We start from the raw sequence: 49,992 nt of genomic DNA on the forward strand, positions 1-49,992 counted from the left end.
CGCCGAAGCCATGGCAACCATGATCACCCAGGAAATGGGCAAGCCCATCGCCCAGGCCCGTGGCGAAATCGAAAAGTGCGCCAAGCTCTGCGAGTGGTACGCCGAAAACGGTCCGGCCATGCTCAGCGCCGAACCGACTCAGGTCGAGGGTGGCAAAGCGCGAATCGAGTACCGTCCGCTGGGCCCGATCCTCGCGGTGATGCCGTGGAACTTCCCGATCTGGCAAGTGCTGCGCGGCGCGGTACCGGCGCTGATCGCCGGCAATACTTACGTGCTCAAACATGCGCCGAACGTGATGGGCAGCGCCTACCTGCTGCGCGATGCCTTCAAGAACGCCGGCTTCGCGGACGGCGTGATTGAAGTGATCAACGTCACTCCCGAAGGCGTTTCGACCGCCATCGCCGACCCGCGCATCGCCGCCGTGACCCTGACCGGTAGCGTGCGCGCCGGCATGACCATCGGCGCTCAGGCCGGTGCCGCACTGAAAAAATGCGTGCTGGAACTGGGCGGTTCCGACCCGTTCATCGTGCTCAATGATGCTGATCTGGATGAGGCCGTACAGGCTGCCGTCATCGGTCGCTACCAGAACTCCGGTCAGGTTTGCGCAGCGGCCAAGCGTCTGATCATTGAAGAAGGCGTGGTCGAGGCATTCACCCGCAAATTCGTCGAGGCCACGCGTCAACTGAAAGTAGGCGATCCGCTGTCCGCTGACACCTATATCGGCCCGATGGCACGTTTCGATCTGCGTGACGAACTCGACCAGCAAGTGCGCGACACCCTCGAAGAAGGCGCGACCCTGCTGCTCGGCGGTGGCAAGGCCCAAGGCCCGGGCAACTACTACGAGCCGACCGTGCTGGCCGATGTCACCGACCGCATGACCTCGTTCAAACAAGAGCTGTTCGGCCCGGTCGCGTCGATCATCACCGCCCGCGATTGCGCCCACGCCGTGGCTTTGGCCAACGACAGCGACTTCGGCCTGACCGCCACGATCTACACCGCCAACGTGCAACTGGCCCAGCAACTGACCAGCGAACTGGACACCGGCGGCGTGTTCATCAACGGTTACTCCGCCAGCGACCCGCGCGTGACCTTCGGCGGCGTGAAGAAAAGCGGTTTCGGTCGCGAGCTCTCGCACTTCGGCGTGCGTGAGTTCTGCAACGCGCAGACGGTGTGGCTGGATCGTAAATAACACCGCCCCCTGTAGGAGCTTCGGCACGCTGCGATCTCTTGATTTTGATTTTCCAGATCAAAATCAAAAGATCGCAGCCTCGTTTCACTCGACAGCTCCTACAGGGTTTTACGTCGTGCGTTGATTGCGCGAGCGCAATGACCCCAGGGCTTACAGATACTTCAGCCAGGCGATATCACGGCGCCGCGATTTCAACGCGGAAAACCAATGCACCGCGGGGTACAGTGCCACCGCCAACAGCACCGACACCAGCCAGATAGCCGGTACCGAGTCGAATCCGAAATGGCTGCCCTGATTCAGTCCGAACAGCGCCAGCGCCATCAGGTAAAGCACCTTCAGCACGTACAGGTGCAGCAGATAGAAGAACATCGGCGCCGAACCGAAGACCGTCAGCCAGCGAATCCAGCGGCGCGTCTGCTGCCGTTCGAACACCCGCAATAACAGCAATCCGATGCTCACCGTCAGGGTGATGAACAGCAGCGATGGCGGGTACTTGGTGATGTTGAAAAACGCCATCAGCGTTTGCACGGTCGTGTCTTCAACCGCCCAAGGCTTTTCGCCATAAGCGTTAATCAGCCGCAGCCCGACGAAGCCCAGCAGACCGGCGACACCGCCCAGCAACAGGCCCTGCTGACGGCTCCAGGCATCAGCCCCGCGGGCGAACCACGGGCCCAGCGCATAACCCAGACCGATCACGCCGATCCACGGCAACAGCGGATACGAAGTGCGCAAGCGCAGACTGTCCCCGACCTCGATCCAGCCCCGATCATGCAGGATCGCCCATGGCACATGCAGTGCCGACTCCCGCGCGAAATGCAGCCCATCAAGCAGGTTATGCCCGGCAATGATCGCCAGGCTCAGCGTCAGCAACAGCCAGCGCGGCAACCAGACCAGCAGCGACAGTGCGATCATGCTCAGGCCAATCGCCCAGATCACCTGCAGATAGATCACGCTCGGCGGCAACTGAAACGTCCACGCGACGTTCACCAAGGTGAATTCCAGCAGCACCAGAAACAGCCCCCGCTTGAACAGGAAGGCACTGACATCGGCCTTGCCCGCGTACTTTTCACCGAACAGCCACGCAGACAACCCGGTCAGCAACACGAACACCGGTGCGCACAGATGCGCCAGGCTGCGACTGAAAAACAACGCCGGCTCAGTGCTGGCGATATCCATCGGATCGGACACCTGGCGATGCAACAGGAACGTCTCACGCACGTGATCCAGCAACATGAACAGGATCACCAGACCTCTCAAGGCATCAATGGACAGCAAGCGACCGGTCGGCGGCGGGTTGGAGCGAGCACAGGTAATCGTCATGGACATTTCGCCATCGAGTCAGTGAATCAGGGGTCGCAACGGCGAGCCTCAACATAAAAGCGCGTTACTCTATAACATAAAAAGTCGATTCCCAAGCCAATCGACATTTGCCCAATCACGTCAGGCTTCTATAGTGATCAGGCGCCCCCTGCCCTTTGCGCCAGCTGTCGAGCGTTGCCCATGACTTCAACCGAACACCTGATCATCTGCGAGCATTGCGATTGCGTGTATGAAAAAGTCGTGCTCGGCAAACACCAGAAAACCCTCTGCGTGCGTTGTGGCGGCGTGCTGCAGCGTTATAACGGCTTGACCGTCGAACAGCGGTTGGCCTTGACGTTCACCGCCGCCATGCTGTGGCTGTTCGCCAACTTCTACCCGGTGATGAGCATCAGCATGAAGGGCCTGAAGAACAGCGCGACGCTGTGGGATTCGGTGCTGGCGTTGAGTCAGGGGCCGATCACGTTCATGGCGATGGTCGCGGCGATTTCGATCATCATCGCCCCGGCCTTTCAACTGGTGCTGTTGATCTGGGTGTTGAGTTACGCACTGTCTTCACGGCGGGCACCAGGATTCAAGCTGTGCATGCGCTGGCTGGAAACCCTGCGCCCGTGGAGCATGCTCGAAGTGTGTCTGCTGGGGGCGATGGTGGCGGTGTTCAAACTCGCCGGACTGCTGGATGTATTGCCGGGCATCGGCCTGTTCGCCCTGGCGGTGCTGAGTCTGATGATGATCCGCATTGCCGGCCGCGACATTCGTGATCTGTGGGACATTTTATGAAGCGACCGGCGACCGCCAGCGAATTGAATCTGTGCCTGTGCCACAGCTGCGGGCTGGCTTGCGACATGATCGATGAACCGCACGAATGCCCGCGCTGCGATGCACCGCTGCATCGGCGCAAGACCAATTCCCTGACGCGCACCTGGGCCTATCTGTTCGCCGCACTGGCGTTCTATGTGCCGGCCAACCTGCTGCCGGTGATGAACACGGTGATGCTCGGCAACGGTGCCGACAGCACGATCATGAGCGGCGTGCTGGAGTTCTGGGAAGGTGGCGCGTGGGACATTGCGCTGATCATTTTCATCGCCAGCATCGCGGTGCCGGGGATCAAGTTTGTCGCCCTGTCGCTGCTGCTGATCACCGTGCAGCGCAACAGCGACTGGGCGCGCCGTGAGCGCTCCAAGCTGTACCGATTCGTCGAGCTGATCGGCTACTGGTCGATGCTCGACGTGCTGGTGGTCGCACTGGTCGCGGCGCTGGTGAAGTTCCAGGCGCTGGGCGATATCGAACCACGCCCGGGCATCCTGTTTTTCGGCATGGTGGTGGTGTTCACCATGTTTTCGGCGATGAGCTTCGACCCGCGGCTGATCTGGGACAACGCCCCGGACGACGAACCGCTCAGCGACGTACCACCTCAAGCAACACCTGCAACGGATGGCGCAGCGCCCGATCCGACTGGCGCTTGACCTGACTGCGGCAGGAATAACCGGTGGCCAGTGCTTCGCCCTGCTCCGCCGGTGCCTCGACCTGCCGCGCCCACGATTGCTCGTAGATCACCGCCGAGGTTTCACGGTTGCGCGCTTCATGGCCATAGGTGCCGGACATCCCGCAGCAACCGGTCGCCTGCGTCGCCAGTTTCAACCCGGCCCGTTCGAAGACCTGTTCCCACTGGCGAGTGGCGGCCGGCGCGTTGGTTTTCTCGGTGCAGTGCGCCAGCAGCCGGAATGACTGCGGCGCGTCGCCACCAGCCTGCTCCGGCATCACCTTGAGCAACCACTCCTGCACCAGTGCAACTTCCGGGCACTCCAGCATGCCGGGCACTTTCTGGTATTCCTGGCGATAGACCAGCGTCATGGCCGGATCCAGCCCCAACAACGGCACGCCAATATCGGCCAGCTCACGCAGTTGTCGGGCATTGCGCAATGCTGCACGGTTGAACGCCGACAGGAAGCCCTGCACATGCAGCGGCTTGCCGTTGGCACTGAACGGCGCCAGATACACCTGATAGCCCAGCCGCGAAATCAGTTCCAGCAGATCCGCCAGCAGCGGCGCCTCGAAGTAACGAGTGAAGGCATCCTGCACCAACACCACACTGCGCTCGCGCTGGGCCGGGGTCAGCGCCGACAGTGTCGAGACCGTCGCTGGCTGCACCTTCCAGCGACGCAGCGCAGCGTGAAAATCAAAGCGGCTGAGCAACGGCACATCAACCATGCCACCAAGGCGCTCCAACTGTTGGCGCACGAACGCAGCGCCCATCAAACCGTTGTACAGCGCCGGAATCCGCGCCATGTATGGAATGCTGTACTCCAGCGAAGCAATCAGATAATCCCGCGCCGGGCGCAGATAACGGCTGTGATACAGCTCCAGAAACCGCGAACGAAACTCCGGCACATTGACCTTGACCGGGCACTGCCCCGCGCAGGATTTGCACGCCAGGCAGCCGGCCATGGCGTCATACACTTCATGGGAAAAGTCTGCACTCTGCCCACGGCTGTTGCGCCAACGGGTCCACAGGTTGCGGAAAAACGCCGGACGACGAATCGCATCGGACAGCACATCCACCCCCGCCTCGCCCTGCAAGCGCAGCCATTCGCGGATCAACGATGCGCGGCCCTTGGGCGATTGCGCACGCTCGCGGGTAGCCTTCCACGACGGGCACATGGCGTCGTCGGGATCGAAGTTGTAGCAAGCGCCATTGCCGTTGCAATGCAGGGCCGCGCCGTAGCTTTGCCAGACCTTTTCATCGATCTGCCGGTCGAGTTCGCCGCGCAGGGTCACTTCGTCGATCTTCAACAGCTGCGCGTGGGTGTTGGCCGGCGTGGCGATCTTGCCCGGGTTGAACTGGTTGAACGGGTCGAACGCGGCTTTGAGTGCCTGCAACGCCGGGTACAGCTCACCGAAAAATGCCGGCGCGTATTCCGAGCGCAGGCCTTTGCCGTGCTCACCCCACAACAGGCCGCCGTAGCGCTGGGTCAGCGCAGCGACACCGTCGGACACCGGACGCACCAACGCCGCTTGCTGTGGATCCTTCATGTCGAGAATCGGCCGCACATGCAGCACACCGGCATCGACATGGCCGAACATGCCGTACTGCAAACCGTGGCTGTCGAGCAGTTCGCGCAGTTCAGCGATGTATTCGGCCAAGTGTTGCGGTGGCACTGCGGTGTCCTCGACAAACGGCTGCGGCCGCGCTTCGCCGGCAACGTTGCCGAGCAGGCCGACGGCGCGCTTGCGCATGCCATAGACCTTGTTCACCGCCGCTTGGCCGACCGCCAGGGTATGGCCGAGGCGTTCGACGGTGGTGTCGCTGCTCAAGTGTTCGAGGAAGGCTTCGACCCGGCGTTGCAGGTCTTCAGGATCGTCGCCGCAGAACTCCACCAGGTTGATCCCCAGTGTCGGCCGCTCGGCGCTTTCCGGGAAATATTCGGCGACGCCGTGCCAGACGATGTCCTGCATCGCCAGCAGCAGCACTTTGGAATCCACGGTTTCAATCGACAGCGGCTTGAGCGCCATCAGCGCCCGGGCATCGCGCAACGCATCCATGAAGCCGGCGTAGCGAATGTTCACCAGCATCGTGTGTTTGGGGATCGGCAGAACGTTGAGCTTCGCCTCGACCACAAACCCCAGCGAGCCTTCGGCGCCGCACAGCACGCTGTTGAGGTTGAAACGATTGTCGGCCTCGCGCAGGTGCGCCAGGTCGTAGCCGGTCAGGCAGCGGTTGAGATCAGGGAAGCGTTGCTTGATCAACTCGCCTTGCTCATCAATGATCTGCCGCGCACAGCGATAGACTTCACCGACCCGGTCTTGACGGGCACACAACGCTGTCAGGTCGCCTTCCGCCAGCGCTGCACCGTGCAGGCGTTCACCGCCGCGCAGAATCATGTCGAGTTCCAGCACGTGGTCGCGGGTCTTGCCGTAGGTGCAACTGCCCTGGCCGCTGGCGTCGGTGTTGATCATGCCACCGACAGTGGCGCGGTTGGAGGTCGACAGCTCCGGGGCGAAAAACAGCCCGGCGGATTTCAGTGCGGCGTTGAGCTGATCCTTGACCACCCCGGCCTGCACCCGCACCCAGCGCTGCTCGACGTTGATTTCCAAGATGCGGTTCATGTGCCGCGACAGGTCGACGACGATGCCATCGGTCAGCGACTGACCGTTGGTGCCAGTGCCACCGCCGCGCGGGGTGATCACCACTTGCTGATAAGCCGGTTCGGCGATCAGTCGCGCGACCCGCGCCACATCCTCGGCATCCATCGGAAACACCGCCGCTTGCGGCAGGCGCTGATAGATCGAATTGTCGGTGGCAAGCACTACGCGGCTGGCGTAATCGGCACTGATCTCACCACGAAAGCCACTGGCTTTCAGGGCTTTGAGGAACTGTTGGTAATCCGTGGTCAATGCGGCGGCGGGCGACAGCTGGGCAATCATCGGTCGGGAAATCTCGGTCAAAATCGGGCCGTGTGGCGGTGAACAGTTGTGCGCAATGAATGATTACGTCACGCTCCCGCCATCTCATGGTGCTTATGTTCATTGCTTGGTGCCTTCGGGACAAACGTAAAATCGACCCGTAATCCATGACTAAAACGAATGAATCCGCGAACCCTCACCCCTTCCATGTCGTTATTGCTGGCCTTCGAGGCCGCTGCACGCCATGAAAGCTACACCCGCGCCGCCCACGAACTGTCGCTGACGCAAAGCGCGGTCAGCCGTCAGGTGCAGATTCTGGAAAAGATGCTCGGCATGCGCCTGTTCAGCCGCGAAGGCCGACAAGTGGTGCTCACCGATGTCGGGCGCATGTATCAGCGCGAACTCGCTGAAGCCCTCGGGCAGATCCGCAGCGCGACATTGCAGGCCATGGCGTTCGGTTCGGGCATTCACAGTTTGCGTCTGGCGACGCTGCCGACCTTCGGCTCGAAATGGCTGCTGCCGCGACTCAAGGACTTCTACACCGCGCACCCGGGCATGACCGTGCACTTGCATTCGCGCATTGAAGCAATCGACTTCGACACCAGCGAAATCGACGCCGCGATCTGTGTCGGCGGCGGTGAATGGCCGGGGCTCAGCGCCCTGGCACTGCACACTGAGGAACTGGTGGTGATCGCCAGCGCGCAGTTGTCGCCGGCCGAACGCGACGACGCCGAACAACACATCGCCGGGCAGTTGCTGCTCAATGTCAGCAGCAATGCCCAGGCGTGGGCGGAATGGTTCACCCATCATGGTTTGCCACACCGCAGCATGCGCATCGGCCCGAGCTTTGAAATGACCTCGCACTTGATTCAGGCGGTACGGGCGAATATCGGCGTGGGGCTGGTGCCACGGATTCTGGTGGAGGATGAATTGCTCAACGGCGAGCTGCTGCAATTGGGGGAGCCGATCACCAGCCGGCGCAGCTATTACCTGGTGTATCCGCCGCGCAATGAGGCGTTACCGTCACTGAAAGCGTTCAGGGACTGGTTGGTGGATACGCTCTGACCGGAAATTAATACCAAACATAACGAAACGCCGCTCAATGAGCGGCGCTTGGTCAATCCCGGTACTGGCGTTTTAGCGGTGGCGGCGCACTCGGCCCTTTGACGAGGGGCTTGGCCAGCAGCTTGCCGTCCGGGCCATAAAAGAGGCGCCTGACGCCAGGCGGCATGGGAGTAGGCTCTTTTGCGCTCATGATGAAACCTCTTCGACAGCACTGAATTCGACCCACTGAACTTTCGAGGAATCTATCACTAATAATTCGGCGCCAAAAGGCAACGCCACGCCATCCTCACCCAGCCAGCCTGGATTCAGCATGATGAACTGCCCCTCCAATGGGCCGGAAGGCCACTCGACGGGCCAGCCGAACAATCGCCTTTCATCGGTCAAATGCAGCGTTACCAGCCTATTGTGACGCGCAAAGGTGCTGTACCACTCGCTCGGATAAGAGTTTTTATTCGTTACATTTTTACTTCGTAACCATTTGTGCAATTTGTCATTCGAAGCCAAAGCACACGACAACAAGCCGAGCCCCATTGAAACCATAAACGCCCACAAAGCTTGGGCTTTGCCATCCCATTTCCCTACAGAAAAGCCTTTCGAGCCTATCCATAGCCCAATAGCGCCGATCCCCAACACCACCCCATGAATCACAAACGTAAAAATCAACGCCTGCACAATCTGCCCAAACGTATCAGGCCGTTTGAATGAAGTGAGCGTGTAGAAAATCCAGGTCGAGACAAATCCGGGAATCAGATACTGCAACAACGGAATAACTTCTTTGACCAGATCATCCATGATCCGTGGCTCCTTGAAAGGCATGCCCACTGGTTACCGGGCGGCACTCAAAAGCCTAGCGCACACTGGCAAATGCCTCGTGCCGATCTGTCACAACGCGTTTCGCAAATTCACAAAGCAAAAAAGCAGAAACCGTTGCTCCGGTTTCTGCTTTTCTGGCGGCGTTTTTTGCAGCTGAGGCCGTGTTTTACAGGCAGTCACGCACCGATTTGCGCAATGACCCGGACTTGGCCCAGGGCGGTCCCTGATACAGGGAAACCCGGCTGCCGTCCTTGTACTTGATGATGTCAAGAATCTCGTCGGCGGTGACGATGCTCGGTGCCGTGATCCGGTAACCATTGGAAATCGCGGTCTGTGTGGTTTTCGGAATGTCCTGCTGCCACAACGGCAACAAGCACGCGGCATAGTCTTTAGGCGCCTTGGTGGTGGTCTTGCTGAGATTCGGCTCGCCCGGAACCAGCGATGCTGGCAATGAGCAACCCGCCAGCAATGCCAACGCCAGACTCCCGATCCATATCCGCATGGTGTTTCCCTGTTTTGAAAAAAAAGCGAATGTAACGTGTAACCGGATGTACATCCAGCGCGACGCCTCGCCCACAAGGGGGATTGGACAAATATTTACATGCATCCAGCCCGATGGCAGACGAGCTGCGCATCATCGCTGAAAAATGCGGCTACTCTGTTTTACCGAGAATGTTCCGGAGGTGATCATGCGGCTCAATGAATACGAACACGAACTTCAACGCGACCTGCAAGCCGTTGCATCGGATCTGAGATGGTCGGCAGTCGACCTCAAGCGTATCGCCGAACAGCTGCGCAAGAGCGGCAACGAAGCGGATGCCCAAGCGGTGCTGAGGTCTTGCGAGGTGCTGCAAAGTGATGAAGAACGCTTGCAGTCCTATGCCAAGGAAGTGAAAACGCGCTCCATCAGCCGGATCAAGGTCCACTGATCCCCCTGCCCTCGACAAAAGCCCCGGTCATCACCGGGGCTCTTTCGTTACATCTGCTTCAATTTGCAGTGTGACTTCGCGCTCGCGCCGAGCGTTGTCTGTAACCCGGCAACGCAGCGGCATAGGCCAGCGCTTCCTCTCTGCTACCAAACGATGCCAGCCGGTCGCCTTGGGTACAAACCCGCCATGGACCGTTGTTCACGCTGAGTACGTCGTAGCCGTTCATGTGCATTTTGTTCAGAACAGGAATGCTCATGGGTACCTCCTTTTTGCTGACGGTGGTTTCAGCTCTGCGTTTTTACCTTACACCCTGTTGCCACGGATGTGCCGACCGGGTATCGCGACAGTCATGTGCCAAGGCTCTGGCACTTTCCGCCTCGCCACACGCTCAAAACCTTGACGGAACCTTTGAATCCCGGCCCGGCTCGAATATTGCAGTTTTATTTCATTTATGTGACACGCAACAAACAGGTAACAGATGAAAGTACGCGCAACCGTCATTTGCGAGCAGGATCGCCACGTTCTCCTGGTCCGCAAACCCCGCTGTCGCTGGACATTGCCCGGCGGCAAAGTCGAGCCTGGGGAAACCAGAGCCGGGGCGGCGACGCGCGAGCTGCTGGAAGAAACGGCACTGGATGCCGAACACATGTTGTATCTGATGGAACTGCACAGCGGCAGCACCCAGCATCATGTCTACGAGGCTTCGGTGCTCGACCTTGAACAGTTGCGCCCGCAAAACGAAATCGTCGAATGCATCTGGCATCCGCTGGACGCCGTGCAGAACCTGCCCACCAGCGAAGCGACCTTGCGCATCGTGCAGGCATTTCAACGGCGCTTGTGAGGTTTCAACCGGCAAACGCCCGGCGCCCGGCGCTGATTTCCGTGCGCAATTCGCCGATGAAGTTGGAAAGATCGCGGATTGTCACCAGATGTTCCGGCGAAACCCCATTGAGCAACAACTCGACTCGCCCGGAGTCAGGCTCATAAACCTTGATCCGCAGCAGTCCCTGCTCTACTTGTGTGCATTCGCATTCAAGCGACGGAAAGCCGGACTCGACAATCCGGCAGATGTCGGCAATGGCTAACATGGGTACACGCCTCACAGGCGTTGAGTCGGTCGACCCGATGAGCATAGATGAGCCGCCAGCAACCTGCCGCCCCGGCAATTGCCAACCCGCTCACATATTTGACCCCGCCTCAGTGCGCGTCGTGGTCCCAGATCCAGTTCCAGATGCCCGGCAACTGCACCGGCTGCGAACTTTGCTGAACCGTTCGCGCCAGCGCCGCTTTCTGCAGCGCCGCGTGATCATCGTAGAACGCTTTGTCCGCCAGCCTTACGCCCGTGGCAGCGGCGCTGTCGAGGAGGATCTGCAGGTATTCGCGAGTATGTCGCGCGGTGTAACGGTTGAGATCATGAAAGGTCACCACCACCGGAATGACGCCGTCCACGGTTGGTAATTCGCCGCGGGCAATGCGCTCGCGGACCTCCGATAGCTGGCGCAGCATATTCGCCCGACGTCGGGGGCTGGCGTTGAAGCCCCAGATCTTGCCGTCGTTGGCGCTCAAATCGGTCAGCAACACATGCAGTCCGTGTTGCTGATAGGCAGCGAAGGTGCGCTTGTCGTAATTCCAGAAGGGCGGACGCAGCAAGATCGGCGCAGCGCCGGTGATCGCGGCGATATCCGCGGTGCCGTTGCTCAGCGACTGCTCCAGCTCTTGCGGATCAAGCGAGCGATGGTTGGTGTGCCAATGGGTGGCGGTGTGGAATCCGAGGATGTGCCCTTCGGCGTATTCGCGTCGCATAATGCCGCGACCAATCTCACTGTTGCCGGCGCGGGGCGCGCGGGTCTGGACGAAGAACACCGCTTTGATTTCCGGTTGCACCGGGTTGTCCTTGAGGCTGTCGAGCACCGTCGCCGACGGGTTCCACAAGCTTGAAGCGCTGGGGCCGTCATCGAACGTCAGCAGAAACCGTACCGGCGCCTGGGCCTTGAGCCGGGTTTCGGTCTGCGCGGTCATCTCGATCGGCGCGGCAATGCAGCCGGCCAGCCCGAACGCGATGGCCGCTGCACAGAGAAGATTGAACGCGTATTTCATGTTTTGCCTTGCGCCTGACCGTTGCGGTCCTGTTGTCGTCCGGCAAAACTCCCTCGCCCTGATCCATCCCTGTGCCCGGCTATTCGAGCCAGCGTTGGATAGGGTACACAGGCTTTGGTTCCAGCGCTCGCTCAGTCCGCCAATGCCTGTTCAAACGAGGTGTCGATGATCCCGGCAGTGGCCAGCGGTGCCGGCAAGGCCTTGACCTTGAACAGGAAGTCGGCGGTGCTTTGCAGGTCGGCGGCGGCCTGTCGATCCACCGGCCCGACGCTCATGTGCGCCTGGCGCAACCAGTGCCGCGACACCTGCTGATCGAGATTGGCCTTCTTCGCCCACAGATCCGCATATTCATCGGTGTGGCTGTCGACCCAGGCCCGCGCCCGTTTCAAACGCCCGAGAAAATCGGCAATCGCGGCACGTTTGCTATCGATCGACGGCGCCGACACGGCAATCGCGCTGAGGCCCGGCATCAGGTTTTTCGCGGTGAGAATCGGCCGCGCACCGGAGAACACGATTTGCTGGGAGATGTACGGTTCCCACACCGGGAACGCGTCGATGCTGCCCTGTGGCAATGCCGCCGCCGCATCAATCGGCATCAGCTTGACGAAGTCGACGTAATTTTCCGGCAGACCGCCCTGCTCCAGAGCGCGCAAGGTCAGCTGCTGGCTCCAGGCGCCGGGCCAGTAGGCGACTTTTTTACCCTTCAGATCAGCAATGGTTTTTACCGGCGAATCTTTCGGCACCAGCAAGGCGATGGTGTCCGGGTTCTGCCGCGATACCCCGATCAGCTTCACCGGCGCCTGTTTGGCAGCGAGAAACAGAAAACCCGAATCACCGAGAAAGCCCAGATCCAGCGAGCCGGTCTGCAACGCCTCGGCCAGTGGTGCAGCGGCCTGGAAATGTTTCCAGTCGACGCTGTACGGCGCGTCTTTCAACACGCCGGAGGCCTCGATGGAGGCGCGGATGTTGTAGTAGTTCTGATCACCGACGTGCAGGACCAACGACTCGGCGGCGTAGGAAAGCGGTGCGCTGAACAGTCCAGCAATCAGTGTGATACGCAAGAATTTGGAGAGCTTCATGGCGGGTCCTGCAATGGGATTTTGCATAGACGATAACGCTCTTGATCGGCGCTTCTTAAATTCGATTAATGCATAAGCTCAGCACACCGAATGCTCACTGTTCGCTGCGCAACAGTGCGATACCAGCGTGTTGTCCCAGCAACAGTTGAAAGCCGTCAAACCCGGCGAAAACCCCGTAAACATGGGCTGATACGCACATGGCACAGAGCCTGCAATATTCCATTCATGCAGGAAGCAGCCACTAAAAATATATTTTTGGACATAAAAACAGTGCCTTTGCCGGAGCGCCGCCATGACATCCTTCTTCCCGTTTTTCCGCCTCAAAACGCTGCTGGTTGCCAGCGCCATGGCGCTAAGCCTGCAGCCGCTGGCTCACGCCACCGAAACGGCGCCCGCCGAAGTTCATCTGGACTACGCCTACTACTCACCGGTCAGCCTGGTGCTCAAACATTTCGGCTTCCTCGAAAAAGCCCTGCCGCAGACCAAAGTCAGTTGGGTGCTCAGCCAGGGCAGTAACCGTTCGCTGGAGTATCTGAATAGCGGCGGCGTCGATTTCGCCTCCAGCGCCAGCCTTGCTGCAGTGCTGAGCCGCGCCAACGGCAGCCCGATCAAATCGGTGTACGTCTACAGCCGCGCCGAATGGACTGCGCTGGTGGTGCGCAAGGATTCGCCGTACCAGAGCGTCGCCGACCTCAAAGGCAAGAAAATCGCCGCCACCAAGGGCACCGATCCTTACCTGTTCACCCTGCGCAGCCTGCAACAGGCCGGGCTGAAAAAAGACGACGTGGAACTGGTGCACCTGCAACATCCGGATGGTCGCACCGCGCTGGAAAAAGGCGATGTGGACGCCTGGGCCGGACTCGATCCGCACATGGCCGCCAGTCAGGTGCAGGCCGGTTCGCGTCTGCTGTACCGCAACCCGGCGTTCAACAGTTATGGCGTGGTCAGCGTCACCGAGCAGTACGCCAAGGAGCATCCGCATACCATCGACACGGTGATCAAAGCCTACGAGCAGGCGCGACAATGGGCGCTGCAAAATCCCGACGAGTTCGCCGCCCTGCTCGCCAAGGAATCCGGCCTGCCGCTGGACGTGGCCAAACTGCAGTTGTCGCGCACCGACTTGAGCAGCCCGCAACTGACCGCCAACGACGTGCAGGCGTCCAAGGCGGCGGCACCGATTCTGGTGTCCGAGGAACTGGTGCGGCGCGGGGTGAATGTCGATCAAGTCATCGATCAGTTGCTCGACAGTGGTGTGCAGCAAGCCGTCGCCCGCCAGTAACCGACCAGACTCACAGCCCATCCGCGTCCGCTGCGGATTCGCTGTGAGCGGAGCCCACGTATGACCACTCGCAGTAACGAACTGCCCGCTCCTCCTCGGCGCTTGTCGAGGCCGCGAGCGTCATCCCTCAACCCGACATGGCGACGGCGCCTGAAAGGTCTGGCCCTGCCGCTGCTGATCGTAGTCGTCCTGGAGTTCATCGTGCGTCTCGGCTGGCTGCCGTCCTACCAAATGCCGGCCCCCAGCGAGATCGCCCTGACCCTCACCGACCTAGCCGAAGGCGCGCTGTGGAGACACATCGGCGCCAGCCTGATCCGCGTGTTGCTCGGGTTTGCAATTGGCGCCAGCCTGGCACTGGTGTTCGCCGCCTGGGTCGGCCTCAGTCGTGAGGCCGAGGCGTATCTGGAACCGACGTTCGCCGCGCTGCGTTCGATTCCGAGTCTGGCCTGGGTGCCGCTGTTGCTGCTGTGGCTGGGCATCGCTGAAACCTCGAAAATCGTGTTGATCGCCATCGGCGCGTTCTTTCCGGTGTACGTCAACGTGGTCGCGGCGATTCGCAACATCGATCGCAAACTGGTCGAGGTCGGGCGCATCTATGGCTTCAGCCGCCTGCAACTGGTACGGCGGATTCTGTTGCCGGCCGCCCTGCCCGGCCTGTTCACCGGGCTGCGCAGCGGCATGAGTCTGGCGTGGATGTTTCTGGTGGCCGCCGAGCTGATCGCCGCGACCAAAGGCCTCGGTTATCTGCTCAGCGACGGCCGCGAGACCTCGCGACCGGACATCGTGCTGGCAGCGATCATCGTGCTCGCCGTGCTTGGCAAACTCAGCGATGGTGTGCTCGCGCTGCTGGAGCGTCGCTGGCTGGTCTGGCGCGACACGTTCACCGGTCAGGCGGCGCAGGATTGATTGGCCAGAGCCAACTAAGCTGAAAGCGTGCAACCGGAGATTCAGCGCATGTGCGGAAGACTCTCGCAGTACCGTGGCATTCACGACTTTGTCGCGGTGCTGAGCATTCCCGATGCGCTGATCAATCACGTCGGCGACGCCGCGCTGGAACACTACAACGCGGCGCCGACCACGTCTCTTGCCATTCTTCATCAATATGATCAACGCCTGTATGCCGACAACCTGCGCTGGGGCTGGCGTCCGCACTGGGCCAGGGACCGCGCGGCGCCGATCAACGCCCGCGTAGAAAAAGTCGCCCATGGCCCCTTCTTCCGGGCGATCTGGCGTCATCGGTTGATCGTGCCGGTCGACAACTGGTTCGAATGGGTCGACGGCCCGGATAATACCCGACAGCCGTGGCTGATCCGGCGTGCCGATCACGGGCCGGTGTTCTGTGCGGCCATCGGCCAGTTTCCGACACCCGGCAACGACGCCCGGGACGACGATGGTTTCGTGATCATCACCGCCGACAGTGTCGGCGGCCTGCTCGATATCCATGATCGCCGACCAGTGGTGTTCCGCGCGGAGCTGGCTGCCGAGTGGCTCGACCCGGCAACACCGGCGGAACGTGCCGAACAGATGCTGCTGTTCGAAGGTGAAGCCAGCGAGGCCTTTGCCTGGCACAAAGTCGGCAAAGCGGTCGGCAATTCGCGCAATCAGGGCGCCGGGCTGATTGAAGAAGTGGCTTAAAGATCCGTGATCTCACGCGTTTACCCTGTGGCAGCTCCTACAGGTGATTACAGGTGACACTCGATCTTTACAGCTGGTGTTTCATCGCTGAAACAGCCTCAAAAAAAACAGTCGTTTGAGCGATTTAACCGCTTGTCTGACATTTCAACCGTCATACATACATTTAGATGCACTACGGATAGCATGCGCGCCGCATTTCCAATTGGCATACCAGTTGACCAAAGAGTCAACAAACCAGGAATCCCCTACAACTTTTACCAAGCCTTGCAGAGAACTAAGTTGCGCGACGATTTTGCAATCAAACAGGCCAACGGCCTGGAGTGTATTTATCTGTCCATGACAGAACGCTTTCAACTCGACTGTTTTATCGGCCACTACATCAAGACCCGAAACCTGCGTTCAGTGCCGGACATCGAACGTATTCTGCGCACCACGCTCGAAGGCTATCCCGGCCACCCACCGGTGATGGTCAATGAGCTCAATGCGTGGATCGACAAGACGCTGGGCTATCGGGCTTCACATCCGGACTTCCCGCACCTGGAAGACCTGTGAAACAACAGAAAGCCCCGCTGCTGCGGGGCTTTTTGCATGGGGCTGTCAGAATTTCACGTCGGGCCCGGTGAGTTCCTTGTCATCGTCGTGCTTCCACGTCTGTTCCTTGCGTTTCTCGCGCTCGATTTCCTCTTCGCTCGGTTCGTCCACTTCGTCGTCTACTGCCTGGTTTTCATCCGGACGCTTCTGCTCGGTCGTCATGTGAACTTCGCCTCGTCGACAATAATCATCCAATAAGCGTAGAACAGTTTTTCCCCGTCAACTTACAACCACCAGCGCAACAAAAAGAAAAACGCCATGCTTAAAAGCATGCTGAGCAACGTATTGCGGGTGTACAGCACCAAGCCGATCGCAACCAGCGAACTCAGCAAATACGGATTATCCCACTGCACATTCAATTGTTTGTCCGGCATGAACACGATTGGTCCGCAGATCGCCGTCAACATTCCCGGTACGGCAAACCCGAGAAACTGCCGCGCGTTGCTGCTCAAACGCAATGGCAGGCGCGGTTCGAGAAACACGTAGCGGTTGAGGAACACCAGAATCCCCATGCCGACAATCACTGCCCAGACCATCATGTGCGCCCCCGATACAACTTGTTGCAGACAAATCCTGCGGTCATCCCGGCCAGCCCCGACAGCACCAGTGCCGAGCCCCATTGCCAATAGCTGAACAGCACCGAGCAGAACAGCGACACCGCCACGCAAACCACGGTCGGCACGTTACGCACCACCGGGGTGATCAATGCGATGAAAGTGGCGGCAATCGAGAAGTCCAGGCCCAGATGCTCAAGCCCCGGAATACTGCTGCCCAGGACGATGCCGGCCAGTGTGAACAGGTTCCACGCGATGTAGAACGTCAGACCGACGCCCAAGGCATACCAGCGATTGAACTGCTGGCGGTCATGCTGGCTGGTCAGGGCAAACAGTTCATCGGTGAGCAAAAAGCCCAGACCGATGCGCCAGCGCCCGGGCAGCGGCGAGATCACCGAGCGCATGCTCATTCCGTACAATAGGTGCTGCGAGGTCAGCAGCAGTGTGGTCAGCAGAATCGAGAAAATCCCGGCACCGCCCTTGAGCATGCCGATCGCCACCAGTTGCGCGGCGCCCGCGAACACAATGCTCGACAGGCCCTGCCCCTGCAGCGGTGTGAGATTGGCTTCGATCGCCATGGAGCCGGCGAGCAGCCCCCACGGCGCCGTCGCCAACGATAACGGCATGATCGCCGCAGCGCCGCGAAGAAACGCACGGCGCGGCATAAGTGAGTCAGACATAACGCTCTTCAACCGAGGAAACGGTCGCAGACTCTGCCAGCAAATGCCCCTTCGTGGCTTGAACAATCTTGCGCACTTGCGCTGAATCGCCACGCCCGGGCGCCGCTGTCGGCGTACCATGGAGGCCTTCACAACCGTGTCAGGGAGACGACATGCTGTACCGAATCGCAGCCGACGGGCTGGTGCTGTTCCATCTGTCATTCATTCTGTTCGTGCTGTTCGGCGGGCTGCTGGTGCTCAAATGGCCACGCCTGATGTGGCTGCATCTGCCGGCGGCGGCGTGGGGCGTGGCAGTCGAGGTGTTGCACCTGACCTGTCCGCTGACCTACCGGGAAAACCTGATGCGCCACGCCGCCGGCCAGACCGAATACGCCGGCGGCTTCATCGAGCACTACGTGTGGCCGATCATCTACCCCGCAGGTCTGACGCCACAGATCCAGTTGGCACTGGGCAGCGTGGTGCTGGTGATCAACCTGCTGGTCTACGGGCGTCTGGCCCGTGCGTGGAAATTACGCCGCGCCAGCCGCATCCCGTTTTAACGCGCGGCGGGTTTCAAGGCTTGCAGCCAGGCCGGATCCAGGCGCTTCTGGTCGACCTCCAGACCCAGCGCCTGCATCCGCTCCTGGTGCGCTGCGACCTCCCGCTGCAACTGCGCGTGATCGCTGGAGTTACCGTCCAGTTCGTGCATCTGGGTCAACCCCAGATGATAGAAACGCAGCACCTTCATCGCCGTCGGGTCGTTTTGTTCAACGGCCGCTGTCACCTGATGCATCACGTTGGTCACACTCATCAGGCTGCGCTTGAGCCGCCAGCTATAGACCGCCGGGGCCATCCACGGCTGCTGCCAGAACTGCCCGCGCATCAGCGCCGCCGTCAGCAGAAACGCGACGAACACTCCCCCGACATTGAAACGCAGATTATCGCCGCCGGGTTCACCGAACAGCGCCACCGCCGCCGTCGAAAGCGCCATCGCCAACACCAGGAACAGCACGGCAATGATCAGCGTGCTGCGACGGGTCTGCTGGCGAAACGTTGCTGGGTCCATCGGCTGGATCTCGAACATCAGGCATGACTTCCTTGAACGATAAAAAGGACAACGGAAAAAACTCGTTGCGCATTATCGCCTCTGCGCACGATTTAGCTATGCTGGGGGCCCTTTTCATCTTTTCAGCGTCCAACGGGGACATGGCGGTACAGCGCAGATCGTGCCATCTTCATTCATGGATACACACTATTCGGATGCCATTTGCCTGCCATTGGAATGACATCGTTTTAAGGATCATTGCATGACCCAACGACACGTAATCAACGCCTCGGTCAGCCCGAAAGGCAGCCTGGAAACCCTTTCTCAACGTGAAGTGCAGCAACTGAGCGAAGCCGGATCCGGCAGCACCTACACCCTCTTCCGCCAGTGCGCCCTGGCCATCCTCAACACCGGCGCGCATGTCGACAACGCAAAAACCATTCTGGAAGCCTACAAGGACTTCGAAATCCGCATTCACCAGCAAGATCGCGGCGTGCGCCTCGAACTGCTGAACGCCCCGGCCGACGCGTTCGTCGACGGCGAAATGATTGCCAGCACCCGCGAGATGCTGTTCAGCGCCCTGCGCGACATCGTCTACACCGAAAACGAACTCGACAGCCAACGCATCGACCTCAGCACCTCGCAAGGCATCAGCGACTACGTGTTCCACCTGCTGCGCAACGCGCGCACCTTGCGCCCGGGTGTCGAGCCGAAAATCGTCGTGTGCTGGGGCGGTCACTCGATCAACACCGAAGAATACAAATACACCAAGAAAGTCGGCCACGAACTGGGCCTGCGCAGCCTCGACATCTGCACCGGTTGCGGCCCCGGTGTAATGAAAGGCCCGATGAAGGGCGCGACCATCGCCCACGCCAAGCAGCGCATCCACGGTGGGCGCTACCTTGGCCTGACCGAGCCGGGGATCATCGCCGCTGAAGCGCCGAACCCGATCGTCAATGAGCTGGTGATCCTGCCGGACATCGAAAAACGTCTGGAAGCGTTCGTGCGTGTCGGCCACGGCATCATCATTTTCCCGGGCGGCGCCGGCACCGCCGAAGAGTTCCTGTACCTGCTGGGTATCCTGATGCATCCGGACAATCAGGGCCTGCCGTTCCCGGTAATCCTGACCGGGCCGAAACATGCCGCGCCGTACCTGGAACAACTCGATGCCTTCGTCACCGCCACCCTGGGCGATGCGGCCAAACAGCACTACGAGATCATCATCGACGACCCGGCCGAAGTCGCCCGGCAGATGACGGCCGGCCTCAAAGCGGTGAAACAGTTCCGCCGCGAGCGCAACGACGCGTTCCACTTCAACTGGCTGCTGAAGATCGACGAAAGCTTCCAGCGTCCATTCGATCCGACCCACGAGAACATGGCCAACCTCAAGCTGCACCGCGACCAGCCGCCCCACGAACTGGCCGCCAACCTGCGCCGCGCGTTCTCCGGGATCGTTGCCGGCAACGTCAAGGACAAGGGCATCCGCTTGATCGAGGAACACGGGCCGTACCAGATCCGTGGCGACGCAGCGATCATGCAACCGCTCGATGCGCTGCTCAAAGCCTTCGTCGCCCAGCACCGGATGAAACTGCCGGGCGGCGCGGCGTATGTGCCGTGCTATCGCGTGGTGGCGTAACTCTTCCGGCCACCCAATGTGTGAGCGGGCTTGCCCGCGAAAGCGGTGTGTCAGGCAACATGGATGTTGACTGGCACGGCCTCTTCGCGAGCAAGCTCGCTCCCACAGGATCTGTTGTGTGGCGCACAGGTCTTTCCAGGCAGAGTCCCCCATGGGAGCGAGCTTGCTCGCGAAAGACAAGCGTCACCTTATCCCGCCAATCGCGCCGCCAATGCCCTGGCCTGCAACGCCATATCCGTCACTGCCGTGCTTTCCCACCACATTCCGCGTAGCGGTGGGCCCATGGCGAACAAACGGCTGGCGACTTGCCCCTCGGCGTTCAGCACCGCGCCGTCCACCGCTGCCGTAATCCCCAACGCCAACGGCCCCGGACGCACCAGCCCACGCGCCAGCAACTGCTGCGGCAACGGTCGCGCCACGCGCCGCCAGTCATACTCGATGCCACTGGAATTGATCAGCGCTGCGCCGTGTACCACGCGAGTCTCAGACTCACCGCGTGGCCGAATGCGAATGCTGACACCCTGCTGCGTACTCGGCTCAAGCCCCTTGAACGACGCTGCCTGAATCCGCAACCGTCCCTCGTTGTGCAAGCGTTCAACCAACGCCGCACTCAGCGGTGGCGAACGATGATGATGACTCTCCCACCATGGCCGCACATGGCGTACGAATTGTCTTCGCTGCACGTCAGTCGCCTGACTCCACAGCCGGCCGATGTGCGCTCGCACGGTGTCCAGCGGCGCCTGCCAGTCGATGCCTTGGGCAATGGCGTCAAGGCAATGCCTGCGCAGTTCGTGCAGCAACTGTCGCGGCGTGCGAATGCCCGGATCTTGCGCAAGAAAATCCACCCACGCCGGCGGTTGCCGACGTACATGGGGCAACAGTCCATGGCGGGAAAACACGTCGATCGGCCCGCGATGCCCGGCCTGCTCCAGAGAGACGACCGCATCGACCATGGTCAGCCCGGAGCCGATGATCAGCACGGTTGACTGCGGATCGAGCTGGCGCATGGCCGCGACGTCCCATGGATCAAGCGCAGCGGCATTCAGGCCGCTGGAATCCTTCTGCGGCGTGCGCGCGGCGGGGAACATGCCCGTGGCGAGCACAGCAAAGGCGCCGTTCAGGTGCTGCCCATCGTTCAGGGTCAGTTGCACCGAATCAGCATCGGTTTGCAGATCGACGACTTCGGCGCGAACGTGCTCGGCGGTCGAACCGTGCCGCGCACCAGCGACTCGCGCCTCGGCCAGGCGCTGCTGCACATACACGCCAAACAGCCCGCGCGGCGGGAACAGTTCACTGACCGGCACGTTCTGCTCGGCGGACTCCGGCCAGCCGCCGGCGGCAATGTGCGCAGTCAGCCATTGGGTCAAGTCATCAAGGTTGTCCGGGTCGACACTCATGCGCGCCGCATTGCCGTTGAGCGTGTGGCCCAATTCGACGGCGCTGTAGGCTTCGCCACGGCCGAGTTCGGCGCGCGGTTCGATGATCAGGATCCGCCGCTGGCCGGGCAGTCGCAGCAATTGCACGGCCAGCATCGTGCCGCTGAGGCCACCGCCGATGATCAGGATGTCTGCACGCTGACTCATTCAAATCACCACATTGCGCACAAAGCGCACCGCCACCGGCCCGTCATTGCGATAGCCGTGCGGCTGGTTGCTGGCAAACATGAAAAACTCGCCAGTCGCAATGGTATTGGTCACTTCACCCACCGTTAACGTCAGGCAACCTTCGAACACATAGATCTGCTCACTCCAGCCATCGGCGTCGGGTTGCGACGGGTAGACCTCGCCCGGTTGCAGACACCATTCCCATTGTTCGACTTCACGGGTGGCGGTGGCCTTGGACAGCAGCACCGCTTTGCTCCCGGGAATCACCCCGGCCCACGCCACTTCGTTGATGCGACTGGTATCGCGTGCGTCTGGGGCCTGGATCAGGTCGCTGAAGGCTACATCGAGCGCTTCGGCGACGCGGTCGAGGGTGGTCAGGCTGACATTCTTTTCCCCGGCCTCGATCGCCACCAGCATGCGCCGACTGACGCCGGACTTTTCGGCCAGCGCGGTCTGGCTCATGTCAGCAGCGTGGCGCAGGCGCCGAACATTGTGGCTGACGTGTTGCAGGACGGACGCCCGTTGGCTGGAATCTTTGTGCACTATATTGCTCACTCGGTGGGGTTGGGCAGTATACTGCGCAACGTTGGGCGCATTGTGCGTCCTGCCTTTTATAGTGCGCAAGGTCATGACGTCAGTGAACAGCTCCCCCACACCCCTTCGCTTCTCCCGCTTCAGCAAGGCCGAGTGCGTGCTGGTGCTGATCACCATGGTCTGGGGCGGTACGTTCCTGCTGGTGCAACACGCCATGACCGTCAGCGGCCCGATGTTCTTCGTCGGCTTGCGCTTTGCCGCTGCGGCCGCCATTGTCGCGCTGTTTTCCTGGCGCCACTTGCGCAACCTGACCCTGTTCGAACTCAAGGCCGGGACCTTCATCGGCGTGGCGATCATGCTCGGTTACGGCCTGCAGACCGTTGGCCTGCAAACGATCCCGAGCAGCCAGTCGGCATTCATCACCGCGTTGTACGTGCCCTTCGTGCCATTGCTGCAATGGCTGGTGCTGGGCCGTCGGCCGGGGCTGATGCCGAGCATTGGCATCATGCTGGCGTTTACCGGGTTGATGCTGTTGTCCGGGCCGTCCGGGGCTGCGCTGAATTTCAGCCCCGGCGAAATCGCCACGCTGATCAGCGCCATCGCGATTGCCGCCGAGATCATTCTGATCAGCACCTATGCCGGCCAAGTCGATGTACGCCGGGTGACCGTGGTGCAACTGGCAGCGACCTCGGTGCTGTCATTCCTGCTGGTGGTGCCGACCGGTGAGGCACTTCCGGATTTTTCCTGGACGCTGCTGGTGACCGCACTGGGACTCGGCGCGGCGAGTGCGGCAATTCAGGTGGCGATGAACTGGGCGCAGAAAAGCGTATCGCCGACCCGGGCAACATTGATCTATGCCGGTGAGCCGGTGTGGGCCGGGATCGTCGGGCGGATCGCCGGGGAGCGCTTGCCGGCGATTGCCTTGGTGGGTGCAGGGTTGATTGTCGCGGCGGTGATTGTCAGTGAGTTGAAGACCAAGGGTAAGGTTGACGTCGAGGTTGATGGTGCCTTGGAGAATGACAGCGGCAATTGAGCGCGAAGATCAAAAGATCGCAGCCTGCGGCAGCTCCTACAGGGACATGCATTCCAATGTAGGAGCTGCCGCAGGCTGCGATCTTTTCGCCCCTGAAACAAAGCCAAACCAATTTTTTCAGACTACTTTGTAGGATTCTGAGACATCCTGGCGTTTGGTAATCAGGGAGCTGGCACGTATGATGCTTCACAAACTTCCGCAGATTAGAAGCCTATGTCCCTGATAGTTCTACTGCTTCTGCCATTCATTGGCAGCTGTCTGGCAGCGGTGCTGCCACACAATGCGCGTAATACCGAATCCCTGTTGGCAGGTCTGGTCGCTCTGATCGGCACCGTGCAGGTCGCGCTGTTGTACCCGCAAATCGCCCACGGCGGCGTGATCCGTGAAGAATTCATGTGGCTGCCCAGCCTCGGTTTGAACTTCGTCCTGCGTATGGACGGTTTCGCCTGGCTGTTCTCGCTGCTGGTGCTGGGCATCGGCGCCCTCGTCTCTTTATATGCGCGTTATTACATGTCGCCGGACGACCCGGTGCCACGCTTCTTCGCCTTCTTCCTGGCGTTCATGGGCGCCATGCTCGGCCTGGTGATCTCCGGCAACCTGATCCAGATCGTGTTCTTCTGGGAGCTGACCAGCCTCTTCTCGTTCCTGCTGATCGGCTACTGGCACCACCGCTCCGATGCCCGGCGTGGCGCCTATATGGCGCTGATGGTCACCGGCGCCGGGGGACTATGCCTGCTGGCGGGGGTCATGATCCTCGGCCATGTCGTCGGCAGCTATGACCTGGACAAGGTCCTGGCCGCCGGCGATCAGATTCGCGCACATGCCCTCTACCCCATCCTGCTTCCCCTCATCCTTATCGGCGCCCTCAGCAAAAGCGCTCAGTTCCCTTTCCACTTCTGGCTGCCGCACGCCATGGCGGCGCCCACTCCGGTTTCGGCTTATCTGCACTCGGCGACCATGGTCAAGGCCGGGGTATTTCTGCTCGCACGCCTGTGGCCGTCGCTGTCCGGCAGTGAAGAATGGTTCTACATCGTCAGCGGCGCCGGCGCGTGTACGCTGTTGCTCGGCGCCTACTGCGCGATGTTCCAGAACGACCTCAAGGGTCTGCTGGCCTACTCGACCATCAGTCATCTGGGCCTGATCACCTTGCTGCTGGGCCTCAACAGCCCGCTGGCGGCGGTCGCCGCGGTGTTCCACATTCTCAACCACGCGACCTTCAAGGCCTCGCTGTTCATGGCCGCCGGGATCATCGACCACGAAAGCGGCACCCGAGACATTCGCAAGCTCAGCGGCCTGATCAAACTGATTCCGTTCACCGCGACCCTGGCGATGGTTGCCAGCGCGTCGATGGCCGGCGTACCGCTGCTCAACGGCTTCCTGTCGAAAGAAATGTTCTTCGCCGAAACCGTTTTCATCAATGCCACCGCGTGGGTCGAAGCGGCCCTGCCGATCGTCGCAACCATCGCCGGCACCTTCAGCGTCGCCTATTCGCTGCGCTTTACCGTCGACGTGTTCTTCGGCCCGACGGCCACCGACCTGCCGCACACCCCGCACGAACCGCCGCGCTGGATGCGTGCGCCGGTCGAGCTGCTGGTGTTCACCTGCCTGATCGTCGGGATTTTCCCGGCGCAAGTGGTCGGTCCGCTGCTCGCGGCCGCCGCACTGCCGGTAGTGGGTGGAACGCTGCCCGAGTACAGCCTGGCCATCTGGCACGGTCTGAATGCGCCGATGATCATGAGCCTGATTGCCATGTCCGGCGGTATCGTGGTCTATCTGCTGCTGCGCAATCAGCTCAAGCGTGGCCGCTTCAAATACCCGCCGCTGGTAGGTCGCTTCAACGGCAAGCGGCTGTTCGAGCGCAGTCTGGTGCTGATGATGCGCATGGCCCGCCGGGTAGAACGTCGACTCGGCACCCGCCGCCTGCAGATGCAACTGTTCCTGATGGTATTGGCGGCAGTGCTCGCCGGCCTGATCCCGATGCTGCACAGCCAGCTGAGCTGGGGCGACCGGCCGAAGATTCCGGGCTCCATCGTGTTCGTGACCCTGTGGCTGCTGGCGATTGCCTGCGCCCTCGGCGCCGCATGGCAAGCCAAGTATCACCGTCTCGCCGCCCTGACCATGGTCAGCGTCTGCGGGCTGATGACCTGCGTGACCTTCGTCTGGTTCTCGGCGCCGGATCTGGCCCTGACGCAATTGGCGGTGGAAGTGGTGACCACGGTGCTGATCCTGCTCGGCCTGCGCTGGTTGCCGCGACGCATCGAAGAAGTCTCGCCACTGCCGTCGAGCCTGCGCAAGGCCCGGGTGCGGCGCCTGCGCGACTTGCTGTTGTCGATTGCGGTCGGCGCCGGCATGGCGCTGCTGTCCTACGCGATGCTGACGCGGCAGACGCCCAACGACATTTCCTCGTTCTACCTCAGCCGGGCCATGCCCGAGGGCGGTGGCAGCAACGTGGTCAACGTGATGCTGGTGGACTTCCGTGGCTTCGATACCCTGGGTGAAATCACCGTGCTGGTGGCCGTGGCGTTGACCGTGTTCGCCCTGCTCCGGCGTTTCCGCCCGCCGAAAGAAAGCCTGCAACTACCGGCCCAGCAACGCCTGCTCGCGCCGGACGTGGTCACCGATCTGGTCAACCCGCGCAGCGCCAGCGATACCGCGCTCGGCTTCATGATGGTGCCGGCGGTGCTGGTGCGCCTGTTGCTGCCGATTGCGCTGGTGGTGTCGTGCTATCTGTTCATGCGCGGCCACAACCAGCCGGGCGGCGGTTTCGTTGCCGGGCTGGTGATGTCGGTGGCGTTCATCCTGCAATACATGGTCGCCGGGACGCAGTGGGTCGAGGCGCAAATGAGCCTGCGACCGCTGCGCTGGATGGGCACCGGGCTGCTGTTCGCCACCGCCACCGGTCTCGGCGCGATGGCGGTCGGTTATCCGTTCCTGACCACCCACACCTGGCATTTCGCCTTGCCGCTGCTGGGCGACATCCATATTGCCAGCGCGCTGTTCTTTGACATCGGCGTGTACGCCGTGGTAGTGGGCTCGACGCTGCTGATCTTGACCGCCCTCGCCCACCAATCGGTGCGTGGTCACAAAACCGCGTCGCTGCCCAAGTCCGTCGCCAGCAAAGGAGCCGTCTGATGGAAGAAGTCATCGCAATCGCCATCGGCGTCCTCGCCGCATCCGGCGTGTGGCTGGTGCTACGGCCACGGACGTTCCAGGTGGTCATGGGCCTGTGCCTGTTGTCCTACGCGGTCAACCTGTTCATCTTCAGCATGGGCAGCCTGTTCATCGGTAAAGAACCGGTGATCAAGGACGGCGTGACCCAGGACCTGCTGCACTACACCGATCCGCTGCCACAGGCACTGGTGCTGACTGCAATCGTCATCAGCTTTGCCATGACCGCGCTGTTCCTGGTGGTGTTGCTGGCATCGCGGGGCCTGACCGGCACTGACCACGTCGACGGCCGGGAGCCCAAGGAATGATGGCGATGACTCACCTGATCGCCGCACCGATCCTGCTGCCGCTGCTGACCGCCGCCGTGATGCTGATGCTGGGCGAAAAACACCGGCCGCTGAAGGCGAAAATCAACCTGTTCTCCAGCCTCGTCGGCCTGTTCATTTCGGTGATGCTGCTGCAATGGACGCAAACCACCGGCGTGCCCGGCTCCATCGGCGTGTACCTGCCGGGCAACTGGCAGGCGCCGTTCGGCATCGTGCTGGTGGTCGATCGCCTGTCGGCATTGATGCTGGTGCTGACCGGGATCATCGGCGTCAGCGCCCTGCTGTTCGCCATGGCGCGTTGGGACGGCGCGGGCTCGAGCTTCCACGCGTTGTTCCAGATTCAGTTGATGGGCCTGTACGGCGCGTTCCTCACCGCCGACCTGTTCAACCTGTTCGTGTTCTTCGAAGTGCTGCTCGCGGCCTCTTATGGCCTGTTGCTGCACGGTTCGGGTCGGGCGCGGGTATCGTCGGGCCTGCATTACATCTCGATCAACCTGCTGGCCTCGTCGCTGTTCCTGATTGGCGCGGCGCTGATCTACGGCGTCACCGGCACCCTGAACATGGCCGATCTGGCGCTGAAGATTCCGCTGGTGCCGGAAGCCGACCGGGGCTTGCTGCACGCCGGAGCGGGGATTCTTGCAGTTGCATTCCTGGCCAAGGCCGGCATGTGGCCACTGAACTTCTGGCTGGTGCCGGCCTACTCCTCGGCCAGCGCACCGGTCGCGGCGATGTTCGCGATCATGACCAAGGTCGGCGTCTACACCCTGCTGCGCCTGTGGACGCTGCTGTTCTCCGGCCAGGCCGGGGCATCGGCGTTCTTCGGTGGCGACTGGCTGATCTACGGCGGCATGGCAACCATCGCCTGCGCCGCGCTGGCGATTCTGGCTGCGCAACGCCTGGAGCGCATGGCCAGCCTGAGCATTCTGGTGTCGGCGGGGATTCTGCTGTCGGCGGTGGGTTTCGCCCAGCCGAACCTGATCGGCGCGGCGCTGTTCTATCTGGTCAGCTCGACCCTGGCCCTGAGTGCGCTGTTCCTGCTGGCGGAGTTGATCGAGCGGTCGCGTTCGGCCAACGAAATCCCGCTGGAGGATGAAAGCGAACTGCTGCCGCGTCCGCAGGAATCCCTGCAACCGCCCAAGGGCATCAACCTCGATGACGAGCAGAAAGCCGTGGTCGGCCAGGTCATTCCGTGGACCATGGCGTTTCTCGGCCTGAGCTTCATTGCCTGCGCCCTGCTGATCATCGGCATGCCGCCGCTGTCCGGGTTCATCGGTAAGCTCAGTCTGATCGGTGCGCTGCTCAATCCACTGGGGCTGGGCGATGAAGCGCCGATTTCCAACGCGTCCTGGGCGTTGCTGGCGCTGCTGATCCTCTCCGGGCTGGCCTCTCTGATGGCGTTCGCGCGCATGGGCGTCCAGCGTTTCTGGACCCCTGAAGAGCGTCCGTCACCGCTGCTGCGCAAACTCGAATGTGCGCCGGTTTTCCTGTTGCTGGGGCTGAGCATCGCCCTGACCTTCAAGGCCGAACCGCTGCTGCGCTATACCCAGGCCACCGCCGACGCGCTGAACAACCCGCAGCAATACGTGATGGCCGTGCTCGGCACCCGCGCCGTACCAAGTCCGGAAGCCAAAGCCGCGATGCTGGAGGTGCAGCCATGAAGCGCGTGTTCCCGGCTCCGCTGCTGTCACTGGCGTTATGGGTTTTGTGGCTGACACTCAATCTCTCCGTCAGCCCGGGCAACCTGCTGCTCGGCGCGATACTCGGGTTCGCCGCACCGTTGATGATGCGCAAGCTGCGCCCGAAACAGGTGCGCATTCGCCGCCCGCTGACCATCCTGCGTCTGTTCGTGATGGTCGGCCGTGACGTGATCCTCTCCAACCTGATCGTCGCCTGGGGCGTGCTCAACGCCGGTCGCCGACCGCCACGCTCACGCTTCGTCAAAGTGCCGCTGGACCTGCGCGACGCCAACGGTCTGGCCGCGCTGGCGATGATCTGCACCGTGGTGCCGGGCACCGTGTGGTCGGAGCTGGCACTGGATCGCAGCATTCTGCTGCTACACGTCTGGGATCTGGATGACGAGGCGCACTTCATCCACCACTTCAAGACTGCCTACGAGCAGCCGTTGATGGAGATTTTCGAATGAGCCCGTTGCTGTCGAACGCGATTCTGCTGACGCTGTTCCTGTTCTCGCTGGCGATGGTCCTGACCCTGATCCGCCTGTTCAAGGGGCCGTCGGCGCAGGATCGAGTCCTGGCACTGGACTATCTGTACATCGTCGCCATGCTGATGATGCTGACGCTGGGCATTCGTTATTCCAGTGACACTTACTTCGAGGCAGCGCTGCTGATCGCGCTGTTCGGCTTCGTCGGTTCATTTGCCCTGGCGAAATTCCTGCTGCGTGGCGAGGTGATCGAATGACTGCGCAATTGTCGTTGTGGGTCGAGATTCCGGTGGCGATTCTACTGGTGCTCAGCGGGGTGTTTGCGCTGCTTGGCGCAGCCGGCTTGCTGCGCATGAAGGAGTACTTCCAGCGCATGCATCCACCGGCGCTGGCCTCGACGTTGGGCGCGTGGTGCGTGGCGCTGGCGTCGATCATCTGCTTCTCGGCACTCAAGTCCGGGCCGGTGATGCATGCCTGGCTGATTCCGATCCTGCTGGCGATTACTGTGCCGGTGACCACGTTGCTGCTGGCGCGGGCGGCGTTGTTCCGCAAGCGCATGGCCGGGGATGATGTGCCGGCTGAGGTCAGCAGCCGCAGGTCCGAGAGTGGTAGTTAATTCGGCGGTGTCTGGGCAGGCCTCTTCGCGGGCAAGCCCGCTCCCACAGGGTTTTGGGTGGAGTCCATTACTTGTGAACACCCACAATCACTGTGGGAGCGGGCTTGCCCGCGAAGAGGCCGGTACTGCCAACACATGAGCCGAGTCAGACCCAAGCCACCGCCAACAATCCCGCCCCCAGCAACAGACACAGCGGTGAATACACCCAGGTATCCAGCCGCGCAAATCGCGACCCCTTCACTTCCTTGAAAAAACCCACCAGATGCGAATCGCCGATCGCCCGGGCAAACATCAGTAACGCAATCGCACTGATCACCCATTGCAGCGCCTTGTGATGCACCGGCGGCATGCCCCAGCCGACCCGCATGCACACTAGCGCGGCGATCACCAATAAAGCTGCCGCCACCAACAGCGTGATCCAGCCAGACGGTTTGAATGCCGGTCGCACCGTCGCCACCAGTCCTTGCACCGGCACTTGCGGTACCGCCGCCACCGCCGCCCATTGCCCACCCAGCGCCCAGTACACGTGTACCAGGGCGATTGCCGCAAATATCGTCACCAGCCATTGAGCCAACACAAAGGTCATGGTCGAGAATCCTTTCTGGGGATTTGAACAAAACATCCTAGTCGGCATTTTTTGAAGTGCACGACCGATCGGCGGTACGGTAAAGTGCCGCCCCATGAAATTCACCCGTTCCGATCGCTCACTGCTGGCCTGGATGCTTTATTGCTGCGTCCTGTTCAACGTGTTCGCCTGCAGCATCGGTCACGGGCAAATGGTCGGGATGCAGCTCAACGGCATCGGCGGCCAGTTCTGTACGGTCGACCCGGCCACCCAAGCGCCGCTGACCAGCAATCCCAGCGAAGAACCATTGCCGACCCTGTCCAAGGCGTTTGGCTGTCCGCTGTGCTCGGTCGGCGGCGGCATGGGCCCGGCATTCAACTCCAGCCTGACCCTCGCGGTGCTGCCCGAGCAACACAGCCCGCCGCTGGCGCCCATCGTCAGCGCCGACCTCCCTGCCCGCTTCACCTGGCCTTCGGCCAACCCTCGCGCCCCGCCGCTCGCCTGAGTGTCTTTGCCTTTTTGATTTTTCAGCCCACTGCGCCAACGCGCGGCGTTCGCCTGTGCGCTGACTCCTAGACAAGCATTCAGGATTCAAACGATGAAACATATTCCTCTGCTGGCGAGCCTGTGCGGCTGCCTGTCCCTTAACGCCTGGGCGCAATCCTCCGTGGATCTGGCGCCGATCACCATCGACGGCGAATCCACCAGCGAACCGGGCCTGAGCCTAGAGCAATCCAGCGGCATGGCTTCGCGCCTCGGCCTCAGCGTGCGCGACACACCGGCTTCGGTGGCCATCGCCAATCGCAACGACATCGAACGCCACGGCGCACAGAACTTCCAGGACGCCGCCAACACCCTGCCCGGGGTCAATGCCAGTGCGCCGCCTGGCTTTGGCGGATTCGTCTCCTATCGCGGCTTCACCAGTAGCCAGATCACCCAGATGTTCAATGGCATCAACGTCTCCGGCGGCCTCGCCCGACCGGTGGATGCGTGGATCTATGATCGGGTCGAACTGGTGGGCGGCCCGTCGTCGCTGATCAACGGCGCAGGCTCGGTCGGCGGCTCGCTGAACTACGTGACCAGACTGGCAACCCGCGACGAACAAGCCGCTGAAGGTCGCATCAGCTACGGCAGCTACGACACCACCGAAACCGCGTTCGGCCTCAACCATGCGCTGACTGAACCGAGCGCCGACGTGCAGCACTATGCGCGCCTCGATGTCAGCCACAACACCAGCAACGGCTACATTGATCGCCAGGAACGCGATGCCTGGAGCGTGGCGTTCTCGTTGCTCAGCGACCTTACGCCGGACCTGTCACACACGCTGGCCCTGGAATATCAGGACGAACACGAAGACAGCCCGTACTGGGGCACGCCGGTGCTCAACCCCAAGGCTGGCGAGTTGAAGATCGACAAACACAACCGCTTCAACAACTACAACGTCGAGGACGGACGCTACGAACAGCGCACGATCTGGGTGCGCTCGATTATCGACTACCGGATCAACGACAGCACCACCCTGCGCAACACGCTGTATCACCTCGACAGCCAGCGCGACTACCGCAACCTCGAAACCTATCAGTACAACGCCGACAACAGCGCGGTGAACCGCTCCACCGCGTATCAAGTGCGGCATCAGGGCGAGCAGAACGGCGACCAGTTCGAACTGCGCCACGACAACAGGTTTTTCGGTCTCGACACGACGTGGTCCGGTGGTTTCGAGTACAAGGTCAACCAGACCACCAACTCGCCGCTGAATATCAAAGGCGCAAGCACGGTCGACCCGAACAACTACCGCCCGGGGCATTTCTACGATATTCCCGGCACCAACCCGGCGCTGATCAGCGACAAGACCAACGAAGTCACGACCAAAGCGCTATTCGCGGAAAACCGTCTGGCCCTGACCGACAAACTGGCGCTGCTCACCGGCCTGCGCTACGACGACATCGACCTCGACGTGACCAACCATCGCACGGTGACGGCCACCAATCCCAAGCACCTCAAACGCAGCTGGGAGCCGGTCACCGGGCGCGTCGGCCTGACCTACCAGTTCATCCCGTCGGCCAACGTCTACGTGCAATACAGCACCGCCGCCGAACAACCGAACGGCACGCAGGACTTCGATGTTTCAACCGGTAAACAGTGGGAAATCGGCAGCAAGTTCGACTACCTCAATGGCCGTGGCTCGGCGACGGTTGCCGCGTACACCATCGAACGCAAAGACTTCGCTGTAACTGATCCGCTGGACCCGACCAGCAGCATCCCGGTCGGTCAGCAAACCTCGAAGGGCATCGAGATCGCCAGCTCCCTGCGGATCACCGACAAGCTGTTGGCCGAAGGCAACTTCGCCTGGGTCGATGCGCAATACGACGACTTCACCGAAAAGAACGCCGCCGGCGTGGTGGTTTCACGCAAGGGCAACACACCGACCAACGTCCCGGATCGGGTCGGCAATCTGTGGCTGACTTATGATTTTTCGCCGCAATGGCAAGGAGGGGTCGATGCGCGGTATGTGGCGTCGGTGTATGCGGACACCGCGAACACCATGACCGTGCCGTCGTACACACTGTTCGGCAGCTTCCTCAGCTACAAGGTCGACTCGCATACCACCGTTACCGGCCGGGTGCGTAACCTGACCAACGAGGTGTATGCCGAGTTTGCGCATGTGTCGCCGGCTTACTATCTGGGTACGCCGCGCACCTTTGAATTGGCGGTGCAGACCAGGTTCTGAACTTAACCCGATGCCTTGTAGGAGCTGCCGCAGGCTCGGGCCGCGATCGGACGATCTTTTGACTTTGATTTTTTAAGATCAAGATCAAAAGATCGCAGCCTGCGGCAGCTCCTACAGAGAGCGATTACAAACTGGCGGAGACCTTCTCCGCCACATCCTTCGGCACCCACGCCTGCCACACCTCCGGATGCGCCTTCATGAACGCTTCTGCCGCCTGGCGCGGCGCAGTGTGCTTCTCGCTCATCTCGGCCAACGCCTTGTTCAATGGGTCGATCGGGAAATCCACCTTGCTGAAGAATGCCGCGATCTGTGGATACTGTTTCTGGAACGGCGTAGACACGCCAATCGACAGTTTCGAGGCCAGCGAACGCGTCGGTTTCGGATTGGGGTTATCGGCATCGGTCAGGGTCTTCCACGCTTCGGCATCAAACGGTGGTTCTTCCAGCTGCACCAGTTTGAATTTGCCCAGCAACGGTGTCGGCGACCAGTAATAGAACAGCACCGGTTTGCCCCGGCGGATCGAAGAACTGATCTCGGCATCCAGCGCCGCACCCGACCCACTGCGGAAGTTGGTGTAGTCATCCTGCAGGCCATAAGCGCTCAGCTTCTGCTTGTTCACCACTTCCGAGGTCCAGCCGATCGGGCTGTTGAGAAAACGGCCCTTGCTCGGGTTTTCCGGGTCCTTGAACACGTCCTTGTATTGCTTGAGGTCACTGACGCTGCGCAGATTTGGCGCCAGCGGCTTGATACCCTTGGCCGGGTCACCCTTGATCACGTACTCCGGTACCCACCAGCCTTCGGTAGCCCCCTTGACCGTATCACCGAGACTGGCGACCTTGCCCTCCGCCTCGGCCTTGACCCACACCGGACTGCGCCCGGCCCACTCCTCGCCAATGACCTGAATGTCATTGTTGGCCAGCGCCGTTTCCAGGGTGATGGTGGTGCCCGGCAACGTATCCGTCGGCAAGCCATAACCTTTCTCGACGATGATCCGCAGAACATCGGTGATCAGGCTGCCGCTTTCCCAGTTCAGGTCGGCAAAATGGATGGGCGTTTGCGCCGCCGTCACCGGTTGCGCCGATGTCAGCACACCAAACGTGACCATGCTGGCGGCCAGTAGCCGTCGAAATCCTTTCATGCTTTTGCACCTCGTGCTGTTCACAGCAGTAGCAGGATGGCCTGGCAGAAGACCGCAAGCCTCTGAATACTCAGTCAACTGACTGTAGCCGAGGTTCCTGCTTTTTCCGGGACCCTATCCCGACGAGGTTACGTTTCAGACTTTTCCTGCAAGCTTTGCAGCTCGCGTCTGACCATGCTGGCGTATTCCGCAGGCCGCAACGTGTAGATCTGTGCAGCCACCCAGTTCAACCACGCGCCTTGCATCACGGCTTTGGCGTTGAACAACCGCAAAGCCTCTTCACGTGCTCGGTCGAGGTGCCGGGAATGGAAGTCAGCGCGACTCAAATCGCCAGTCACTCGCTGGCCTTGAACGTGACCAACTCGCCCTTGCGCCACTTCGCGGCTTTGCCGGTGACCGCTTTCAGGGTTTTGGTCAGGCCTTCCTGCAATTGCTGATGCGCGGCAAACACCGTCACCACGCTGTGGCCTTCCTTGAACAGGATCGCGTGACCCTCCGCTGTATCGACAAAAGCGTAATCGCCCAGGCCGTACACCGTCAGTTTGATTTCACGAAAGCGGATGTCCATCTTGCCGCCTTCACGGCTGGGCAGCACGGCCGCGCTGAAATGATCGCCGACCTTGAGCTTTAGCCCCGGTTTGTCATCGACCACCAATGCACTTTCGGTGTCGATCTCGGCCACGTAAATACCTTCGGCGTTCTGTTCGGTGATGTAAACAAAACGCGATTGAAACAGCTTGACCAGCTTTGCACGCAAATCACCCAACACGAACAAAGCATGCATATCGAGATTACTGACTGCCAAGGAAACATCCCCACATCTGAAAAGTACCTGCGCAAAACGCGCACGGCAAAAAAACGGCCAGGCCGATGCTGTTACCGATTGACTTCAGTACACCTGAAACAAGCGGAGCGCCCATACATCACAAGTTCGCAAGACTACTGGAAAGTCAGGCGAGAAACTTGCCTCGACGTTCGCCAGGCTTTGAAGGAAAAATCTTCATTGAAGCGCAACGAAGACGGACTACAAACCTTAGGGAAAAAGCTGACGAAAAAAAGCCCTTTTCCGACATATCGCCGGTAAAAAATTGCTTTAGATAGGCACCTGTCGCCAACAGACACTGGCGATTCTAGAGCAGCGATGCTCCTTCCGACTACCCGAACCGACCTGTAACCGTCGGCTATCTCATGAAAAGGACTTCATATGTGCACTCTGACTCACTTTGCCCAGCCTTCCAACCCGGGTATCGATACGCCATTCGTACTGCAAGGCACCGATTTGGCTGAACTGGCGGAACACGGACCAGGCAATCACAGACCTCGATTTCAGGTAGTTCCGGCGGGCAACGCGTTCTTTCATATCAAAGAATCATCCACCGGTCGTGTAAGAGGTTTCCGCGAAGATCATAACGAAGCGTGCGCTCTTGCCCGCTCGCTTGAATCACGAATCGAACTCTTGTCCAACGGCCGCCTCAGATAAAGAGCGAGCGACAGTGCCATTCCGGCCAACGCAAAAGGAGTAAACGATGGAACTGCCAGCCTATGATCTGAAAACCCTGTTCGACCAACTGGGCCTGCCTTCGGAAAACGAGGCAATCGACGATTTCATCGAAGCGCATCCGCTGGACGCCAACACCAAGTTGATCGATGCCGAGTTCTGGACGCCGCAACAGGCGCAACTTCTGAAAGAATGGTTGCGCGCCGACGGCGAAGAAGCGGTGCTGGTCGATGAGTTGAACGTACGCCTGCACGACGGACGTTAATAAATGTCAGTGCAAGCTGTCGCCAGGCTCGGCCATCAGTTGCGCGAGCCAGGCAGCCTTGCACTCCTCCGCCTCGTCGCGACTGGCGAACGCAGTGCCACGCCGCTCACCGTTGAGCAGCACCACCCAGCAGACACTCTGGCCCATCGCGCGCAATCCGGCGGGTACACCACTGCCAATCATCACCGCGACATCGACTCTGCACATACTGACCTCTCGACTTCATTAGCTACCTAACTAACGGCCATGTTAATGACTTCGTCGCAGAGGAAACAGCAACGCCCGTGCACAGATTCGTTGCGCGAGCGGTAACAATCGATCAGCGTGGACTCTCCGGTTTATAGCCCAGGCGCAGGCCGCCCCAATGCCGGCCCTTGACCATGATCGGTACCGACAGGTCATGCATCAGCTCGCCGGTATCGCGGGTGTACGTCTGCAGTAGCACCGCTTGCTGATGACTACCGCAGCGAATCCCGGTGCGGTCAGCGAACTTGCGCTTGGTGCGGTTGCCCACCGCGTCGACCTGCTCGTCACCGGTCAACGGCTGACTGAATGCCAGGTTGTGCGTCGGCACATAGCCCTGTTGCGTGCAGGCGATGGCGAACACCAGGCCTTCGTGGCGCGGCAGCAGCGGCTCCTGAATCGCCGGCAGCACCTGATCGGTGTAGCGGTCGAAACGGGTCTGAAACTTTGGCGGTTGCGTTCCGGGAATCGGCTGATATTGACGGTCGAACAAATCCTCAAGGCTGATCCGCCCCTGCTCGACATCCGCTTCGAACCGCGCCGCAATCTGACTCGCGCCCTCACGCGCCAGGTCATAGACGCGCTGGTGATAGTCATCCAGACCGACTTCGGCCAGGCGCTCGCTGATGGTTTCCGCCTGGCCTTCCATCTGCACGGCGGCCTCGGCCAGGCGCCGGGTCTGTTGATCGCTGATCGCCAGATCGCTGCGCATCTGTTCGATGGCCTTGAACAGGCTGTCGAGTTGCTCGCGATTGGTTTCCGCACCCCGGGCGATTTCGCCGACCTGACCTTCCACGCCGGCGGCCAACCGGGCGATGTTTTCCAGATGCTGGCCGGTGTTCTCGACCTGCTCGACGCCGGTCTGCAGATCACTGGACAGCTCGCGAATCTGCTCCACCACTTGCGCCGTGCGCTGCTGAATGTCGGCGACCATCTCCCCGACTTCGCCCGTCGCCGACGCCGTGCGCGCCGCCAGACCGCGCACCTCATCCGCCACCACCGCAAAACCCCGGCCATGCTCGCCGGCCCGCGCCGCTTCAATCGCCGCATTCAGCGCCAGCAGATTGGTCTGGCTGGCGATGGACTGAATCACCAGCGTCACCCGTTGAATGTCATCGCTGCGCAGGCTCAGGGCTTCGATCAGTTCACGGCTGGCGTTGGCGCGTTGACTGAGTTGATGCATGCGCGCAATCGAATCCACCAGTTCGGTGCGCCCCGCCGCGCTGCTGTGATGCGCTTCACTGGCGGCGTCCAGCGCTTCACGGCTGAGCTGCGAGGTGGCGTGTTCGGTGGCGATCATCACTTCGGCGTTGCTGACAATCTGCGCCGCCGCGTCGAGTTGCGATTCCAGTTTGCTCGCCAGTTGCTTGACGGAAAACGCCACACCGGCGGCTGACAGCGCGTTATGACTGGTGGTGTAGGAAAGGTCACGAGTGAGTTCGGAAATCGCGTTACCGGCATCGACAGGCGCAACATCGGGTATGGCCCGCGAGCGCAGGCGCGGCAGCCAGACAATCAGCACCGCCAGCGGCAGGCCGATGTACAGCGACCCTCCACCCAGCGTCATGCCGGCGAGCAACAGCATCAGGGCGATGCTTTGCAGGGTCGGAGCGATCCAGCGGTTTTTCGGCAACAGCACTGGTGCGGGCAAAGCCCCAACCAGAGATCCATCTCTCGTCATATCAACACCCCACGCATGTTCTCATTGTTGTGACTGCATTAAACGCCACTAGAACGCCATTATCCATGGTCCGTTAGTCGTGGAGTCTGCAGCAGGTCAATGGAACGGTGCGCAACATATCGCAGACGAGCAAAAGCAAAGATCGCAGTCCCGTCAGCTCGTGTAGGAGCTGCCGAAGGCTGCGATCTTTTGCAGGCGCCCCCGATTCAGGGGGCAGCCATGGAATCAGGCCTGACGCTGGTGCTTGTCGATCTGCTCGTGACGCTCTTGAGCTTCGATGCAGTATTTGGTGGTCGGGCTGATCAGCAGGCGTTTCAGGCCGATGGCCTCGCCGCTGTCGTCGCACCAGCCAAAACTGTCTTCCTTGATGCGCTCAAGGGCTTGTTCCAGTTGCGGCAGCATGCGCTGGTCGCGATCGATCGCGTTCACCAGCCAGGTGCGCTCTTCTTCAACCGAAGCCGCGTCCGCCGGGTCGGCCGGAGTGTCCAGGCTTTCGATGGCGATACGGTTTTGCTCAATGCGCTCATGGGTTTCGACTTTCATGTTCTGCAACAGCTCAGTGAAGAAAGCGTGCTGCTCGGCATTCATGTAGTCATCTGCCGGCATGGCCAGCAACTTGTCCTTTGTCATTGATATCTCTATAAAAAAACGTGCATTAAGGCGAAATAGGGAGCGTTCCGGCGAACCGTGTCCGGTCGACGAAAAGGCATCGTTTATTGCAAACGCCACCCGGCACTCAATTTACGAAGGGGCGGCAGTCTAAGGCCCGTTTGAGGCCTCAGCAACTGTAAATACCGGGAATTTGTCCGACAAGCCCCGTAAACAGCTCTGACACAGGCGTCATGGCGGTCATCGGAGTGCGTTTATAGCAAGAAATTCAGTCCAACGGCTGTATATAGAAGACAAACGGCTAACCGAGCGGCAGTTGGTCGCATTTTTTTCAGCCATGCCGCCCGCGCAGTGCATCGTTTCAGCTGCGCAGACGCCGGAAATCTCCCCTGCCAACTCCCCGCACCCCGCCTATCATCAGGCACACCGTTAATAACTGTGGCGAGGGAGCTTGCTCCCGCTGGGTCGCGAAGCGGCCCCCAACTTTGGGCCTGCTGCGCAGTCCAGCGGGAGCGAGCTCCCTCGCCACAGTGTGATTTGATCAGCCTGAAGGAAGACTTATGCCCCGCCCCGATCTGCCGGCCAACGACGAGCCTGCCCTCGCCAGCCCCCCGATCAATGCCGAGCGTCTGCTGCAACTGATCACCGACGAATACGACACCCTGCCGCGCCAACTCAAACGCATCGCCAGCTACATAAGTCAGCAAAGCGAGCGGATCATGGTCGATCGCATCAGCGACATCGCCCGCGAATGCGAGGTGCATCCGTCTGCCATCGTGCGCTTTTCGCAGCGCTTCGGCTTCAGTGGCTTCAGCGAAATGCAGGCGCTGTTCCGCACCGCCTACACCCACAAAGCCTCGCCGGTACACAACTACCAGCAACGCATTCGCAGCATGATCGCCAACCAGTCGCAGCAGGCCAGCGACGGCGACCTCGCCCGCGAATGCATCGACGCCACCCGCTCCGGCATCGAACGTCTGGGCCGTGAACTCGACGACGTCGCATTCGAGAAAGCCGTCGACCTGATCGTCAACGCCGACAACATCTATGTGGTCGGCGTGCGTCGCTCCTTCGCCGTCGCCGACTACCTCGTTTACAACTTGCAACACACTCACAAGCGCATTCACCTGGTTTCCGGGCTGGGCGGCAGTTATCGCGAGCAGATGCGCAGCGTGCGTAGCGGTGATTTGGTCATCGCCATCAGCTTCACCCCCTACGCCAAGGAAACCCAACACTGCCTGCGCTACGCCCGCCAGCAACAGGCCAACACCCTGATCCTCACCGACAGCCACCTCTCGCCCTTGGCCAAAAACGCCAACAGCCTGCTGCTGGTGAATGAAGGCAGCGCACTGGCGTTTCGTTCGTTGAGCGCGACCTTGTGTTTGTGTCAGGCGTTGTTCGTGGCGGTGGCGTATCGGCTGGAATTGAATGTGGATGAGATTCACGAGCAGGCCGGTTTTGACGACTGACATTTGCCTCAGGCTCGGCTAGGTTATGCCTTCCCACCGGTTCGACTTGAAGGAACGCGTCATGAAACTGATCGGCATGCTGGACTCCCCTTACGTGCGCCGCGTGGCGATCTCCGCCAAACGCCTCGGCATCGACCTCGAACATGAATCGGTCTCGGTGTTCCGCCACTTCGAGCAATTCCAGCAGATCAACCCGGTGGTCAAGGCACCCACGCTGATCCTCGATGACGGCGTGGTCCTGATGGACTCCACCCTCATCCTCGACTACCTCGAAGCCGCCAGCGGCAACAGCCTGCTGCCGAGCGACCTCCAACAACGCGCCCACGCCCTGCGCCTGATCGGCCTCAGCCTCGCCGCCTGCGAAAAAGCCGTGCAGCTCTACTACGAACGCAACCTGCGCCCGGCCGACATTCAATACCAGCCGTGGGTCGAACGCGTCGAAGGCCAACTCGCCGCCGCCTTCACCGCCCTCGAACAGGAACTGGAAAAAACCGGCCTGCCCACCGACGGCACCCTCACACAGGCGGGCATCAGCCTCGCCGTCGCCTGGAGCTTCACCGGCCTTGTCGTCCCCGACCAGATCGACACCCGCCGCTACCCGCACATCGCCCAATACACCGCGTACGCCGAAACCCTCGAAGCGTTCGTCAGCACCCCGATGACCTGACCATGAGCGCCACCGACACCGCCGCCCCGGCGTTAAAGGAAATCTTCAACGCCGAACGCCTGCAACACATCGCCAGCGAAATGAGCGCCGTATACCCGGCATTCAAGGCCAAGGCGTTTCTCAAGCACGCCAACCAAGGGCTGGCGGAATTGTCGGTGATGCAACGCATGGCCCGCGTCAGCGAAAGCCTGCACGCCGTGCTGCCACTGGACTACGAAGATTCCCTCGAAGTCCTGCGCGAACTCGCCCCCCGCCTCAACAGCGGATTCGTCAGCATGTGCCTGCCGCACTACGTCGCCAGCTACGGCGGCCACGCCTTCGATACCTCGATGCAAGCGCTGAAATACTTCACCACCTTCGGCTCCTCCGAATTCGCCATCCGCCACTTCCTGCGCAACGACCTCGAACGCTCGCTGGAACTCCTGCACGACTGGACCCAAGACCAAAACCACCACGTCCGCCGCCTCGCCAGCGAAGGCACCCGCCCCCGCCTGCCCTGGTCATTCCGCCTCGAAGCCGTGCAAGCCAACCCGCAACTGACCGCCGGAATCCTCGATCGGTTAAAGGCAGACGAAAGCCTGTACGTGCGCAAGTCCGTGGCGAACCATCTGAATGACGTGACCAAAGAGCATCCGGCATGGGTGCTGGACACGATTGAAGGCTGGTCGCTGGAGAACAAACACACGGCATGGATTGCCAAGCATGCGTTGCGCAGCTTGATCAAACAGGGCGATCTGCGTGCGCTGACGGTGATTGGTGCGGGGGCCAAGGCTGAGGTTGAGTTGCTGGATGTGCGGGTTGAGCCGGCGGTGGTTCGGTTGGGTGAGGCGGTTACGTTGTCGTTTACGGTGAAGTCGACGGTGGCGCATGAACAGCGGTTGGTGATTGATTATGCGATTGACTATGTGAAGGCGAATGGCGGGGTGTCGGGGAAGGTTTTCAAGTTGAAGACGGTGGAGTTGGCGGGGTTTGGGGAGGTGGTTGTGGGGAGGCGGCAGGTGATTAGGGATTTTACGACGCGGAAGCATTTTTTGGGGCGGCATGGGGTTAGGGTTTTGGTTAATGGGGAAGGTTTGGGGATTGGTGAGTTTGAAATTAGTGCGGGAGGAGGCCTCGATTTTCGTTAATTTGGCAGCACTTAGACTCGCAGAAGCTCTCGAAAGATCTGCTTTGCTGCCTCGCAGCGATATGATTACAGCACCACAGACTAAAGGAATAGATTAATGACCGAAGTACGCGTTGATAAGATATACATTCAAAATTTTAAAAAAATTGAAGCCCAGGAAATAACACTTAAGCCAATCACCGTACTAGTTGGCGGAAACACTAGCGGCAAAAGCAGTATTCTCCAAGCAGCACAGCTCTGCACTTCACTAATGCAGTCCGCATTCATTGAGAATACAGGAAGAACTATAAAAAAGTTAAAAACACTAGCATTGGACGAAGTTTTTTACCGCCCAACAGAAAAACTCTTAAGTTTGAGGCATGGGGACGCCGCCAGTCAAACTAAAGGCTTCAAGCTTGGTTTTGAATGCACACTCACTGAAAAAGAAAAAAATCCGGAAACCCTATCTTTATCAGTTTCAGTAACCAGGGGTAAAAATGCAAACCTCGCCTTAAACTACGAGGGCGATGATAAACTAATGCCCACTATTGGCGATCGAGATTTACCTTTCTCAATTTTCACTCCAGGTCTTTCAGGCATCCCCCTGAAAGAAGAGTGGAAAACTAGGGGAGCCCTCGATGCCGCTGCAATGCACGGCGACGCGAACTTATATTTACGAACCCTTCTAGATCATCTTCTGCACAAAGACCTATCGGCTGAGGTAGTTACAGATTGGTGCAGGGGCGCCTTAGATATTGAAGACTTACCTGAGACATCATCCTGGCGCGCCTTCTGCTCTTTTTTAAATGACTGCTACCCCGGCGCTTACGTATACATCAAGCACAACAGTGCTAAAGATCGCTATATCGATGTAAGCGTAGAATATAGAGGACTAGAGTTCACGCTAGACTCAGCCTCAACCGGAATGCTGCAAGTAATTCAAATACTTGCCTACGCCTGCTTCTATGCACCGCCACTACTTTTGCTTGATGAACCTGACGCGCACCTACATGCAGATAGCCAAACTCGTCTGCACCGCGCCTTAAAATCACTTACTACAAATACGCTCACAAGAGTCGTACTGGCGACGCACTCACCTCAACTTCTCCAGCTAATGATGGACGACCTTGACATAAAGGTTATTTGGTTAGACTCCGGCAAGGAAGTATCAGTCCCATCAGGCCAACTCCCTGCGATCCCAATACTGATGGAGCTTGGGGCACTTGCACTTGGCGCACAAGCATTTGATCCAAAAAAATAAGCTCATTGTATTAACCGAAGATAAAGAAGCAGATTTTGTAAAGATTTTTGTTAAAGCCAACTATGCGGGAAATTTTGCTTGCCTGTCTTATCATGGCTGCGGAAACTTATCAGGTGCGAGGCAGCTCTCCGTACTACTAAGCGAACTTAGGCCCGACGCAAGAATCATCATACATAGAGATCGGGACTTTAGAACCAGCGAAGAAATGTCATTTGAACTTATACTAGCGGCCGCACGCTTCAACCTGGATGGGTGTGAGAGGACTTCTGAAATTTTCACGCCACTGAATGATATCGAACACTCATTTTTAAACCCAGACCACCTTAAGGAGGCTCTAAACAAGTTAGCAACACCACAACAGATCCAAGATGCACTAAAAAATGCATTGGAAATTAAGCGCGATGAGCTTACTGCTAAAATTCACTCAGCCAGAGAAGTCATCAAAAGAAACCTCTATGACTGTGAGAGAATGAAGAAAAAGGAGGAGAATAGACAAGCTTCTGGCATACCTACAAAGCCTCCAAAAAACAAAGAGTTTCTCCCTATAGATGGAAGACATCCCCTTGAAATTTCTCAATGTCATGGAAAAATTGCCTATCGCACGTTTATTGCAGAGCTTCACAAAATAATAAAAGGTGATAGTCGGCTAATAGAACCGAAGATCATGACCAGCACTAAATTTCTTCGAGATAAAAATTGGTACGAAACTTTGAACGACAAAGCCAAAAAACAGGGCTGACGAGTGACCAAACTAAAACTCCGTTTGAACCACCTCATCAATTAGTTTTTCAGGTGTTGCCCCGCCTTACGGCTGTACTACCCAGCCCAAGGTAGCAATCACTTGTTATTTTATCGCTCTGAAAATGGGGGCAAATTAGAATTGACCGCCTACGGTTTGCCCCATTTTTCAAAATATTCCGACTCGCATAACTCCATATGGAATACCGTAATTTCGAGGTTTCGATTCGACATCTCACTAACAGTTATGCGCCTACCGCCCTGGACTCTTGCTTTGGTTCGACCTTCTGCTTGGGCATTAGCGTCGTTCACAAGACAACGGCACAAGTTCGTACAAAGATTTACCGTTCAACAACTACCGTAAGTAAATCTGTCCGCTTCTGGACCAAATTTCTCCCTTGATGTTATAGTCACGCGCACTTACATTCGATGAGGTTTTAAATGGAAGATTTCCCGCTGATTTTTGGTGTGATGGTGGGGGCAACTCCAGCGTTCCTTATACTTATGCTGGTAAAAGGGCAGGAGCCTTGGAGACTCACATCGCTTTTAGCAGGCATTGTCTTGATTTTTGAGGCCACTTTAGTTTTAGGTATGATGACGGAATTCTCTTCGATATTTAGCTTTCTAAAAAACAAAGGGACAATGACAGAAGAAATGATTGAGCATGCCCAACGTAACAATTCGCTGTGGATCATAATGTTCCCAGCTATAGTCGGGGCAATAGGAGCAAACTATGTAACCGCTTGGTTTCAGTCTAAAAAACCATGACATAAAAGTGGATATAAGAAAAGCAGGAGAAAAGCGAAGAAAAAAGGGAACGTATTTATTTTTTGCTGATATTTACGACGCCTGTTGCTTTATCGTCACCCAGTTGGTAGAGGTCCTAAAAGACGCGGTCCGCCTCTATCGTGCTTAAAGGTTGGACGATAAAAATCATCCGCACCGTCCCAAGTCACCTAATTGAAGCCACGGCGCGCCTCGTTAGAAGCGGTATTCAGGGCGGTCATGGAAACCCAAAGTACGTTACTTACCAGCTTTCGTAAGGAATGCCGAATTTCTTGATATACCGCCTGGACTTTTCGCTGACGGGATACGCATAGCGCCCTTGGTTCTTTCCTTGGCTAGGCCCCAGCGGCTCAACCTCTGCCTGCGCTCTGGCGACTTTGACAGGGCGATGGCACTCGTCCCGAACAAAAACTTGTACAACGCCCCCGGGCGCCAATCCCAGATAAATAGATGCGCTGTAGCTGGCCTGTTCCTCTGGTGTTTCCGGGCACCGCTGACTGACCGATTGCACCATCAGTTGCCTCGCCTCTTCAGTCACATCCACCCAAACCTTATAGGTCTGCGGTTCGACAATGGATTGCCAGCGCACGTAAATGCGTTTGGGCAAGACAGCGCCAATCATTGGTTTCGCAGCCGCGCCTACCGCATGCCAACCGCGCGCGGACTCTTTACCATTTTCTGGCTCCCCGCCAGCGGCCGTCCCTCCTCCCGTCCGCGTGAATAGCTTGCCGTTTATGTCTTCGACGGCACTGTCCTCAACCCAAACCTTCATGTAATAGGGTTCGGTGAACGCAAGCTCCCACGAATCGGATTTCGGGTCGTTTTTTACGGATAGCGAAGAGGCAGACTGGCAGCCGCTCAGGAACAACATGCATACCGCCACAATGCATAGCTTCATTGGTTTACCGCTTACCAACTCCCGTAAGGAATGCCGAATTTCTCGATATATCGCTTGGACTTTTCACTGACAGGATAAGCGTAACGCCCTTGGGTTTTACCTTGGCTTGGACCTAGCGGTTCGATTTCAGCTTGGGCTTTAGCCACTTTGATTGGATGGTGGCAGGAGTCTCTAACCCATACTTGTACGACACCTCCGGGAGCCAATCCCAAGTAGACCGAAGATATATAGGTAGCTTTTTGGTCCGGGGTTTTCGCACAGCGCTGGTTGACCGAGGTCATCATCAATTGTCTGGCTTCTTCGGGTATGTCCACCCATGCGCGATAGGTTTGAGGCTCCACGATGGACTGCCAGCGAACGAAAATTCGTTTTGGGAGATCAGCGCCTACTACTGCTTTGGCAGATGCACCCACTCCGTCCCAACCTCGGGCCGATTCTGTACCGTCTTCAGGCTGCCCGCCCGATGCAATTCCACCGCCAGTGCGTAGAAACGTCTTGCCCTTTATGTCTTCCACGGCGCTGTCTTCAACCCAGACCTTCATGTAGTTAGGTTCGGTAAAACCGAGTTCCCACCATGGAGATTTAGGGTCGTTCTTTGCTGAAAGCGGATCGTTTGACTGGCACCCGCTGATCAACAGAACACAAAGCATCGCTGTAAGTAGTTTCATCAGGTGACGGTTACCAACTCCCAAACGGAATGCCGTACTTGTCGATGTAGCGCTTGGCCTTCTCACTCACCGGATAGGCATAGCGCCCGCCGTGCTTCCCCTGCTCCAGGCCTAGCGGTTCAAGTTCGCCCTGGGCATGAGCGACTTGAATCGGGCGATGGCATGAGTCTCTGACCCATGCTTGAAGTACCCCACCCGGGGCGAGCCCCACGTAAAGCGAAGCCATGTACCGAGCGGTCCTTTCAGGAGTTTCCGGGCAACGCTGGTGTGTTGAATCCACCATCAATTGCCTCGCTGACTCTGGAATTTCAATGAAACCCTTGTAAGTTTTCTGCTCTGATATGGACTGCCAACGAACGAAGATGAGCTTGGGAAGATCGGCACCGGTTACCGGAATACCGGAACCACTGACCGTCCCCCAACCACGGGCTGACTCTGTGCCATCTTCTGGTTCACCTCCGGCAGCGGTGCTTCCGCCCGCCTTGAAAAAAGTCCTGTTATTGATGTCCAGAACTGAGCTGTCTTCCACCCAAACCCTCATGTAATCAGGTTCAGTGAAAGCCAGCCCCCACCAATCGGATCTCGGATCATTCTCGGCTGAAAGTGGATCCGTAGTCTGGCATCCAGCTACCAGTAGAACGCTCAAAATTAATATGAATTGCTTCATTCGCGGGCGGGTTACCAACTCCCGTACGGTATGCCGAATTTATCGATATACCGCTTGGACTTTTCGGTGACGGGATACGCATAGCGCCCTTGGTTCTTACCTTGACTAGGCCCTAGCGGTTCAACCTCTGCCTGTGCTCGGGCGACTTTAACAGGATGGTGGCATGAGTCTCTGACCCAGACTTGCACGACACCTCCGGGAGCCAGGCCCAGGTACAGAGACGCGTTATAGCGCCCCTCTTGTTCAGGTGTTTTGGCGCAGCGCTGATTGACGGATTCAAGCATGAGTTGCCTGGCTTCCTCTGGGATATCTATCCAGACCTTGTACGTTTGCGGTTCAACAATGGATTGCCAACGGACATAGATCCTTTTGGGAAGATCAGCACCTACAACATTTTTTCCGTTACTTCCCACGCCGTGCCAACCTTGAGCAGATGCTGTTCCATCCTCTGGCTGCCCGCCTGAGGCGGATCCACCTCCGGTGCGCAGGAATACTCTGCCTTTAATGTCTTCGACCGAAGTGTCCTCAACCCAGACTTTCATGTAGTTGGGCTCGGTAAAGCCTAGTTCCCACCAAGGAGATTTGGGGTCGTTTTTGGCTGATAGCGGATCACTTGAGTCACAGCCGCTAATCAATAGGGCAAAAAGTATCGTTGGAAATCTTTTCATCGGACGACGGTTTACCAACTCCCGTACGGAATGCCGTACTTATCGATATACCGCTTAGCCTTTTCGCTCACAGGATAAGCATATTGACCGCCGTTCTTGCCCAACTCTGGCCCCAGCGGCTCCAACTCAGCCTGAGCGCGAGCGACTTTAACTGGGCGCCGACAAAGGTCTCTCACCCACACCTGCACCACTCCACCCGGTGCGAGTCCCAAATAGACCGAGGCCATGAAACGTGCCGTTTTCTCGGGGGTCTCCGGGCAACGTTGGTGGGTAGACGTCACCATCACCTGTCTGGCCTCCTCAGGAATATCTACCCAAGCACGGTAGGTTTTTTGTTCCGGTATCGATTGCCAGCGGACGAAGATGCGCTTGGGTAACCCTGCCCCGATAACCGGTTTGCCTGTGCCTCCGACACCAATCCAACCGCGCGCAGACTCCTTGTCATCATTCGGTTCTGCACCGCTGGCGTTCCCTCCCCCGGCACGTAGAAAAGTTTTACCGTCGATGTCCTCCACGGAGCTGTCTTCAACCCACACGTTCATAAAATTGGGTTTGATAAACGCCAGTTCCCACCAAGGGTACTTAGGATCGTTTTCTCCGGAGTTGGAGCTTGTTGCGTTACATCCGGTGAAGGCCAAAATGCTCAACAGAGCTACGAGTATTCTCATTACCAAAGCTTCCAATCAGCTACGTGAGGATGCTGCACGCGAATGCCATCCTCCGTGGGTGCGTTGATGTAAACAGCTCGCAAACCGCTGCCGTCCCGCCTGCCTTGGGGGTGGTTCCAGTTGGCAGAGGTGTGGATGTATTTCAGTTTCAGCAATTGTTCGTCATCGGGAGAGGTGGTGTAGTCGCCGGCGACGAATCTGTCACAGATCGATTGCAGCTCTTGGGGAACGGCATATTCCGTACGCCCAGGTATATCGGTGAAGGGAACGCCTTTCTCCTTGGCCAACTGATACATCACTCTCAAATAAACCGTGGAAAGTTTACCGCTGACCGGGCGTTTGAGTTGCAATCCCGCGTACACGCGTTTTTGTTTGGGTCCGAACCGATCTTGTGGGTCGGGCGGCAATGCGAGCGCCGCTGGCGTTACGACCTCCAGCATGTGTGCAGGCCAGCCCTTGGCTATCCACTGACTTTTTACTTGAACGGCATCTTGGTAGATCGAAGTCGTTTTGACGTCCGTGTTGCTCCATACATCAAGAGTTTGCATGGGGCTGATCAAAACACATTCTTCGACCTCATCGAGGTAGCTGCCTCCGATGTCCGAGTGGACGCCAGGACATGTGTATTCGGGATAGTCAGGTTTGACTCTGCTGAGTGCGAAGTTAGCCCGACATTCGTCACGGGCCACCAAATGAACGACATCTTTGAAGAAACGTCGATCAAGGTACAGTTTTACGCCAGGAGCGATTGGGCTCGACACCCTACCCAAATTCGTGAAGCCAGCGATTGACGCTACCGTATCGAACAGGCCGATAAACCCCATGTTGATGCTACTACCGTACTGATCAACGAACGTACGACTGAAGTTGTTGGCGTAAGTCGTCAATGAATCCCTTAACGGCCCCTGCTTGCCTCTTACAATTTCATTTGCAAAATGGCGAGCGGCGGCTGCACCTCGACTGAAACCGAAAGTGTCAAAGGTGATTGACGCAATTTCACTGTTCGGATTTTCCTGAAGAGCATCCTCGATGATTTGCTTGATGAAAGTAAACGAAGTCTGAACACGCCCCACGACTCCCGTCTCTCCCCGCCCAGTGCCTTGGCTGACGACGCTGTCCTTCTCGTTGGATCGAGTACCAATGCCTTCAATATAAACGGGTCGTGAGACCTGTTTTATCGAACCCTCTCCTTCTGCAATCGGAGCTTCGTAATACAGGTCGGCAAGTTTTTTTATATTGGTCGCGCCAGCACCATAGCTACTGTCGGGATCCCTCATATAGGGCTGACAGCTAGCAGGAATATCCTGCGGCGCAATCGGATGCTGCGCACCGCACAGCAGCCCCGCCGCCGTGTTATTCGCATTGTTACCAGTACCATCAAAGAACACCCCAATCCTCAACGCAATGCCGATTTTCTCGGGCTCGCGCGCGGGCTCTTTCCCATGCTTCTCATACTCAGCCCAACGCTGGGCATGAATATCGACGGGTTTGGCTTCTTCGTAGCGGTAGTTTTTCGGGGGGTTGGGAACGTAGCCACTCAATCCTTGATTCCTTGTTCTGATCCTTGAAGAACGGGCCGAAGGGTGACAGCCGAGGCCTGGAGGCGCAAGGCGTGGCTCTGTGCCAGCCCGGTTGGGATTGCCGGGTGCGACGAGGGTTTGGGCTCGTCGCACCGGGGTGGTCAGTGGGCGATTTCGACGTTGTCGAGAGCCTGGTTTACGGCGAGTTCGCCGAGCATGACGACTTGGGCGATGCCCAGTGCGGTTTTGCGGTGGGAGGTGTCGAGTGTGGCGGCGAAGTTGTTGAGCATTTCGCTGGCGGAGCCGAGGGTTTCGCTGGCGTTGGCGAGCAGGGATTCGGTGTTGCACTTCGGGTTGGCGAGGTACATAGGTTCGGGACTTTGGTGGCTGGCCATGATTTGGCTGGCCGGGGT

General features: G+C 59.1%; 57 protein-coding genes. 29 read left to right on the plus strand and 28 right to left on the minus strand.

Annotation, left to right across the window (positions count from 1 at the left end; translation table 11 throughout):
- A partial coding sequence (locus tag HXW87_RS19525; RefSeq protein WP_239777532.1) for an aldehyde dehydrogenase family protein occupies positions 1-1,189 on the plus strand: 1,189 nt, incomplete at its 5' end.
- A 150-nt stretch (positions 1,190-1,339) separates the two neighbouring features.
- Here HXW87_RS19525 and HXW87_RS19530 read toward each other — a convergent pair.
- Positions 1,340-2,509 carry a DUF1624 domain-containing protein gene (locus HXW87_RS19530; protein WP_239777533.1) on the minus strand — a complete coding sequence of 390 codons (1,170 nt, stop codon included), beginning with the start codon at positions 2,507-2,509 and terminating at the stop codon, positions 1,340-1,342.
- A 180-nt stretch (positions 2,510-2,689) separates the two neighbouring features.
- Here HXW87_RS19530 and HXW87_RS19535 point away from each other — a divergent pair, with 180 nt between their 5' ends.
- Positions 2,690-3,286: a paraquat-inducible protein A gene (locus HXW87_RS19535; RefSeq protein WP_041062800.1), complete on the plus strand. Its 597-nt coding sequence runs from the start codon at positions 2,690-2,692 to the stop codon at positions 3,284-3,286.
- Entirely contained in the window at positions 3,283-3,972 is a 690-nt protein-coding gene (locus HXW87_RS19540) for a paraquat-inducible protein A (RefSeq protein WP_239777534.1), read from the plus strand. The genes HXW87_RS19535 and HXW87_RS19540 overlap by 4 nt, the downstream gene beginning before the upstream one ends.
- Here HXW87_RS19540 and HXW87_RS19545 read toward each other — a convergent pair.
- Entirely contained in the window at positions 3,905-6,931 is a 3,027-nt protein-coding gene (locus HXW87_RS19545) for an FAD-binding and (Fe-S)-binding domain-containing protein (protein WP_239779176.1), read from the minus strand. The two genes, HXW87_RS19540 and HXW87_RS19545, sit on opposite strands and share 68 nt — an antisense overlap.
- A 159-nt stretch (positions 6,932-7,090) precedes the next feature.
- On the opposite strand from HXW87_RS19545, the gene HXW87_RS19550 reads away from it, so the two are divergent.
- Complete coding sequence (locus HXW87_RS19550; protein ID WP_182401605.1) at positions 7,091-7,975, plus strand: LysR substrate-binding domain-containing protein; 885 nt, start codon at positions 7,091-7,093, stop codon at positions 7,973-7,975.
- A gap of 186 nt (positions 7,976-8,161) precedes the next feature.
- Here the strand turns inward: HXW87_RS19550 and HXW87_RS19555 are convergent, their stop codons facing one another.
- The gene (locus tag HXW87_RS19555; protein ID WP_047294932.1) at positions 8,162-8,767 is read right to left on the minus strand and encodes a DUF6338 family protein; all 606 of its coding nucleotides are present in this window, start codon (positions 8,765-8,767) and stop codon (positions 8,162-8,164) included.
- Positions 8,768-8,954: 187 nt separating this feature from the next.
- Positions 8,955-9,290, minus strand: coding sequence for a hypothetical protein (locus HXW87_RS19560; protein ID WP_041062809.1), 336 nt, complete (start codon positions 9,288-9,290; stop codon positions 8,955-8,957).
- Between the two features lie 187 nt (positions 9,291-9,477).
- Between HXW87_RS19560 and HXW87_RS19565 the strand changes: the two genes are divergently transcribed.
- On the plus strand, positions 9,478-9,717 hold the full coding sequence (locus HXW87_RS19565; RefSeq protein ID WP_041062819.1) for a hypothetical protein: 240 nt from the start codon (positions 9,478-9,480) through the stop codon (positions 9,715-9,717).
- A 58-nt stretch (positions 9,718-9,775) separates the two neighbouring features.
- On the opposite strand, the gene HXW87_RS19570 is transcribed toward HXW87_RS19565, so the two are convergent.
- Positions 9,776-9,973 carry a hypothetical protein gene (locus tag HXW87_RS19570; RefSeq protein ID WP_041062822.1) on the minus strand — a complete coding sequence of 66 codons (198 nt, stop codon included), beginning with the start codon at positions 9,971-9,973 and terminating at the stop codon, positions 9,776-9,778.
- 222 nt (positions 9,974-10,195) lie between these two features.
- On the opposite strand from HXW87_RS19570, the gene HXW87_RS19575 reads away from it, so the two are divergent.
- Positions 10,196-10,558, plus strand: a complete 363-nt coding sequence (locus HXW87_RS19575; protein WP_182401609.1) for an NUDIX hydrolase — start codon at positions 10,196-10,198, stop codon at positions 10,556-10,558.
- Between the two features lie 4 nt (positions 10,559-10,562).
- Here HXW87_RS19575 and HXW87_RS19580 read toward each other — a convergent pair whose 3' ends face one another.
- The 3 genes from HXW87_RS19580 to HXW87_RS19590 all read right to left on the minus strand — a co-directional run bounded on the left by HXW87_RS19580 (position 10,563) and on the right by HXW87_RS19590 (position 12,893).
- Positions 10,563-10,805 carry a DUF1652 domain-containing protein gene (locus tag HXW87_RS19580; protein ID WP_041062828.1) on the minus strand — a complete coding sequence of 81 codons (243 nt, stop codon included), beginning with the start codon at positions 10,803-10,805 and terminating at the stop codon, positions 10,563-10,565.
- A 109-nt stretch (positions 10,806-10,914) separates the two neighbouring features.
- A complete protein-coding gene (locus HXW87_RS19585; RefSeq protein WP_239777535.1) occupies positions 10,915-11,814 on the minus strand; it encodes a polysaccharide deacetylase family protein in 900 nt (299 codons plus the stop codon).
- A 131-nt stretch (positions 11,815-11,945) separates the two neighbouring features.
- Positions 11,946-12,893, minus strand: a complete 948-nt coding sequence (locus HXW87_RS19590) for an ABC transporter substrate-binding protein (RefSeq protein WP_239777536.1) — start codon at positions 12,891-12,893, stop codon at positions 11,946-11,948.
- 292 nt (positions 12,894-13,185) lie between these two features.
- Between HXW87_RS19590 and HXW87_RS19595 the strand changes: the two genes are divergently transcribed.
- From HXW87_RS19595 to HXW87_RS19610, 4 genes are all read left to right on the plus strand, one after another.
- Positions 13,186-14,172: an aliphatic sulfonate ABC transporter substrate-binding protein gene (locus HXW87_RS19595; RefSeq protein WP_239777537.1), complete on the plus strand. Its 987-nt coding sequence runs from the start codon at positions 13,186-13,188 to the stop codon at positions 14,170-14,172.
- 60 nt (positions 14,173-14,232) lie between these two features.
- Positions 14,233-15,078, plus strand: a complete 846-nt coding sequence (locus tag HXW87_RS19600) for an ABC transporter permease (protein WP_131670201.1) — start codon at positions 14,233-14,235, stop codon at positions 15,076-15,078.
- A gap of 48 nt (positions 15,079-15,126) precedes the next feature.
- Positions 15,127-15,807, plus strand: coding sequence for an SOS response-associated peptidase family protein (locus tag HXW87_RS19605; protein ID WP_239777538.1), 681 nt, complete (start codon positions 15,127-15,129; stop codon positions 15,805-15,807).
- Between the two features lie 279 nt (positions 15,808-16,086).
- Positions 16,087-16,359: a hypothetical protein gene (locus HXW87_RS19610; protein WP_047294946.1), complete on the plus strand. Its 273-nt coding sequence runs from the start codon at positions 16,087-16,089 to the stop codon at positions 16,357-16,359.
- A 45-nt stretch (positions 16,360-16,404) separates the two neighbouring features.
- Here the strand turns inward: HXW87_RS19610 and HXW87_RS19615 are convergent, their stop codons facing one another.
- From HXW87_RS19615 to HXW87_RS19625, 3 genes are all read right to left on the minus strand, one after another.
- Positions 16,405-16,560: a hypothetical protein gene (locus HXW87_RS19615; RefSeq protein WP_174376867.1), complete on the minus strand. Its 156-nt coding sequence runs from the start codon at positions 16,558-16,560 to the stop codon at positions 16,405-16,407.
- Positions 16,561-16,622: 62 nt separating this feature from the next.
- Complete coding sequence (locus HXW87_RS19620) at positions 16,623-16,934, minus strand: AzlD domain-containing protein (protein WP_177327894.1); 312 nt, start codon at positions 16,932-16,934, stop codon at positions 16,623-16,625.
- A complete protein-coding gene (locus tag HXW87_RS19625; protein WP_027612977.1) occupies positions 16,934-17,632 on the minus strand; it encodes an AzlC family ABC transporter permease in 699 nt (232 codons plus the stop codon). The genes HXW87_RS19620 and HXW87_RS19625 overlap by 1 nt, the downstream gene beginning before the upstream one ends.
- A 152-nt stretch (positions 17,633-17,784) precedes the next feature.
- Here HXW87_RS19625 and HXW87_RS19630 point away from each other — a divergent pair, with 152 nt between their 5' ends.
- Positions 17,785-18,171: a DUF2784 domain-containing protein gene (locus tag HXW87_RS19630; RefSeq protein WP_239777539.1), complete on the plus strand. Its 387-nt coding sequence runs from the start codon at positions 17,785-17,787 to the stop codon at positions 18,169-18,171.
- Here HXW87_RS19630 and HXW87_RS19635 read toward each other — a convergent pair.
- Entirely contained in the window at positions 18,168-18,695 is a 528-nt protein-coding gene (locus HXW87_RS19635; RefSeq protein WP_047294951.1) for a DUF3087 domain-containing protein, read from the minus strand. The genes HXW87_RS19630 and HXW87_RS19635 overlap by 4 nt on opposite strands.
- A 223-nt stretch (positions 18,696-18,918) precedes the next feature.
- Between HXW87_RS19635 and ppnN the strand changes: the two genes are divergently transcribed.
- Complete coding sequence (gene ppnN / locus HXW87_RS19640) at positions 18,919-20,292, plus strand: nucleotide 5'-monophosphate nucleosidase PpnN (protein WP_041062856.1); 1,374 nt, start codon at positions 18,919-18,921, stop codon at positions 20,290-20,292.
- Positions 20,293-20,480: 188 nt separating this feature from the next.
- Here the strand turns inward: ppnN and HXW87_RS19645 are convergent, their stop codons facing one another.
- Together HXW87_RS19645 and HXW87_RS19650 are read right to left on the minus strand one after the other, a co-directional pair.
- Positions 20,481-21,875, minus strand: coding sequence for an FAD/NAD(P)-binding protein (locus HXW87_RS19645; RefSeq protein WP_239777540.1), 1,395 nt, complete (start codon positions 21,873-21,875; stop codon positions 20,481-20,483).
- Positions 21,876-22,439 carry an XRE family transcriptional regulator gene (locus tag HXW87_RS19650; RefSeq protein ID WP_047598262.1) on the minus strand — a complete coding sequence of 188 codons (564 nt, stop codon included), beginning with the start codon at positions 22,437-22,439 and terminating at the stop codon, positions 21,876-21,878.
- 85 nt (positions 22,440-22,524) lie between these two features.
- Between HXW87_RS19650 and HXW87_RS19655 the strand changes: the two genes are divergently transcribed.
- From HXW87_RS19655 to HXW87_RS19685, 7 genes are all read left to right on the plus strand, one after another.
- Positions 22,525-23,463 (plus strand): DMT family transporter, encoded by a 939-nt coding sequence (locus HXW87_RS19655; protein ID WP_095666872.1) that lies wholly within the window; start codon positions 22,525-22,527, stop codon positions 23,461-23,463.
- A 213-nt stretch (positions 23,464-23,676) separates the two neighbouring features.
- Positions 23,677-26,595, plus strand: a complete 2,919-nt coding sequence (locus HXW87_RS19660; protein WP_047294961.1) for a monovalent cation/H+ antiporter subunit A — start codon at positions 23,677-23,679, stop codon at positions 26,593-26,595.
- On the plus strand, positions 26,595-26,939 hold the full coding sequence (locus HXW87_RS19665) for a Na+/H+ antiporter subunit C (RefSeq protein WP_003225953.1): 345 nt from the start codon (positions 26,595-26,597) through the stop codon (positions 26,937-26,939). Before HXW87_RS19660 ends, HXW87_RS19665 begins: the two co-directional genes overlap by 1 nt.
- Complete coding sequence (locus tag HXW87_RS19670; protein WP_095666874.1) at positions 26,936-28,615, plus strand: monovalent cation/H+ antiporter subunit D; 1,680 nt, start codon at positions 26,936-26,938, stop codon at positions 28,613-28,615. The genes HXW87_RS19665 and HXW87_RS19670 overlap by 4 nt, the downstream gene beginning before the upstream one ends.
- Positions 28,612-29,100 (plus strand): Na+/H+ antiporter subunit E, encoded by a 489-nt coding sequence (locus HXW87_RS19675; RefSeq protein ID WP_047294965.1) that lies wholly within the window; start codon positions 28,612-28,614, stop codon positions 29,098-29,100. The genes HXW87_RS19670 and HXW87_RS19675 overlap by 4 nt, the downstream gene beginning before the upstream one ends.
- A complete protein-coding gene (locus tag HXW87_RS19680) occupies positions 29,097-29,375 on the plus strand; it encodes a K+/H+ antiporter subunit F (RefSeq protein WP_003225959.1) in 279 nt (92 codons plus the stop codon). Before HXW87_RS19675 ends, HXW87_RS19680 begins: the two co-directional genes overlap by 4 nt.
- Entirely contained in the window at positions 29,372-29,734 is a 363-nt protein-coding gene (locus HXW87_RS19685) for a Na+/H+ antiporter subunit G (protein ID WP_239777541.1), read from the plus strand. The genes HXW87_RS19680 and HXW87_RS19685 overlap by 4 nt, the downstream gene beginning before the upstream one ends.
- A 145-nt stretch (positions 29,735-29,879) precedes the next feature.
- Here HXW87_RS19685 and HXW87_RS19690 read toward each other — a convergent pair whose 3' ends face one another.
- Positions 29,880-30,320 (minus strand): DUF3995 domain-containing protein, encoded by a 441-nt coding sequence (locus HXW87_RS19690; protein ID WP_047294968.1) that lies wholly within the window; start codon positions 30,318-30,320, stop codon positions 29,880-29,882.
- 94 nt (positions 30,321-30,414) lie between these two features.
- Between HXW87_RS19690 and HXW87_RS19695 the strand changes: the two genes are divergently transcribed.
- Both HXW87_RS19695 and HXW87_RS19700 read left to right on the plus strand, forming a co-directional pair.
- Complete coding sequence (locus tag HXW87_RS19695) at positions 30,415-30,804, plus strand: DUF2946 domain-containing protein (RefSeq protein WP_239777542.1); 390 nt, start codon at positions 30,415-30,417, stop codon at positions 30,802-30,804.
- A 93-nt stretch (positions 30,805-30,897) separates the two neighbouring features.
- Positions 30,898-33,030 carry a TonB-dependent receptor gene (locus tag HXW87_RS19700; protein ID WP_239777543.1) on the plus strand — a complete coding sequence of 711 codons (2,133 nt, stop codon included), beginning with the start codon at positions 30,898-30,900 and terminating at the stop codon, positions 33,028-33,030.
- Between the two features lie 124 nt (positions 33,031-33,154).
- Here the strand turns inward: HXW87_RS19700 and HXW87_RS19705 are convergent, their stop codons facing one another.
- From HXW87_RS19705 to HXW87_RS19715, 3 genes are all read right to left on the minus strand, one after another.
- Positions 33,155-34,168, minus strand: coding sequence for an ABC transporter substrate-binding protein (locus HXW87_RS19705; protein ID WP_239777544.1), 1,014 nt, complete (start codon positions 34,166-34,168; stop codon positions 33,155-33,157).
- 128 nt (positions 34,169-34,296) lie between these two features.
- A complete protein-coding gene (locus tag HXW87_RS19710; RefSeq protein ID WP_239779177.1) occupies positions 34,297-34,494 on the minus strand; it encodes a hypothetical protein in 198 nt (65 codons plus the stop codon).
- 8 nt (positions 34,495-34,502) lie between these two features.
- Positions 34,503-34,973, minus strand: coding sequence for a hypothetical protein (locus tag HXW87_RS19715; RefSeq protein ID WP_047294976.1), 471 nt, complete (start codon positions 34,971-34,973; stop codon positions 34,503-34,505).
- A gap of 399 nt (positions 34,974-35,372) precedes the next feature.
- Here HXW87_RS19715 and HXW87_RS19720 point away from each other — a divergent pair, with 399 nt between their 5' ends.
- Together HXW87_RS19720 and HXW87_RS19725 are read left to right on the plus strand one after the other, a co-directional pair.
- Entirely contained in the window at positions 35,373-35,648 is a 276-nt protein-coding gene (locus HXW87_RS19720) for a hypothetical protein (protein ID WP_121184898.1), read from the plus strand.
- A 46-nt stretch (positions 35,649-35,694) separates the two neighbouring features.
- The gene (locus HXW87_RS19725; protein WP_047294978.1) at positions 35,695-35,931 is read left to right on the plus strand and encodes a DUF2789 family protein; all 237 of its coding nucleotides are present in this window, start codon (positions 35,695-35,697) and stop codon (positions 35,929-35,931) included.
- Between the two features lie 6 nt (positions 35,932-35,937).
- Here the strand turns inward: HXW87_RS19725 and HXW87_RS19730 are convergent, their stop codons facing one another.
- The 3 genes from HXW87_RS19730 to HXW87_RS19740 all read right to left on the minus strand — a co-directional run bounded on the left by HXW87_RS19730 (position 35,938) and on the right by HXW87_RS19740 (position 38,485).
- A complete protein-coding gene (locus HXW87_RS19730) occupies positions 35,938-36,138 on the minus strand; it encodes a hypothetical protein (RefSeq protein ID WP_007966907.1) in 201 nt (66 codons plus the stop codon).
- A gap of 112 nt (positions 36,139-36,250) precedes the next feature.
- Positions 36,251-37,855, minus strand: coding sequence for a methyl-accepting chemotaxis protein (locus HXW87_RS19735; RefSeq protein ID WP_239777545.1), 1,605 nt, complete (start codon positions 37,853-37,855; stop codon positions 36,251-36,253).
- Positions 37,856-38,080: 225 nt separating this feature from the next.
- Positions 38,081-38,485: a TraR/DksA family transcriptional regulator gene (locus tag HXW87_RS19740; RefSeq protein WP_003225981.1), complete on the minus strand. Its 405-nt coding sequence runs from the start codon at positions 38,483-38,485 to the stop codon at positions 38,081-38,083.
- Positions 38,486-39,024: 539 nt separating this feature from the next.
- Between HXW87_RS19740 and HXW87_RS19745 the strand changes: the two genes are divergently transcribed.
- From HXW87_RS19745 to HXW87_RS19770, 6 genes are all read left to right on the plus strand, one after another.
- Positions 39,025-39,933 carry a MurR/RpiR family transcriptional regulator gene (locus tag HXW87_RS19745; protein WP_239777546.1) on the plus strand — a complete coding sequence of 303 codons (909 nt, stop codon included), beginning with the start codon at positions 39,025-39,027 and terminating at the stop codon, positions 39,931-39,933.
- A gap of 61 nt (positions 39,934-39,994) precedes the next feature.
- Positions 39,995-40,600: a glutathione S-transferase gene (locus tag HXW87_RS19750; RefSeq protein WP_182401261.1), complete on the plus strand. Its 606-nt coding sequence runs from the start codon at positions 39,995-39,997 to the stop codon at positions 40,598-40,600.
- Positions 40,601-40,602: 2 nt separating this feature from the next.
- A complete protein-coding gene (locus HXW87_RS19755) occupies positions 40,603-41,727 on the plus strand; it encodes a DNA alkylation repair protein (protein ID WP_239777547.1) in 1,125 nt (374 codons plus the stop codon).
- Between the two features lie 96 nt (positions 41,728-41,823).
- Positions 41,824-42,966, plus strand: coding sequence for an ATP-binding protein (locus tag HXW87_RS19760; protein WP_239777548.1), 1,143 nt, complete (start codon positions 41,824-41,826; stop codon positions 42,964-42,966).
- On the plus strand, positions 42,929-43,705 hold the full coding sequence (locus HXW87_RS19765; protein WP_239777549.1) for a hypothetical protein: 777 nt from the start codon (positions 42,929-42,931) through the stop codon (positions 43,703-43,705). The genes HXW87_RS19760 and HXW87_RS19765 overlap by 38 nt, the downstream gene beginning before the upstream one ends.
- Before the next feature lie 440 nt (positions 43,706-44,145).
- Positions 44,146-44,472, plus strand: coding sequence for a hypothetical protein (locus HXW87_RS19770; RefSeq protein ID WP_239777550.1), 327 nt, complete (start codon positions 44,146-44,148; stop codon positions 44,470-44,472).
- 259 nt (positions 44,473-44,731) lie between these two features.
- On the opposite strand, the gene HXW87_RS19775 is transcribed toward HXW87_RS19770, so the two are convergent.
- From HXW87_RS19775 to HXW87_RS19805, 7 genes are all read right to left on the minus strand, one after another.
- Positions 44,732-45,388, minus strand: a complete 657-nt coding sequence (locus tag HXW87_RS19775; protein ID WP_239777551.1) for a DUF2931 family protein — start codon at positions 45,386-45,388, stop codon at positions 44,732-44,734.
- An 11-nt stretch (positions 45,389-45,399) separates the two neighbouring features.
- Complete coding sequence (locus HXW87_RS19780; RefSeq protein ID WP_239777552.1) at positions 45,400-46,056, minus strand: DUF2931 family protein; 657 nt, start codon at positions 46,054-46,056, stop codon at positions 45,400-45,402.
- Positions 46,057-46,066: 10 nt separating this feature from the next.
- Positions 46,067-46,723, minus strand: a complete 657-nt coding sequence (locus HXW87_RS19785) for a DUF2931 family protein (RefSeq protein WP_239777553.1) — start codon at positions 46,721-46,723, stop codon at positions 46,067-46,069.
- Positions 46,724-46,734: 11 nt separating this feature from the next.
- A complete protein-coding gene (locus HXW87_RS19790; protein ID WP_239777554.1) occupies positions 46,735-47,391 on the minus strand; it encodes a DUF2931 family protein in 657 nt (218 codons plus the stop codon).
- A gap of 11 nt (positions 47,392-47,402) precedes the next feature.
- Positions 47,403-48,059: a DUF2931 family protein gene (locus HXW87_RS19795; protein WP_027614309.1), complete on the minus strand. Its 657-nt coding sequence runs from the start codon at positions 48,057-48,059 to the stop codon at positions 47,403-47,405.
- A complete protein-coding gene (locus tag HXW87_RS19800; protein WP_145596806.1) occupies positions 48,059-49,600 on the minus strand; it encodes a DUF2235 domain-containing protein in 1,542 nt (513 codons plus the stop codon). The genes HXW87_RS19795 and HXW87_RS19800 overlap by 1 nt, the downstream gene beginning before the upstream one ends.
- Before the next feature lie 140 nt (positions 49,601-49,740).
- The coding region (locus HXW87_RS19805; protein ID WP_239777555.1) for a DUF6124 family protein at positions 49,741-49,992 on the minus strand (252 nt) is incomplete at its 5' end.

The organism is Pseudomonas sp. Y5-11 (assembly GCF_022368695.1).
Taxonomy (GTDB): domain Bacteria; phylum Pseudomonadota; class Gammaproteobacteria; order Pseudomonadales; family Pseudomonadaceae; genus Aquipseudomonas; species Aquipseudomonas parakoreensis.

Excerpts from the sequence above, each read along its gene's own strand:
- HXW87_RS19565 (WP_041062819.1), top strand. The coding sequence starts at position 9,478 with ATGCGGCTCAATGAATACGAACACGAACTTCAACGCGACCTGCAAGCC.
- HXW87_RS19780 (WP_239777552.1), bottom strand. The coding sequence starts at position 46,056 with ATGAAACTACTTACAGCGATGCTTTGTGTTCTGTTGATCAGCGGGTGC.
- HXW87_RS19535 (WP_041062800.1), top strand. The coding sequence starts at position 2,690 with ATGACTTCAACCGAACACCTGATCATCTGCGAGCATTGCGATTGCGTG.
- HXW87_RS19690 (WP_047294968.1), bottom strand. The coding sequence starts at position 30,320 with ATGACCTTTGTGTTGGCTCAATGGCTGGTGACGATATTTGCGGCAATC.
- HXW87_RS19630 (WP_239777539.1), top strand. The coding sequence starts at position 17,785 with ATGCTGTACCGAATCGCAGCCGACGGGCTGGTGCTGTTCCATCTGTCA.
- HXW87_RS19655 (WP_095666872.1), top strand. The coding sequence starts at position 22,525 with ATGACGTCAGTGAACAGCTCCCCCACACCCCTTCGCTTCTCCCGCTTC.
- HXW87_RS19720 (WP_121184898.1), top strand. The coding sequence starts at position 35,373 with ATGTGCACTCTGACTCACTTTGCCCAGCCTTCCAACCCGGGTATCGAT.
- HXW87_RS19585 (WP_239777535.1), bottom strand. The coding sequence starts at position 11,814 with ATGAAATACGCGTTCAATCTTCTCTGTGCAGCGGCCATCGCGTTCGGG.
- HXW87_RS19605 (WP_239777538.1), top strand. The coding sequence starts at position 15,127 with ATGTGCGGAAGACTCTCGCAGTACCGTGGCATTCACGACTTTGTCGCG.
- HXW87_RS19685 (WP_239777541.1), top strand. The coding sequence starts at position 29,372 with ATGACTGCGCAATTGTCGTTGTGGGTCGAGATTCCGGTGGCGATTCTA.
- HXW87_RS19540 (WP_239777534.1), top strand. The coding sequence starts at position 3,283 with ATGAAGCGACCGGCGACCGCCAGCGAATTGAATCTGTGCCTGTGCCAC.
- ppnN (WP_041062856.1), top strand. The coding sequence starts at position 18,919 with ATGACCCAACGACACGTAATCAACGCCTCGGTCAGCCCGAAAGGCAGC.
- HXW87_RS19700 (WP_239777543.1), top strand. The coding sequence starts at position 30,898 with ATGAAACATATTCCTCTGCTGGCGAGCCTGTGCGGCTGCCTGTCCCTT.
- HXW87_RS19645 (WP_239777540.1), bottom strand. The coding sequence starts at position 21,875 with ATGAGTCAGCGTGCAGACATCCTGATCATCGGCGGTGGCCTCAGCGGC.
- HXW87_RS19790 (WP_239777554.1), bottom strand. The coding sequence starts at position 47,391 with ATGAAAAGATTTCCAACGATACTTTTTGCCCTATTGATTAGCGGCTGT.
- HXW87_RS19750 (WP_182401261.1), top strand. The coding sequence starts at position 39,995 with ATGAAACTGATCGGCATGCTGGACTCCCCTTACGTGCGCCGCGTGGCG.
- HXW87_RS19705 (WP_239777544.1), bottom strand. The coding sequence starts at position 34,168 with ATGAAAGGATTTCGACGGCTACTGGCCGCCAGCATGGTCACGTTTGGT.
- HXW87_RS19570 (WP_041062822.1), bottom strand. The coding sequence starts at position 9,973 with ATGAGCATTCCTGTTCTGAACAAAATGCACATGAACGGCTACGACGTA.
- HXW87_RS19770 (WP_239777550.1), top strand. The coding sequence starts at position 44,146 with ATGGAAGATTTCCCGCTGATTTTTGGTGTGATGGTGGGGGCAACTCCA.
- HXW87_RS19615 (WP_174376867.1), bottom strand. The coding sequence starts at position 16,560 with ATGACGACCGAGCAGAAGCGTCCGGATGAAAACCAGGCAGTAGACGAC.
- HXW87_RS19755 (WP_239777547.1), top strand. The coding sequence starts at position 40,603 with ATGAGCGCCACCGACACCGCCGCCCCGGCGTTAAAGGAAATCTTCAAC.
- HXW87_RS19795 (WP_027614309.1), bottom strand. The coding sequence starts at position 48,059 with ATGAGAATACTCGTAGCTCTGTTGAGCATTTTGGCCTTCACCGGATGT.
- HXW87_RS19555 (WP_047294932.1), bottom strand. The coding sequence starts at position 8,767 with ATGGATGATCTGGTCAAAGAAGTTATTCCGTTGTTGCAGTATCTGATT.
- HXW87_RS19635 (WP_047294951.1), bottom strand. The coding sequence starts at position 18,695 with ATGTTCGAGATCCAGCCGATGGACCCAGCAACGTTTCGCCAGCAGACC.
- HXW87_RS19680 (WP_003225959.1), top strand. The coding sequence starts at position 29,097 with ATGAGCCCGTTGCTGTCGAACGCGATTCTGCTGACGCTGTTCCTGTTC.
- HXW87_RS19590 (WP_239777536.1), bottom strand. The coding sequence starts at position 12,893 with ATGAAGCTCTCCAAATTCTTGCGTATCACACTGATTGCTGGACTGTTC.
- HXW87_RS19725 (WP_047294978.1), top strand. The coding sequence starts at position 35,695 with ATGGAACTGCCAGCCTATGATCTGAAAACCCTGTTCGACCAACTGGGC.
- HXW87_RS19730 (WP_007966907.1), bottom strand. The coding sequence starts at position 36,138 with ATGTGCAGAGTCGATGTCGCGGTGATGATTGGCAGTGGTGTACCCGCC.
- HXW87_RS19785 (WP_239777553.1), bottom strand. The coding sequence starts at position 46,723 with ATGAAGCAATTCATATTAATTTTGAGCGTTCTACTGGTAGCTGGATGC.
- HXW87_RS19620 (WP_177327894.1), bottom strand. The coding sequence starts at position 16,934 with ATGGTCTGGGCAGTGATTGTCGGCATGGGGATTCTGGTGTTCCTCAAC.
- HXW87_RS19735 (WP_239777545.1), bottom strand. The coding sequence starts at position 37,855 with ATGACGAGAGATGGATCTCTGGTTGGGGCTTTGCCCGCACCAGTGCTG.
- HXW87_RS19580 (WP_041062828.1), bottom strand. The coding sequence starts at position 10,805 with ATGTTAGCCATTGCCGACATCTGCCGGATTGTCGAGTCCGGCTTTCCG.
- HXW87_RS19575 (WP_182401609.1), top strand. The coding sequence starts at position 10,196 with ATGAAAGTACGCGCAACCGTCATTTGCGAGCAGGATCGCCACGTTCTC.
- HXW87_RS19775 (WP_239777551.1), bottom strand. The coding sequence starts at position 45,388 with ATGAAGCTATGCATTGTGGCGGTATGCATGTTGTTCCTGAGCGGCTGC.
- HXW87_RS19550 (WP_182401605.1), top strand. The coding sequence starts at position 7,091 with ATGAATCCGCGAACCCTCACCCCTTCCATGTCGTTATTGCTGGCCTTC.
- HXW87_RS19675 (WP_047294965.1), top strand. The coding sequence starts at position 28,612 with ATGAAGCGCGTGTTCCCGGCTCCGCTGCTGTCACTGGCGTTATGGGTT.
- HXW87_RS19670 (WP_095666874.1), top strand. The coding sequence starts at position 26,936 with ATGATGGCGATGACTCACCTGATCGCCGCACCGATCCTGCTGCCGCTG.
- HXW87_RS19600 (WP_131670201.1), top strand. The coding sequence starts at position 14,233 with ATGACCACTCGCAGTAACGAACTGCCCGCTCCTCCTCGGCGCTTGTCG.
- HXW87_RS19665 (WP_003225953.1), top strand. The coding sequence starts at position 26,595 with ATGGAAGAAGTCATCGCAATCGCCATCGGCGTCCTCGCCGCATCCGGC.
- HXW87_RS19530 (WP_239777533.1), bottom strand. The coding sequence starts at position 2,509 with ATGACGATTACCTGTGCTCGCTCCAACCCGCCGCCGACCGGTCGCTTG.
- HXW87_RS19545 (WP_239779176.1), bottom strand. The coding sequence starts at position 6,931 with ATGATTGCCCAGCTGTCGCCCGCCGCCGCATTGACCACGGATTACCAA.
- HXW87_RS19740 (WP_003225981.1), bottom strand. The coding sequence starts at position 38,485 with ATGACAAAGGACAAGTTGCTGGCCATGCCGGCAGATGACTACATGAAT.
- HXW87_RS19695 (WP_239777542.1), top strand. The coding sequence starts at position 30,415 with ATGAAATTCACCCGTTCCGATCGCTCACTGCTGGCCTGGATGCTTTAT.
- HXW87_RS19595 (WP_239777537.1), top strand. The coding sequence starts at position 13,186 with ATGACATCCTTCTTCCCGTTTTTCCGCCTCAAAACGCTGCTGGTTGCC.
- HXW87_RS19625 (WP_027612977.1), bottom strand. The coding sequence starts at position 17,632 with ATGTCTGACTCACTTATGCCGCGCCGTGCGTTTCTTCGCGGCGCTGCG.
- HXW87_RS19760 (WP_239777548.1), top strand. The coding sequence starts at position 41,824 with ATGACCGAAGTACGCGTTGATAAGATATACATTCAAAATTTTAAAAAA.
- HXW87_RS19660 (WP_047294961.1), top strand. The coding sequence starts at position 23,677 with ATGTCCCTGATAGTTCTACTGCTTCTGCCATTCATTGGCAGCTGTCTG.
- HXW87_RS19560 (WP_041062809.1), bottom strand. The coding sequence starts at position 9,290 with ATGCGGATATGGATCGGGAGTCTGGCGTTGGCATTGCTGGCGGGTTGC.
- HXW87_RS19745 (WP_239777546.1), top strand. The coding sequence starts at position 39,025 with ATGCCCCGCCCCGATCTGCCGGCCAACGACGAGCCTGCCCTCGCCAGC.